The 55270-nt window shown below is 60.5% G+C and carries 57 protein-coding genes (1 of these 57 cut by a window edge); 33 read left to right on the forward strand and 24 right to left on the reverse strand.

Annotated features, from left to right (window positions below; translation table 11 throughout):
* Positions 1 to 947: LLM class flavin-dependent oxidoreductase (locus J5M56_RS18895; RefSeq protein ID WP_207937535.1), on the reverse strand; the 947-nt coding region annotated here is incomplete at its 3' end.
* Positions 948 to 1101: 154 nt separating this feature from the next.
* On the opposite strand from J5M56_RS18895, the gene J5M56_RS18900 reads away from it, so the two are divergent.
* Positions 1102 to 1527, forward strand: a complete 426-nt coding sequence (locus tag J5M56_RS18900; protein ID WP_186476086.1) for an OsmC family protein — start codon at positions 1102 to 1104, stop codon at positions 1525 to 1527.
* 134 nt (positions 1528 to 1661) lie between these two features.
* Positions 1662 to 1895 carry a DUF1161 domain-containing protein gene (locus tag J5M56_RS18905; RefSeq protein WP_060479069.1) on the forward strand — a complete coding sequence of 78 codons (234 nt, stop codon included), beginning with the start codon at positions 1662 to 1664 and terminating at the stop codon, positions 1893 to 1895.
* 30 nt (positions 1896 to 1925) lie between these two features.
* On the opposite strand, the gene J5M56_RS18910 is transcribed toward J5M56_RS18905, so the two are convergent.
* Positions 1926 to 2339, reverse strand: a complete 414-nt coding sequence (locus tag J5M56_RS18910) for a hypothetical protein (protein WP_207937536.1) — start codon at positions 2337 to 2339, stop codon at positions 1926 to 1928.
* 53 nt (positions 2340 to 2392) lie between these two features.
* Positions 2393 to 2806, reverse strand: a complete 414-nt coding sequence (locus J5M56_RS18915; RefSeq protein ID WP_207937537.1) for a hypothetical protein — start codon at positions 2804 to 2806, stop codon at positions 2393 to 2395.
* A 67-nt stretch (positions 2807 to 2873) separates the two neighbouring features.
* On the opposite strand from J5M56_RS18915, the gene J5M56_RS18920 reads away from it, so the two are divergent.
* A complete protein-coding gene (locus tag J5M56_RS18920) occupies positions 2874 to 3956 on the forward strand; it encodes an aminopeptidase (RefSeq protein ID WP_207937538.1) in 1083 nt (360 codons plus the stop codon).
* 38 nt (positions 3957 to 3994) lie between these two features.
* Here the strand turns inward: J5M56_RS18920 and J5M56_RS18925 are convergent, their stop codons facing one another.
* Together J5M56_RS18925 and J5M56_RS18930 are read right to left on the reverse strand one after the other, a co-directional pair.
* Positions 3995 to 4645, reverse strand: coding sequence for an HAD family hydrolase (locus J5M56_RS18925; RefSeq protein WP_207937539.1), 651 nt, complete (start codon positions 4643 to 4645; stop codon positions 3995 to 3997).
* 20 nt (positions 4646 to 4665) lie between these two features.
* Positions 4666 to 5214 carry a gamma carbonic anhydrase family protein gene (locus tag J5M56_RS18930; protein WP_207937540.1) on the reverse strand — a complete coding sequence of 183 codons (549 nt, stop codon included), beginning with the start codon at positions 5212 to 5214 and terminating at the stop codon, positions 4666 to 4668.
* Positions 5215 to 5316: 102 nt separating this feature from the next.
* Between J5M56_RS18930 and prlC the strand changes: the two genes are divergently transcribed.
* From prlC to J5M56_RS18955, 5 genes are all read left to right on the forward strand, one after another.
* Entirely contained in the window at positions 5317 to 7368 is a 2052-nt protein-coding gene (gene prlC, locus J5M56_RS18935) for an oligopeptidase A (RefSeq protein WP_207937541.1), read from the forward strand.
* Positions 7365 to 7646 (forward strand): YheV family putative zinc ribbon protein, encoded by a 282-nt coding sequence (locus J5M56_RS18940; protein WP_186476079.1) that lies wholly within the window; start codon positions 7365 to 7367, stop codon positions 7644 to 7646. The genes prlC and J5M56_RS18940 overlap by 4 nt, the downstream gene beginning before the upstream one ends.
* Positions 7647 to 7732: 86 nt before the next feature.
* Positions 7733 to 8791 carry a PA0069 family radical SAM protein gene (locus tag J5M56_RS18945; protein ID WP_207937542.1) on the forward strand — a complete coding sequence of 353 codons (1059 nt, stop codon included), beginning with the start codon at positions 7733 to 7735 and terminating at the stop codon, positions 8789 to 8791.
* A gap of 294 nt (positions 8792 to 9085) precedes the next feature.
* Entirely contained in the window at positions 9086 to 9805 is a 720-nt protein-coding gene (locus J5M56_RS18950; protein ID WP_060479060.1) for a carbonic anhydrase, read from the forward strand.
* Positions 9806 to 9999: 194 nt separating this feature from the next.
* Positions 10000 to 11517: a SulP family inorganic anion transporter gene (locus J5M56_RS18955; RefSeq protein WP_060479059.1), complete on the forward strand. Its 1518-nt coding sequence runs from the start codon at positions 10000 to 10002 to the stop codon at positions 11515 to 11517.
* A gap of 2 nt (positions 11518 to 11519) precedes the next feature.
* Here J5M56_RS18955 and J5M56_RS18960 read toward each other — a convergent pair whose 3' ends face one another.
* Together J5M56_RS18960 and J5M56_RS18965 are read right to left on the reverse strand one after the other, a co-directional pair.
* Positions 11520 to 12581: a hypothetical protein gene (locus J5M56_RS18960; protein ID WP_225915507.1), complete on the reverse strand. Its 1062-nt coding sequence runs from the start codon at positions 12579 to 12581 to the stop codon at positions 11520 to 11522.
* Between the two features lie 127 nt (positions 12582 to 12708).
* The gene (locus tag J5M56_RS18965; RefSeq protein ID WP_207937543.1) at positions 12709 to 13353 is read right to left on the reverse strand and encodes a hypothetical protein; all 645 of its coding nucleotides are present in this window, start codon (positions 13351 to 13353) and stop codon (positions 12709 to 12711) included.
* Between the two features lie 368 nt (positions 13354 to 13721).
* Here J5M56_RS18965 and coxB point away from each other — a divergent pair, with 368 nt between their 5' ends.
* The 4 genes from coxB to J5M56_RS18985 are packed head-to-tail and all read left to right on the forward strand — an operon-like array spanning position 13722 to position 17963.
* On the forward strand, positions 13722 to 14849 hold the full coding sequence (gene coxB, locus J5M56_RS18970; RefSeq protein WP_186476073.1) for a cytochrome c oxidase subunit II: 1128 nt from the start codon (positions 13722 to 13724) through the stop codon (positions 14847 to 14849).
* A gap of 43 nt (positions 14850 to 14892) precedes the next feature.
* Positions 14893 to 16482 carry a cytochrome c oxidase subunit I gene (ctaD, locus tag J5M56_RS18975; protein WP_207937544.1) on the forward strand — a complete coding sequence of 530 codons (1590 nt, stop codon included), beginning with the start codon at positions 14893 to 14895 and terminating at the stop codon, positions 16480 to 16482.
* Between the two features lie 10 nt (positions 16483 to 16492).
* Positions 16493 to 17059, forward strand: a complete 567-nt coding sequence (locus J5M56_RS18980; RefSeq protein ID WP_060479054.1) for a cytochrome c oxidase assembly protein — start codon at positions 16493 to 16495, stop codon at positions 17057 to 17059.
* A 16-nt stretch (positions 17060 to 17075) separates the two neighbouring features.
* Positions 17076 to 17963, forward strand: a complete 888-nt coding sequence (locus J5M56_RS18985) for a cytochrome c oxidase subunit 3 (RefSeq protein WP_207937545.1) — start codon at positions 17076 to 17078, stop codon at positions 17961 to 17963.
* Here J5M56_RS18985 and J5M56_RS18990 read toward each other — a convergent pair whose 3' ends face one another.
* Positions 17964 to 18167 (reverse strand): twin transmembrane helix small protein, encoded by a 204-nt coding sequence (locus J5M56_RS18990; protein WP_060479052.1) that lies wholly within the window; start codon positions 18165 to 18167, stop codon positions 17964 to 17966.
* 49 nt (positions 18168 to 18216) lie between these two features.
* Between J5M56_RS18990 and J5M56_RS18995 the strand changes: the two genes are divergently transcribed.
* The 5 genes from J5M56_RS18995 to J5M56_RS19015 are packed head-to-tail and all read left to right on the forward strand — an operon-like array spanning position 18217 to position 22100.
* Positions 18217 to 18954 carry an SURF1 family protein gene (locus J5M56_RS18995; RefSeq protein WP_186476454.1) on the forward strand — a complete coding sequence of 246 codons (738 nt, stop codon included), beginning with the start codon at positions 18217 to 18219 and terminating at the stop codon, positions 18952 to 18954.
* Positions 18923 to 19504 carry a hypothetical protein gene (locus J5M56_RS19000; RefSeq protein WP_060479051.1) on the forward strand — a complete coding sequence of 194 codons (582 nt, stop codon included), beginning with the start codon at positions 18923 to 18925 and terminating at the stop codon, positions 19502 to 19504. The genes J5M56_RS18995 and J5M56_RS19000 overlap by 32 nt, the downstream gene beginning before the upstream one ends.
* 9 nt (positions 19505 to 19513) lie before the next feature.
* Positions 19514 to 20593 carry a COX15/CtaA family protein gene (locus tag J5M56_RS19005; RefSeq protein ID WP_186476069.1) on the forward strand — a complete coding sequence of 360 codons (1080 nt, stop codon included), beginning with the start codon at positions 19514 to 19516 and terminating at the stop codon, positions 20591 to 20593.
* Positions 20578 to 21471, forward strand: a complete 894-nt coding sequence (gene cyoE / locus J5M56_RS19010; protein ID WP_186476068.1) for a heme o synthase — start codon at positions 20578 to 20580, stop codon at positions 21469 to 21471. Before J5M56_RS19005 ends, cyoE begins: the two co-directional genes overlap by 16 nt.
* Positions 21468 to 22100, forward strand: coding sequence for an SCO family protein (locus J5M56_RS19015; protein WP_207937546.1), 633 nt, complete (start codon positions 21468 to 21470; stop codon positions 22098 to 22100). Before cyoE ends, J5M56_RS19015 begins: the two co-directional genes overlap by 4 nt.
* 158 nt (positions 22101 to 22258) lie before the next feature.
* Here J5M56_RS19015 and J5M56_RS19020 read toward each other — a convergent pair whose 3' ends face one another.
* The 3 genes from J5M56_RS19020 to J5M56_RS19030 form a co-directional block, all read right to left on the reverse strand.
* On the reverse strand, positions 22259 to 23029 hold the full coding sequence (locus J5M56_RS19020; RefSeq protein WP_186476067.1) for a MetQ/NlpA family ABC transporter substrate-binding protein: 771 nt from the start codon (positions 23027 to 23029) through the stop codon (positions 22259 to 22261).
* 64 nt (positions 23030 to 23093) lie between these two features.
* Positions 23094 to 23765 (reverse strand): methionine ABC transporter permease, encoded by a 672-nt coding sequence (locus tag J5M56_RS19025; RefSeq protein ID WP_060479046.1) that lies wholly within the window; start codon positions 23763 to 23765, stop codon positions 23094 to 23096.
* A complete protein-coding gene (locus tag J5M56_RS19030; RefSeq protein WP_060479045.1) occupies positions 23765 to 24772 on the reverse strand; it encodes a methionine ABC transporter ATP-binding protein in 1008 nt (335 codons plus the stop codon). The genes J5M56_RS19025 and J5M56_RS19030 overlap by 1 nt, the downstream gene beginning before the upstream one ends.
* Positions 24773 to 24997: 225 nt before the next feature.
* Between J5M56_RS19030 and katE the strand changes: the two genes are divergently transcribed.
* The gene (katE, locus tag J5M56_RS19035) at positions 24998 to 27127 is read left to right on the forward strand and encodes a catalase HPII (protein ID WP_060479044.1); all 2130 of its coding nucleotides are present in this window, start codon (positions 24998 to 25000) and stop codon (positions 27125 to 27127) included.
* A gap of 77 nt (positions 27128 to 27204) precedes the next feature.
* On the opposite strand, the gene J5M56_RS19040 is transcribed toward katE, so the two are convergent.
* The 4 genes from J5M56_RS19040 to zur form a co-directional block, all read right to left on the reverse strand.
* The gene (locus J5M56_RS19040; RefSeq protein WP_060479043.1) at positions 27205 to 27912 is read right to left on the reverse strand and encodes a PA5502 family lipoprotein; all 708 of its coding nucleotides are present in this window, start codon (positions 27910 to 27912) and stop codon (positions 27205 to 27207) included.
* Between the two features lie 127 nt (positions 27913 to 28039).
* Complete coding sequence (gene znuB / locus J5M56_RS19045) at positions 28040 to 28822, reverse strand: zinc ABC transporter permease subunit ZnuB (RefSeq protein ID WP_060479042.1); 783 nt, start codon at positions 28820 to 28822, stop codon at positions 28040 to 28042.
* A complete protein-coding gene (gene znuC, locus J5M56_RS19050) occupies positions 28815 to 29588 on the reverse strand; it encodes a zinc ABC transporter ATP-binding protein ZnuC (RefSeq protein ID WP_060479041.1) in 774 nt (257 codons plus the stop codon). The genes znuB and znuC overlap by 8 nt, the downstream gene beginning before the upstream one ends.
* Positions 29585 to 30070 (reverse strand): zinc uptake transcriptional repressor Zur, encoded by a 486-nt coding sequence (zur, locus tag J5M56_RS19055; RefSeq protein WP_060479040.1) that lies wholly within the window; start codon positions 30068 to 30070, stop codon positions 29585 to 29587. Before zur ends, znuC begins: the two co-directional genes overlap by 4 nt.
* A gap of 66 nt (positions 30071 to 30136) precedes the next feature.
* Between zur and J5M56_RS19060 the strand changes: the two genes are divergently transcribed.
* Positions 30137 to 31045, forward strand: coding sequence for a zinc ABC transporter substrate-binding protein (locus J5M56_RS19060; protein WP_347709430.1), 909 nt, complete (start codon positions 30137 to 30139; stop codon positions 31043 to 31045).
* An 87-nt stretch (positions 31046 to 31132) separates the two neighbouring features.
* Here the strand turns inward: J5M56_RS19060 and J5M56_RS19065 are convergent, their stop codons facing one another.
* A complete protein-coding gene (locus J5M56_RS19065) occupies positions 31133 to 32083 on the reverse strand; it encodes a homoserine kinase (protein ID WP_207937547.1) in 951 nt (316 codons plus the stop codon).
* Positions 32084 to 32154: 71 nt separating this feature from the next.
* Positions 32155 to 32442: a DUF2782 domain-containing protein gene (locus J5M56_RS19070; RefSeq protein ID WP_027917186.1), complete on the reverse strand. Its 288-nt coding sequence runs from the start codon at positions 32440 to 32442 to the stop codon at positions 32155 to 32157.
* 74 nt (positions 32443 to 32516) lie between these two features.
* Here J5M56_RS19070 and polA point away from each other — a divergent pair, with 74 nt between their 5' ends.
* The gene (gene polA, locus J5M56_RS19075) at positions 32517 to 35264 is read left to right on the forward strand and encodes a DNA polymerase I (protein WP_060480219.1); all 2748 of its coding nucleotides are present in this window, start codon (positions 32517 to 32519) and stop codon (positions 35262 to 35264) included.
* 383 nt (positions 35265 to 35647) lie between these two features.
* Here the strand turns inward: polA and yihA are convergent, their stop codons facing one another.
* Positions 35648 to 36280, reverse strand: coding sequence for a ribosome biogenesis GTP-binding protein YihA/YsxC (gene yihA / locus J5M56_RS19080; RefSeq protein WP_027917188.1), 633 nt, complete (start codon positions 36278 to 36280; stop codon positions 35648 to 35650).
* Positions 36281 to 36473: 193 nt separating this feature from the next.
* Here yihA and J5M56_RS19085 point away from each other — a divergent pair, with 193 nt between their 5' ends.
* From J5M56_RS19085 to J5M56_RS19115, 7 genes are all read left to right on the forward strand, one after another.
* Complete coding sequence (locus J5M56_RS19085) at positions 36474 to 36776, forward strand: c-type cytochrome (protein WP_186476063.1); 303 nt, start codon at positions 36474 to 36476, stop codon at positions 36774 to 36776.
* Positions 36777 to 36807: 31 nt separating this feature from the next.
* Positions 36808 to 37425 carry a c-type cytochrome gene (locus tag J5M56_RS19090; protein WP_060480217.1) on the forward strand — a complete coding sequence of 206 codons (618 nt, stop codon included), beginning with the start codon at positions 36808 to 36810 and terminating at the stop codon, positions 37423 to 37425.
* Positions 37426 to 37578: 153 nt separating this feature from the next.
* The gene (gene dsbA, locus J5M56_RS19095; RefSeq protein ID WP_060480216.1) at positions 37579 to 38214 is read left to right on the forward strand and encodes a thiol:disulfide interchange protein DsbA; all 636 of its coding nucleotides are present in this window, start codon (positions 37579 to 37581) and stop codon (positions 38212 to 38214) included.
* 11 nt (positions 38215 to 38225) lie between these two features.
* On the forward strand, positions 38226 to 39080 hold the full coding sequence (locus J5M56_RS19100; protein ID WP_060480215.1) for an endonuclease/exonuclease/phosphatase family protein: 855 nt from the start codon (positions 38226 to 38228) through the stop codon (positions 39078 to 39080).
* A 98-nt stretch (positions 39081 to 39178) separates the two neighbouring features.
* Positions 39179 to 41125: a GGDEF domain-containing protein gene (locus J5M56_RS19105; RefSeq protein WP_207937548.1), complete on the forward strand. Its 1947-nt coding sequence runs from the start codon at positions 39179 to 39181 to the stop codon at positions 41123 to 41125.
* A gap of 65 nt (positions 41126 to 41190) precedes the next feature.
* The gene (locus J5M56_RS19110; RefSeq protein WP_186476060.1) at positions 41191 to 41967 is read left to right on the forward strand and encodes an N-acetylmuramoyl-L-alanine amidase; all 777 of its coding nucleotides are present in this window, start codon (positions 41191 to 41193) and stop codon (positions 41965 to 41967) included.
* Between the two features lie 81 nt (positions 41968 to 42048).
* Positions 42049 to 43668 (forward strand): EAL domain-containing protein, encoded by a 1620-nt coding sequence (locus tag J5M56_RS19115; protein ID WP_186476059.1) that lies wholly within the window; start codon positions 42049 to 42051, stop codon positions 43666 to 43668.
* Between the two features lie 12 nt (positions 43669 to 43680).
* Here J5M56_RS19115 and J5M56_RS19120 read toward each other — a convergent pair whose 3' ends face one another.
* Both J5M56_RS19120 and algB read right to left on the reverse strand, forming a co-directional pair.
* Entirely contained in the window at positions 43681 to 45459 is a 1779-nt protein-coding gene (locus tag J5M56_RS19120) for a KinB sensor domain-containing domain (RefSeq protein ID WP_207937549.1), read from the reverse strand.
* Positions 45456 to 46802 carry a sigma-54-dependent response regulator transcription factor AlgB gene (algB, locus tag J5M56_RS19125; protein ID WP_060480210.1) on the reverse strand — a complete coding sequence of 449 codons (1347 nt, stop codon included), beginning with the start codon at positions 46800 to 46802 and terminating at the stop codon, positions 45456 to 45458. Before algB ends, J5M56_RS19120 begins: the two co-directional genes overlap by 4 nt.
* Positions 46803 to 47010: 208 nt before the next feature.
* Between algB and J5M56_RS19130 the strand changes: the two genes are divergently transcribed.
* From J5M56_RS19130 to J5M56_RS19155, 6 genes are all read left to right on the forward strand, one after another.
* Positions 47011 to 47832 (forward strand): BON domain-containing protein, encoded by an 822-nt coding sequence (locus J5M56_RS19130; RefSeq protein ID WP_186476057.1) that lies wholly within the window; start codon positions 47011 to 47013, stop codon positions 47830 to 47832.
* Between the two features lie 177 nt (positions 47833 to 48009).
* A complete protein-coding gene (locus J5M56_RS19135; RefSeq protein ID WP_060480208.1) occupies positions 48010 to 48303 on the forward strand; it encodes a hypothetical protein in 294 nt (97 codons plus the stop codon).
* 29 nt (positions 48304 to 48332) lie between these two features.
* Positions 48333 to 48494 carry a DUF1328 domain-containing protein gene (locus tag J5M56_RS19140; protein WP_003252966.1) on the forward strand — a complete coding sequence of 54 codons (162 nt, stop codon included), beginning with the start codon at positions 48333 to 48335 and terminating at the stop codon, positions 48492 to 48494.
* 2 nt (positions 48495 to 48496) lie between these two features.
* Positions 48497 to 48970, forward strand: coding sequence for an inhibitor of vertebrate lysozyme family protein (locus J5M56_RS19145; protein ID WP_060480207.1), 474 nt, complete (start codon positions 48497 to 48499; stop codon positions 48968 to 48970).
* Between the two features lie 724 nt (positions 48971 to 49694).
* On the forward strand, positions 49695 to 51023 hold the full coding sequence (gene gltP / locus J5M56_RS19150) for a glutamate/aspartate:proton symporter GltP (protein ID WP_186476056.1): 1329 nt from the start codon (positions 49695 to 49697) through the stop codon (positions 51021 to 51023).
* A 196-nt stretch (positions 51024 to 51219) separates the two neighbouring features.
* Positions 51220 to 52449: a spore maturation protein gene (locus J5M56_RS19155; RefSeq protein ID WP_186476055.1), complete on the forward strand. Its 1230-nt coding sequence runs from the start codon at positions 51220 to 51222 to the stop codon at positions 52447 to 52449.
* On the opposite strand, the gene J5M56_RS19160 is transcribed toward J5M56_RS19155, so the two are convergent.
* The 4 genes in view from J5M56_RS19160 to J5M56_RS19175 are tightly spaced (at most 3 nt apart) and all read right to left on the reverse strand, a layout consistent with a single transcriptional unit that may run on beyond the window.
* Complete coding sequence (locus tag J5M56_RS19160; RefSeq protein WP_207937550.1) at positions 52431 to 53054, reverse strand: ABC-type transport auxiliary lipoprotein family protein; 624 nt, start codon at positions 53052 to 53054, stop codon at positions 52431 to 52433. The genes J5M56_RS19155 and J5M56_RS19160 overlap by 19 nt on opposite strands.
* Positions 53051 to 53989 (reverse strand): MlaD family protein, encoded by a 939-nt coding sequence (locus J5M56_RS19165; RefSeq protein WP_207937551.1) that lies wholly within the window; start codon positions 53987 to 53989, stop codon positions 53051 to 53053. Before J5M56_RS19165 ends, J5M56_RS19160 begins: the two co-directional genes overlap by 4 nt.
* 3 nt (positions 53990 to 53992) lie before the next feature.
* Positions 53993 to 54784: an ABC transporter ATP-binding protein gene (locus tag J5M56_RS19170; RefSeq protein ID WP_207937552.1), complete on the reverse strand. Its 792-nt coding sequence runs from the start codon at positions 54782 to 54784 to the stop codon at positions 53993 to 53995.
* Positions 54781 to 55270, reverse strand: partial view of an MlaE family lipid ABC transporter permease subunit gene (locus J5M56_RS19175; RefSeq protein WP_186476052.1) — the 3' portion only. Its footprint extends 644 nt past the window's final position; only the last 490 of its 1134 coding nucleotides appear in the window; the start codon falls outside the window, past its right edge; its stop codon occupies positions 54781 to 54783. The genes J5M56_RS19170 and J5M56_RS19175 overlap by 4 nt, the downstream gene beginning before the upstream one ends.

Below are 55270 nucleotides of genomic sequence, written 5' to 3' on the forward strand. Positions count from 1 at the left end.
TCGTACAGATCACAGGTGAAGATCAGCTCGTCCGCGCCCGTCTGCTCTAGCAGTACCTCCACCTTGGCTCTGACCTTCTGCGGGCTGCCGATCATCGCAAGGCCCAGGAAGCTCCCCACGGCATCGCGTTCATGGGGCAGCCACAGGCCATCCATGCTCGGCACAGGCGGCTTTTGCATCAGGCTCTGGCCACGGATCAACGCCAGGATGCGTTGGTACACCGAGGTAGCCAGGTGTTCTGCCTTCTCGTCAGTCTGCGCCACTACCATAGGAATGCCCAGCATCACATAAGGCTTGGCCAGCGTTGTCGATGGTTTGAAGTGGTCGCGATAAATGCGGATCGCCTCATGCATGTAGCGTGGCGCGAAGTGCGAGGCGAAGGCGTAGGGCATGCCGCGCATGCCGGCCAGTTGTGCGCTGAACAGGCTGGAGCCGAGCAGCCACATGGGCACCTCGGTGTCATGCCCTGGTACAGCGATCACTTTCTGATCATCGGTACGCGGGCCCAGATAGCGTGACAGTTCCTCGACGTCATCGGGGAAGTCGTCGGCGCTTCCTGCGCGGTCACGGCGCAGGGCGTAGGCGGTCATCTGATCGGAACCCGGCGCGCGGCCCAGGCCAAGGTCGATCCGCCCTGGATACAGGCTGGCCAAGGTACCGAACTGTTCGGCGATTACAAGCGGCGCGTGGTTGGGCAGCATGATCCCGCCTGAACCGACGCGAATGGTCGATGTGCCGCCTGCCAAGTAGCCAAGCAAAACCGAAGTGGCCGAACTGGCGATGCCGTCCATGTTGTGATGTTCGGCTACCCAGAAACGGTTGTAGCCGAACTTTTCAACATGGCGGGCAAGGTCCAGAGAATTGCGCAGTGCTTGCGCCGGGCCTTGGTCGGCGCGCACTGGCACCAGGTCGAGGGTTGAAATTTTCAGGTCACGCAACTGCGCCATCGGAGCCTCCGCAATAGTGGTTGGCCCGAAGGCCCTAAGAACTCTGTATGGGCAGATTCGACAGAATCAATGCTCGCTGGGCAATTGCGCTGAACTTGCAGCCGGGCAGCACCCTCGTAGATGTAGGTACATAACCCTTGAAACCGGAGGCATCATGAAAAAGACAGCATCGGCGATTTGGCAAGGTGGCCTGAAGGATGGCAAAGGCCTGCTTTCTACCGAAAGTGGGGCGCTCAAGCAGAACCCGTATGGATTCAACACCCGCTTCGAAGGGTCGCCCGGCACCAACCCGGAAGAGCTCATCGGCGCGGCCCATGCAGGCTGCTTCTCGATGGCGCTGTCGATGATGCTGGGTGAAGCGGGCTTTACCCCAGAGCGTATCGATACCATTGCCGAAGTCACCCTGGACAAGCAGTCAGACGGCTTTGCCATTACAGCCGTTCACCTGATTCTCAAGGCCAAGGTACCTGGGGCAAGTCAGGAGCAGTTCCTTGAAATTGCCAACAAGGCCAAAGCGGGTTGCCCGGTGTCCAAGGTGCTGAACGCCGACATCAGCCTGGATGCTTCATTGGTTGGATAAGGCCCGGGTGATGCATGCTACTCGGTGACGCTGCACATCAGGCTGTTCACACTGGCATGAAGCGGCGAAACAGGGACGCTTTGCTGTAGTCTAAACAGCGTCGGCAGCGCAGCTGCCTTTCCAGGAGCTGTTCCATGATTCGCGTAGCAATCGCCCTATTGGCTTCGCTTTTGGCCACTTCTGCATTGGCGGCGGTAAAACCGTGCGAAGAACTCAAGAACGAAATCGAAGCCAAGATCCAGGCCCAGGGCGTGACGTCCTACACCCTGGAGATCGTACCCAACAGCGAGGTCAAGGATCCGAACATGATCGTTGGCACTTGCCAGGGCGGTACGAAAAAGATCATTTATCAGAAAAATGATCGATAAATAGCTGGGGCCGCAACGCGGCCCCAGTTTTTATGGAATGCAGAATACGTCGCTCGGTTCGTTGACCAATACCTTGCGGCTAGCATCGTACAGCAGCACCTGCGGCTCCATTACCGGTGCGCGGGCTTCGAGGCGATAACGCTGGCCGGCCTTGAAGTCGTCATAACGCACAGTCAGATAGCACGTCCGATCCCTGGGTTGGGTCATCGTGCCACCGGCGTATATCTCGTAATCGAAGCGCACAACCAGTTCATGCTTGCCAGGCGACACCTGAAAGAAGCGGCCATCGTCAAGGCGTTGGCCGTCGAGGCGGTCGGCCATGATGACTCGGCCGGGTGTCATGGTATAGAGCTCGATCCAGGCCTGCTTGGGATCGGCCGGCGGCAAGGGGCTGGCGCAGGCTCCCAATGCAGTCAGGGCAATCAGCATCATGGGCTGGCGCATGGCAACACTCCACTGGCAATACTCAGTTACAAGCATAGCGCCGTTCGTGCACTTCAGGTGCGTTGGCAACCGGCTGGCAGGCCTTGGCTCACCAGTTTCTTCTGGTGGTCATAGAGCTTGATCCAGGGGCGAAAGCCAATGCTGCCGGCTTGTAACTGGTAGCGCTGGCCTGCACTGAAATCCTTGAACGTCAGTTTGACCTGGCAATCACGCCACAAAGGCTCCTCGACCGGGCCGATATTGCTCGGCGCTACTGGAAACTGGTAACGCACGGTCAGCTCGTGGCTGCCGGGTTGGACCTCGAAATAGCGGCTGTCGGCCCAATCGCGCTGGTCAACCTGCGCTGCGTCGAGGGACGTTTCGCCGTATGGGGTAAGGTCGACCCAGGCGAGGTTAGGGTCCGGGTCCGGCAGTGTCGAGCAAGCGCTAATCAGCAGCAGTGGGGCGGTGAGCAGTAGAGCACGCATGGCGAAACTCCCCCTTGGCGAGATAGTCTTGGAGCGCATTGGCCTTGAGCGAGTTGGATAACCTCAGATGCATTTCTCTGTTCTTTTCAAGCGCTCAGGCCCCGGGCCACTCGACCGCTTTTTCAGCTGTTTGGTTCCTCTGCTGGGGGCTTTTCTGCTAAGCGGTTGCTCCAGCTTGGGTTACTACAGTCAGCTCGCACAAGGCCAGTGGCAGTTACTGCGGGCGCGTCAGCCTGTGGAGCAGGTGATAGCTGACCCGGCCAGCAGCCCTCGCTTGCGAGCACGTCTGGCTCATGCCGAACAGGCCCGGGCATTTGCCAGCGAGCGGTTGAAACTGCCAGATAACCGTAGCTATCGGCTTTATGCCGACCTACAGCGCCCATACGTCGTATGGAACGTATTCGCCACCCCGGAACTGTCGCTGCAACCGGTGACGCATTGTTTTCCCATCGCCGGTTGCGTCGCTTACCGCGGTTATTACCGCCAAGGGGCCGCACGCGGAGAGGCGGCGCTAATGCGCCAGCAGGGCCTGGACGTATACGTGAGCGGGGTTGAAGCCTACTCGACCCTGGGCTGGTTCGATGACCCGATTCTGTCGTCGATGGTCGCTTGGGGGGATGAACGGCTTGCTACGCTGATCTTCCATGAACTGGCCCACCAGCGCTTTTATGTGCAGGACGACACGGCATTCAACGAGTCGTTTGCCACATTTGTGGAACGTGAGGGCTCGCGGCAATGGCGCGCAGCGCGCGGGTTGGCGCCGCTTGGCACGGCGCAGTCGCAGCAGCGTGAGCAGTTTACCCGGCTGGTGCTGGCCAGCCGCGAGCGGTTGCAGGCAATCTACGCAGCGCCCCTGGACGATGCGCACAAGCGTGTGGCCAAGCAGGCCGAGTTCGAGCGTTTACGGGCCCAGTACAAGCAGGTGCGCGACAGCCAGTGGGGCGGCGATAAGCGGTACGACGCGTGGATCTATGGGCCGTTGAGCAATGCCAAATTATTGCCGTTTGGACTTTATGATCAGTGGGTGCCCGCGTTCGAGCGGCTATTTCATGAGGTGGGTGGGGATTGGCCGCAATTTTATCGACGGGTCGAGGAGCTTGGGCATTTGCCCGCAGCAGACAGGAAGGCGGCGTTACAGCGTTTGATGTGAACCCAGGATTCTGGGGCTGCATCACAGCCCCACAGTCATCAGGGCCGAGTCAAAGCCTGGTGCAGTTCGGCCAGTGTGGCGAAGTGGAAGGCTGGCGCCTCGGCGGCGAGTTCTGCCTGGCTGCCGAACCCATAGCCCACGGCCACCGACTGGAGGCCGTTGCTGCGGGCACCGATCAGGTCATGTTTGCGGTCCCCGATCATCAGCGTCTGGGTAGGGTCCAACCGTTCTTCGTCCAGAATGTGGCGAATCAGCTCGACCTTGTTGGTGCGGGTGCCATCGAGCTCGCTGCCATAGATCATCTTGAAATGGTGGTCGAAGGCAAAGTGCCTGGCAATTTCCCGGGCGAACTTCCAGGGTTTTGAAGTCGCGATGTACAGCGTTCTGCCCTGCCCCGTCAGGTCTTCGAGCAGTGCTGGCACCCCTTCGAACACGAGGTTTTCGTAAAGCCCGGTTACACTGAAACGCTCGCGATAGAAATTCACCGCTTCCCAGGCCTTGGCTTCATCGAAGCCGTAGAACTGCATGAAGGCTTGTAGCAGTGGCGGGCCAATGAAGTGTTCCAGTCGCGTGAGGTCGGGTTCGTCGATGCCAAGTTTGGCCAAGGCATACTGAATCGAGCGGGTGATGCCCAAACGCGGGTCGGTCAACGTGCCGTCGAGGTCGAAAAGGATGTTCTGCTGGTGCATGTTCGTCTCGTGAGTCGGGTTCATTCCGGTTGGTCGTAGCCTTCGGCCAGGTGCTGGTCCTTGAGCTTGACGTAGTTGCCGGCGCTGTAGGGGAAGAAGGCGCGCTCCTGATCGCTCAGCAGCCTGACCTGCTTGGCGGGGCTGCCCATGTACAGGTAGCCGCTGACCAGACGCTTGCCGGGCGGTACCAGGCTACCGGCGCCGATGATTACTTCGTCTTCGACGATGGCGCCATCCATTATGGTGCTGCCCATGCCGACCAGGATGCGGTTGCCCAACGTGCAGCCATGCAGCATGACCTTATGGCCGATGGTGACCTCGTCACCGATGATCAGCGGGAACCCGTCAGGGTTGAACGGCCCTGCATGGGTGATGTGCAGCACGCTGGCGTCCTGCACGCTGGTGCGCGCGCCAATGCGGATGCGGTGCATGTCGCCACGGATCACCGCCAGCGGCCAGACAGAGCTGTCCTCGCCGATTTCCACATCGCCCAGAACCACCGCCGAACGGTCGACGAATGCCCTGGGTCCCACTTTCGGAGTGTGTTGCTGGAAGCTGCGGATGGCCATGATAGCGTCTCTCATCTGTGCCGATAGGCAGGCTGCTTGCTGCGGTCGGCGTCGATTGTAATTAAGATGGGGTAGTGTTTCTTCTGCCAAGGTATCCGAACCGTGAGTGCGAACAACCCACTTCTGCAGTCCTACGATCTGCCGCCCTTCTCGCAAATCCGTGCCGAACACGTGTTGCCGGCGATCGAAGCGATCCTGGCCGACAACCGAAAAGCCATTGCCCAGATCCTCGAACAGCAGGGCAATAACCCTAGCTGGACTGGCCTGGTACTGGCCATGGACGAACTGAACGACCGCCTGGGCGCTGCCTGGAGCCCGGTCAGCCACCTCAATGCGGTGTGCAACAGCGCCCAATTGCGCGAGGCGTACGAGTCCTGTCTGCCAGCGCTGAGCGCCTACTCTACCGAACTGGGCCAGAACCGCGCGCTGTTCGACGCCTATCAGGCTTTGGCCAACAGCCCTGAAGCAGCAAATTTCGACGTGGCGCAGAAGACCATCCTCGACCACGCCCTGCGAGACTTCCGCCTGTCGGGCATCGACTTGCCGGCCGACAAGCAGCAGCGCTATGCCCAGGTGCAGAGCAAGCTCAGCGAGCTGGGCAGCCGTTTTTCCAACCAACTGCTCGATGCCACTCAGGCCTGGACCAAGCACATTACCGACGAGGCCGCGCTGGCCGGGCTGACCGACTCGGCCAAGGCGCAGATGGCCGCTGCGGCACAGGCCAAGGGGCTAGATGGCTGGCTGATTACCTTGGAATTCCCCAGCTACTACGCGGTGATGACCTACGCCAGCGACCGCGCCCTGCGTGAAGAACTGTACGCTGCGTACTGCACCCGTGCGTCTGACCAGGGGCCTAATGCTGGGCAGTTCGACAATGGCCCGGTAATGCAGCAGATCCTCGACTTGCGCCAGGAACTGGCCGAGCTGCTGGGCTACCAAAACTACGCCGAGCTTAGCCTGGCGACCAAGATGGCCGAGTCCAGCGATCAGGTGCTGAGCTTCCTGCGGGACTTGGCCAAGCGTTCCAAGCCGTTCGCCGCTCAGGACCTGGAGCAGCTCAAGGCCTACGCCGCCGAGCAGGGTTGCCCGGAGCTGGCCAGTTGGGATGCCGGGTACTTTGGCGAAAAGCTTCGTGAGCAGCGTTACAGTGTGTCCCAGGAAGCTCTGCGCGCCTACTTCCCGATCGACAAGGTACTCAGCGGCCTCTTCAGCATCGTCCAGCGCCTGTACGGCATCGAAATCACCGAACTCAAAGGCTTCGACACCTGGCACCCCGATGTGCGCCTGTTCGAAATCAAAGAAAACGGCCAGCACGTGGGCCGCTTCTTCTTCGACCTCTACGCCCGCGCCAACAAACGCGGGGGGGCGTGGATGGACGGTGCCCGTGACCGTCGCCGCACGGCGGCTGGCGCGCTGCAAAGCCCGGTGGCTAACCTTGTGTGCAACTTCACCCCGGCCAGCCCTGGCAAGCCTGCATTGCTGACCCATGATGAGGTCACCACCCTGTTCCACGAGTTCGGCCATGGCCTGCATCATATGCTGACCCGTATCGAACATGCTGGGGTGTCCGGCATCAACGGCGTGGCCTGGGATGCGGTAGAGTTGCCGAGCCAGTTCATGGAAAACTGGTGCTGGGAGCCAGAAGGGCTGGCGCTGATCTCCGGCCACTATGAAACCGGTGCACCCCTGCCCCAGGACCTGCTCGACAAGATGCTGGCGGCGAAGAACTTCCAATCCGGCATGATGATGGTGCGGCAGCTGGAGTTCTCGCTGTTCGACTTCGAACTGCACGCCAGCCATGGCGACGGCCGCAGTGTGCTGCAGGTGCTCGAAGGGGTCCGTGATGAGGTTTCGGTGATGCGCCCGCCAGCGTACAACCGGTTCCCCAACAGTTTCGCGCATATCTTCGCTGGTGGTTACGCGGCGGGCTACTACAGCTACAAGTGGGCTGAAGTGCTGTCGGCCGATGCGTTTTCGCGCTTCGAGGAAGAGGGTGTGCTCAATGCCGATACCGGCCGAGCGTTCCGCGAAGCGATCCTGGCTCGCGGCGGCTCGCGCGCACCCATGGAGCTGTTCGTCGACTTCCGGGGCCGTGAGCCTTCCATCGATGCGTTGCTGCGCCACAGTGGCTTGACCGAAGCCGCTGCGGCATGAGTGAGGTGGTTGTGAACAAGACCAAGAAGCGCTTCATCGCCGGGGCGGTGTGCCCGGCGTGCAGCGAGCCGGACAAGCTGATGATGTGGAACGAAGACGACGTACCGCACCGTGAGTGCGTGGCCTGTGGCTTCACCGATACCCTTAATGAGCAGGGCCTTTCAATTCCCAAGGAGCTGGGCACGCGGGTCAATCACCTGGCACCAAAAGCTGCACCGGCCAAGGTCCAGACCGTGCAGTTCTTCCCTAATCCCAAGCTGAAGAAGCCTACCGAATAGGGTTGTACCGCAGCGCTCTGACCAGAGGTGCTGGAGCACTCACGCCAACTTCGATACTGTGTATGCATACAGTAAAGGATGAGGCGATGAGTACTCCAGCAGCGCAAAAGGGTCGTGGCACCTCGCACAACCCCGACAATCGCTTTGCCCCAAGCCGTAGCGTGGCCGAGGATGATGGCTGGTACCAGGAAGTGCCGCTGACCCAGGGTACGCAAGTCCGGGTCGAGCTCGCCAAATCGGTCATCAGCCGCAACACCTCCCCCGACTTGCCCTTCGACCGCTCCATCAACCCTTACCGCGGTTGCGAACACGGTTGTATCTATTGTTACGCCCGCCCCTCCCACGCCTATTGGGACCTGTCGCCCGGCCTGGATTTCGAGACCAAGCTGATTGCCAAGACTAATGCAGCTGAGGTGCTTGCGCAGCAATTGAGCAAGCCAGGGTATGTCTGCGCGCCCATCAACCTGGGCTCCAACACCGACCCCTACCAGCCGATCGAACGCGAGCAGCAGTTGACCCGGCGGCTGCTCGAAGTGCTGCTGCGTTTTCGTCATCCGGTGACCATTGTGACCAAAGGTTCGCTGGTGCTCCGCGACCTTGACCTGTTGGCTGAGTTGGCCAGCCAGCGACTGGCCAGGGTGATGATCAGCCTGACCACACTGGATGACGACCTGAAACGTGTGCTGGAGCCGCGCGCGGCCTCACCAAAGGCCCGACTGCGAGCCATCCGCGTGCTGCGCGGTGCCGGGGTGCCGGTGGGGGTGCTGTGTTCACCGATGATACCGATGGTCAACGACAGTGAACTGGAGCGCCTTCTTGAGGCGGCCAAGGAGGCTGGCGCACAAAGCGCGGCGTACATGATGCTGCGCTTGCCACTGGAGGTGGCACCTTTGTTCGAGCAGTGGCTGCAGGAACATTACCCGCAACGGGCCAACCATGTACTGAGCCTGATCCGTCAGAGCCGTGGCGGTGAACTGTACGACAGCAGGTTCGGTGCGCGGATGCGCGGTGAGGGCGTGTTTGCCGAGTTGCTCGCTCAGCGCTTTGCCAAAGCCATGAAGCGCTTGGACTTTGCGGGGCGGGAAACGCAAACGCTGGATTGTTCGGCATTCTGTCCACCTGGTGGGCAGATGGCTCTGTTCTGAGCGGGTCAGCCGTAAGGTGCCACCCCCGAATGGGGCTCATGCAACCAAATAATCTGGGTAATCCCTCTTGGCAGTTGATGCTTTTTTGCTATTATTCAGTTCCCCCCTTTTCGATCTGGAACGCCCGTTCTAGAGCCCTCGAATTAAGTTTCAGTTAAGTTTTCCCCGCTAGCGTAGGAATCCAGCCAAAGCAGACTGTGATTTATCGCTCGTGCGTGTCATCTAAATCTGCGCATAGCCAGAATCTTTCACCGGTAAAATGGATTTACCTACACACCGCCAAGAGGATGAATCATGCCCGTCAAGGACCCATCCAAGGTCGTTCCGCAAGCCCCCGCGGAGAGCGCCGATGCCGCTCTGAAGCACATCGTCGACGGCTTCCTGCGTTTTCACCATGACGTGTTCCCCGAACAGCAAGAGCTGTTCAAGAAGCTTGCCACTGCGCAAACCCCGCGCGCCATGTTCATCACCTGTGCCGACTCGCGCATCGTCCCCGAATTGATCACTCAAAGCTCGCCAGGCGATTTGTTCGTGACGCGTAACGTCGGTAACGTGGTACCGCCCTATGGGCAGATGAACGGCGGCGTTTCCAGCGCCATCGAGTACGCTGTGTCTGCGCTCAAAGTGCACCACATCATCATTTGCGGGCACTCGGACTGTGGTGCCATGCGCGCAGTGCTCAACCCGCAGTCGTTGGCCAAGATGCCAACCGTCTCCGCCTGGTTGCGCCACGCCGAAGTGGCCCGCACCGTGGTGGAAAACAACTGCTCGTGCGGCAGTGAGCACGAAACCATGCAGGTGCTGACCAAGGAAAACGTGATCGCCCAGTTGCATCACCTGCGCACCCACCCGTCGGTTGCCTCGCGCCTGGCAGCCGGTGAGCTGTACATCCATGGTTGGGTGTACGACATCGAGACCAGCAAGATCGAAGCCTACGACGCTGCCAGCGACAGCTTCATGCCGTTGACTGCCGGTGAATCGATCCCCTGCGCCACGCCGAGAGGCCGCTACTAAGCGACCCATCCACAGCTGAACCTTGAATAGCCGGCTGCACCCGTCATGGGTGTGGCGCGGCCTTCGGCTGCCTTGCAAATGCCTTGACTGCTCTGCCGGCGATCACGCTGGCGGCCTGCGCCTGCGTGCGCGTCAGGGATCAACCGTGCCCACGGCCAGCGGGATGGCCGTGCGACAGAGAAAGGAGAAACAGGGTGAACATTACACAGTTGAAAGCGGCCCTGCCGCGTGAGTTGTTGGCGTCGGTGGTGGTCTTTCTGGTCGCCCTGCCGTTGTGCATGGGTATTGCGATCGCCTCTGGCATGCCGCCGGCCAAGGGCCTGATCACCGGCATCATCGGCGGTATCGTAGTGGGCTTTCTGGCAGGTTCGCCGCTTCAGGTCAGTGGCCCGGCAGCAGGCCTGGCGGTGCTGGTGTTCGAGTTGGTGCGCCAGCACGGTATGGCCATGCTCGGGCCGATACTATTGCTCGCCGGTGTATTGCAGTTGCTGGCGGGGCGTTTGCGCTTGGGGTGCTGGTTCCGGGTCACCGCTCCGGCAGTGGTATACGGCATGCTGGCCGGCATCGGCGTACTGATCGTGCTCTCACAAGTGCATGTGATGTTCGACACAGCGCCTCAGCCTTCAGGTCTGCAAAACCTCTTGGAATTTCCCGCCACGCTGAGCGCTGCATTGCCGCTTGAAGCTGCAGGTTCCGGGTGGATGGCCGGTGCGCTGGGGTTGGGTACCATCTTGATCATGTGGGCGTGGGAGCGGATGCGGCCTCAGAAGTTACGCTTCGTGCCTGGTGCTTTGCTGGGCGTGGCGACGATGACCGCCATCGCGATGTGGCTGGCGCTGCCGGTCAACCGGGTGCAAGTGCCGGCAGACCTGTCCGAAGCCATCGACTGGATCCGCCCTGATGACCTGATGAAACTGGCTGACCCGACCCTGCTGGTCGCAGCCTTCGCCCTGGCCTTCATCGCCAGTGCCGAGACGCTGCTGTCGGCAGCAGCCGTCGATCGCATGCACAGTGGTCAGCGTTCGGACTTCGATCGCGAGCTTTCGGCGCAGGGGGTTGGCAATATGCTCTGCGGGCTGCTGGGTGCCTTGCCGATGACCGGCGTGATCGTGCGCAGTTCTGCCAATGTGCAGGCCGGTGCGCAAAGCCGCGCTTCGGCCATCCTGCATGGCGTGTGGCTGTTGGCATTCGTGGTGGTTCTGAGCAGTGTGCTGCAGCAAATCCCCGTGGCCAGTCTGGCTGGCGTATTGGTGTACACGGGTATCAAGCTGGTCGATTTCAAAGCTCTGCGAGGCCTGCGTCGCTACGGCCGAATGCCGATGTTCACCTATGTGGCCACAGCCATGGCAATCATCTTTACCGACCTGTTGACCGGGGTGCTGTTGGGCTTCGCGCTTACCCTGTTGAAGCTGGCATTCAAGGCGGCGCGCCTGAAGATCAGCCTCGTTCAGCTTAAGACACAGGGCCATATGGAGCTGCGCCTGAGCGGGGCGGCGACGTTCCTCAAGGTTCCTGCGCTGACCCAGGTGCTCGATAGCGTACCGGCCGGGAGCACCTTGCATGTACCGCTGAGCAACCTCAACTACATCGACCACTCTTGCCTGGAGCTGCTGGAGGACTGGAGCAAGACCAGCGGCAGCACCCTGCGCATCGAGCAGCGAGGGCTCAAGCGCAGAGTGGAAGGCCGCTTGCGCAGTGTTGCCGGTACCTAAGGTCAGTTGCTGACCTCGGTCATGTCTGGGGCACTCGGCCAGGTTCCGGTGAGGTTCACGGTGCGGGTGCCACCCAGCCATTGGCTGGCGGGGGTGTTCCACTTGATCGACTTACGGGTGTTGGAGCCGATGTTGATGAACTCGGCGGTCAGCACCATTTCGGTGGCGGTCAGAGGAATCTCTCCAAAGCTTGCCGAGCTTCCGCCGATGACGGTTCTGGAGTCCTCCACCGGGCCGGTCGGCGTCTTGTACGACAGCGTGACTTTAGTTGTGTAGGTGGTGAAGGCCGACGCCTTGCTGTTGACCAGAAGGTTCAGCACACCCACCTTGCCCACCCAGCTTGGGATCAACACCCTGCCGCCTGCATACGAAGAAAAGGTATAGGCAATGGGCAGTGGATTGGTTGCCACCTCACCACTTCTGGCCGGCAGTGTATGGGTCTCGACCTCGCTGGAGTTGCTGGTGAACACGTAGCTGGCCTTGCCTTTGCCGCTGATGCCTTGCTCACCCAGCAGGCGGTTCAGGCCGCTTGCGCTGCCGGCAACGGTGAAGCTCGCTTTGCTCTTCTTGGCTACAGCGTTCAGGCCGCTGCTTGCGTAGATGACCGAGGTCACCACGCCAAAACCCTCGGAGATGCCGGCGCTGGTGGCCATGTTCATCTTGCGCGCCTGCTCCAGCAGCCAGTCGTACTGATCATCGAGCACGGTCAGATTGCTGATGGCATGCTCACCGGCGATCGCGAACTCCGACGTCATGGAGTTCTCCTTATCGAAGGTCCATTCCAGCGCCGCCTCGGGCTTGACCTCGGCTCCGGTGCTCGGATCGAGGATAGTCCCGCCTACATTGGCGTTGATGCTTTTGCACGTCACCCCCGTGGATTTGAAATCCCACTTGCGGCTTTGTTGGTTCTTGCTGATTTCGACTCCAGGCAGGCAGTCTGCGACCAGCTTGAAATCGCCAGAGTCGGAATCGATGATGCCGACCGCACCCGGCTTGATGGCGGGGTTCAGGCCCCAGTTGCCCCAAATCGTCCGGTAGGTGCCGCGCAGCAAGTCTGTGTACATCCGGTTTCTTCTGATCGTCATTGTCATCACCTCGGAATGAAATAGGCCGCCCTGAGGCGGCCGGATGACAGTAAGGATCGAAGGCTGTAGTCAGCAGCAGGAGCGCTTTCCCTAATCGCCTGGCCGTTCAGGCACTGGCTTGGCCGAGCTCAACGTTCAGCTGACGCGACAGGCACGGCCAGCGCTTCCAGGCCTGGCCTGTCTGCGGGCTGCTTAGGGCTTCACGGTAGGCCTCTACCGACTCGGCGGCGAAGCTTTCGTCGTCGAGCATTTCGTCCACTGAATGATGCACCACTTCATCCAGCTGGTTGGCGAAGGTTTCACCGATCAATTGGTGGGCAATAAGGTTGGCGACCGTTGTATCGACAGGAATCAGCGGCTGCTGGAAGTGACGGATGTACAGGTCGTTGACCTCTTCGACCAGGCGGTGGGCCAAATAAGCTTCATCGAGCAGGCAATCGAGCCCCACATGCCCTTGCATCAGGCTAGGGGGGTGCAGGAAGTACGCCTCTGCAATTTTCAGCACCGGCTTGATCTGCGATTCGATGCCGGCCTCGAGCGCCACAGTGTGGGCGGCTTCCAGTAGTTCAGGTACTTGATCGATGTATGCGCTGACGAAACGCGCCAAGGTACCCTGCGCGTCCTGCTCAGGCAGTTGGATCGAGGGGTGCAGGTGGGGCAGTTGCAGCTCGAGACGCGCTTTCAGCTGGCCGGTGCGGCCTTCATGATCGTGGGCTTGGCTTATTTGCTCGCGTACAGCGGCGATGTTCATGACAACTCCAGGGACGAAACGTTTCATACGGAAGACAGTAAATTAGCTCGGTATACAGAATACCTAAGACGCATTTGTTATAAAATTCGCAAACGTGTGCGCTCTCAGGCATATAGCACCCTTTCTATGTTCCCATAGCCCCTCAAACTCGGGCTTTTGCGCGATTCATCGTGTTTGGTGAAGTTCATTTCATGGGCGCCGTTGCGGGGCGTTACCTGCTGTCTATACTCCCGTTGAACGTGATTCGTTGATGAGGCCCGACTGCTTTTGCAGGGGCTCGGTCGTCGAAGTCAGGCAGTCTTGACCGCCGTTCCCTCTTGCCGCAGGCCACGCCTCCGGGACAACAAGAACGAGAAGGGGAACCCGCAATGATGCGACATCCACCTGTCTGGATGGGCCTGCTGTTGTGGTCGGTTCTAGGTCAGGCCAGTGCTGCCTGGACCGTGAACATGCACCCAGGGGCGACGGACGTCTCCAACGCCGTGTTCGACCTGCACATGACCATCTTCTGGATCTGCGTGATCATTGGCATCGTGGTGTTCGGTGCGATGTTCTGGTCCATGGTCGTGCACCGTCGTTCCACGGGTCAGCAGCCGGCGCATTTTCACGAGCACACCTGGGTAGAAATTCTCTGGACCGTGGTCCCTTTCCTGATTCTGGTCGCGATGGCTATTCCAGCGACCAAGACCCTGATCGACATCTACGACGCCAGTGAATCGGACATCGACATCCAGGTCACCGGCTACCAGTGGAAGTGGCATTACAAGTACCTGGGCCAGGATGTGGAGTTTTTCAGCAACCTGGCCACCCCCGCCGAACAGATTCATAACCAGGCCCCCAAGGACGAACACTATCTGCTGGAAGTGGACCAGCCACTGGTGCTGCCGGTCGGCGCCAAGGTGCGCTTTCTTGTGACGGCAGCTGACGTTATTCATTCCTGGTGGGTGCCGGCCTTTGCGGTCAAGCGCGATGCCATCCCAGGGTTCGTCAACGAAGCTTGGACCCGTATCGAAAAGCCCGGTATCTACCGCGGCCAGTGCACCGAACTGTGTGGCAAGGACCACGGCTTCATGCCTGTGGTGGTCGAGGTCAAGTCCCAGGCCGATTACGACACCTGGCTCGGCGAGCGCAAGGCCGAGGCCGCCAAGCTCAAGGAGCTGACCAGCAAGGAGTGGACGCTGGACGAGCTGGTCGAGCGTGGCGACAAGGTCTACCACACCACCTGCGTGGCTTGCCACCAGGCCGAAGGTCAGGGCTTGCCCCCAATGTTCCCAGCACTCAAAGGCTCGAAAGTCGCGACCGGGCCCAAGGAAGAACACCTGAGCGTGGTATTCCACGGCCGTCCAGGCACGGCGATGGCCGCGTTCGGCAAGCAGTTGTCGGAAGTCGACATCGCCGCTGTGGTGACCTACGAACGCAACGCCTGGGGTAACAACAAGGGCGACATGGTCACGCCGAAGGACGTGCTCGCGCTCAAGCAGGCAGAAGCCAAGTGAACCGGGTTTTGCGCGGCAATCAGCGGATTGCAGGAGACAGAACATGAGTGCAGTGATCGACGACCACGGCCACGGCCATGAACACGCCCACGGCCCCGCCAAAGGGCTGATGCGCTGGGTGCTGACCACCAATCACAAGGACATCGGCACGATGTACCTGTGGTTCGCTTTCATGATGTTCCTGCTCGGCGGCTCGTTCGCCATGGTCATCCGTGCCGAGCTGTTCCAGCCTGGGCTGCAGATTGTGGAGCCGGCGTTCTTCAACCAGATGACCACCATGCACGGCCTGATCATGGTGTTCGGCGCGGTGATGCCGGCCTTCGTCGGCCTGGCCAACTGGATGATTCCGCTGATGATCGGCGCACCCGACATGGCCCTGCCGAGGATGAACAATTTCAGCTTCTGGTTACTGCCGGCGGCCTTTCTGTTGCTGGTGTCTACCCTGTTCACCCCAGGCGGCGGGCCCAACTTCGGCTGGACCTTTTATGCCCCGTTATCGACCTCCTATGCGCCAGCCAGCGTCACCTTCTTCATCTTCGCCATCCACCTGATGGGCATCAGTTCGATCATGGGCGCGATCAACGTGATCGCCACCATCCTCAATTTGCGCGCGCCTGGCATGACCCTGATGAAGATGCCGCTGTTCGTCTGGACCTGGCTGATCACCGCATTCCTGCTGATTGCCGTGATGCCGGTGCTGGCGGGCGTGGTGACCATGATGCTGATGGACATCCACTTCGGCACCAGCTTCTTCAGCGCCGCCGGTGGCGGTGATCCGGTGCTGTTCCAACACGTGTTCTGGTTCTTCGGTCACCCCGAGGTCTACATCATGATCCTGCCGGCGTTCGGCGCGGTCAGTTCGATCATCCCGGCGTTTTCGCGCAAACCGCTGTTCGGCTACACCTCCATGGTGTATGCCACGGGCGCCATTGCCTTCTTGTCGTTCATCGTTTGGGCCCACCACATGTTCGTGGTCGGCATCCCGGTGGTCGGCGAGTTGTTCTTCATGTACGCCACCATGCTCATCGCCGTGCCAACCGGGGTGAAGGTATTCAACTGGGTCAGCACCATGTGGGAAGGCTCGCTGACCTTCGAAACCCCGATGCTGTTCGCCATCGCCTTTGTCATCCTGTTCACCATCGGTGGTTTCTCCGGCTTGATGCTGGCCATCGCCCCGGCGGACTTCCAGTACCACGACACCTATTTCGTGGTGGCGCACTTCCATTATGTGCTGGTGCCCGGTGCAATCTTCGGCATCTTTGCCTCGGCCTACTATTGGCTGCCGAAATGGACCGGCCATATGTACGATGAAACCCTTGGCAAGCTGCACTTCTGGTTGTCGTTCGTCGGTATGAACATGGCCTTTTTCCCCATGCACTTCGTGGGGTTGGCCGGTATGCCGCGGCGTATTCCCGATTACAACCTGCAATTCGCCGACTTCAACATGGTTTCGTCGATCGGTGCTTTCCTGTTTGGCACCACCCAAATCTTCTTCCTGTTCATCGTCATCAAGTGCATCCGCGGTGGAGCACCTGCCCCGGCCAAGCCTTGGGATGGCGCCGAGGGGCTTGAATGGTCGATCCCCTCGCCTGCGCCTTATCACACCTTCCAGACTCCACCGCACGTGAAATAGGAGCGCTGTGATGAACAGCCCGTCGCTCAAACGCTTGGTCACGCGCCTGCTGATGCTGACGGTTGTGATGTTCGCCTTTGGTTTTGCCTTGGTGCCGATCTACGACGTGATGTGCAAGGCGTTCGGCATCAACGGCAAGACCGGCGGGCAGTACGAGGGCAGCCAGGTCAGCGACCCGACGCGTTCGGTAAGGGTGCAGTTCATGTCCACCAACGCCAGCGATATGGTTTGGGACTTCTACTCCACCGCCGACCAACTCGAGGTCAACCCTGGCGCGGTGAACCAGATGATCTTCATTGCGCACAACCCGACCGACCGGCCCATGAGTGCGCAAGCGATACCCAGTATCACCCCAGCCGAGGCCGCGGCGTATTTCCACAAGACCGAGTGCTTCTGCTTCACCCAGCAGGTGCTGCAGCCGGGCGAGCGCATCGAGATGCCCGTGCGCTTCATCGTCGACCGCGACCTGCCGGCCAGCGTGAAGCACCTGACACTGGCCTACACCTTGTTCGACATCACTGCGCGTCACCCGCCGGTCGCCCATGCCGCGGTACAGGACGTTCAGGGCGCCCGCTGAGGGAAGGAGAACAGCAATGGCAAGTCATGAGCATTACTACGTTCCGGCACAGAGCAAATGGCCGATCATCGCCACCATCGGTCTATTCATTACGGTGTTTGGCCTGGGCACCTGGTTCAACGACCTGAAGGCTGGCCACCCTTCTTCACACGGGCCGCTGATCTTCTTTCTAGGTGGGCTGTTCTTGGCCTATATGCTGTTTGGCTGGTTCGGCGCCGTGGTGCGCGAAAGCCGCGCCGGGTTGTATAGCCCGCAACTGGATCGCTCGTTCCGTTGGGGCATGAGCTGGTTCATTTTCTCGGAAGTGATGTTCTTCATGGCCTTTTTCGGCGTGCTGTTCTATGTGCGCGTGCTGGCCGGGCCATGGCTGGGCGGCGAAGGGCACAAGGGCATTAGCCATATGCTCTGGCCAAGTTTCGAATTTGCCTGGCCCTTGCTGAACACACCGGACCCAAAGTTGTTTCCACCGCCTAAGGAAGTGATCAACCCGTGGCACTTGCCACTGATCAACACCATCTTGCTGGTCAGCTCCAGCGTGACCATCACCCTCGCCCACCACGCGCTGCGCCGAGGCCACCGCGGTGCGCTGAAACTCTGGATGGCACTGACCATTGTGCTGGGGCTGTGCTTCATCGCGCTGCAGGCTTACGAGTATCACGAGGCCTACACCCAGCTGGGGCTGACGCTGGGTTCAGGGATTTATGGCGCGACCTTCTTCATGCTTACAGGCTTTCACGGTGCCCATGTGACCCTGGGCACGATCATCCTGATCGTGATGTTCGTGCGTATCCTGCGTGGCCACTTCAACCCTGACAAACATTTTGGTTTCGAGGCGGCGAGCTGGTACTGGCACTTCGTTGATGTGGTGTGGGTCGGTCTTTTCATCTTCGTCTACGTGCTTTGATCAGAACGGTGCATGTGACACCAACTGGCCACTGATCAAGCCCCAAGCGACCAGGCCGATGGTCAGGGCCGCCAGGGTCACTCGCACGGTCAGGGCTTTGAGCAGGCGGGTCGAGTGGTCATCGTCCTTGACCAGAAACACCAGGCCACTGAACAGGCTGGCGATCGTGGCCAGCAGCAGCAGGACTATCGCGGCCTTGAGCATGGCGCTTCTCCGGGGGGTGCGGTATGTGGACAAGTATAGCGAGGCGTCGGTGAGGCCGTTTCGCCCAGGCTGGATCCCGACCCTGGTGGTGCTCGCGCTGCTGCCGGGGTTGGTCGGGCTTGGTTGCTGGCAGCTAAGCCGCGCCGAGCAAAAGCGTGAATTGCTGGCGACCTACACCGCGCATGAAGTCGATGCCCCGCTGCCTAGTACTGAGCTACAGCAGACCCAGGACGCGGCGTTTCGACGGGTGCATCTTTATGGCCGCTTCGATCCCGAGCACAGCCTGCTACTGGACAACCGCATGCGTGACGGCCAGGCCGGCGTCGAGTTATTGCAGCCCTTCCATGACCAGGCCAGCGGGCTGTGGGTGCTGGTCAATCGCGGCTGGCTGGCCTGGCCCGATCGCCGAGTCCCGGTGTTTTTCCAGACACCCGAACAGGCCTTGGCACTGAGCGCGTCGGTCTATGTGGCGCCAGGTAGTACCTTCCAGCTGCACCCGGACCCGGTAGGCGGGCAATGGCCGCATCTGCTCACCGCAGTCGACCCCATACAGCTCTGGCAACAGCTCGAGCGCGAAGGTTATGCCCATGAGTTACGCCTGGAACCAGGCCCCGCGGCGTATCGGCTGCAGTGGCCGGTGGTTGCCATGGGCCCTGAAAAACACCTCGGTTACGCCGTTCAGTGGTTTGCTCTGGCCGCCGCGCTGGTGCTGCTCTACCTCTATTACGGCTGGCACAACAACAAGGAGAAACAGCATGGCCACCGCCACTCCACTGGGCCTGCCTGAACGTAGCAAGCCCAGAGCCCGCGGACGTTTGCAGCTGATACTGATATTACTGGTGGTGCTCGGCCCGATGGTCCTGGCTACTTGCATGTACAAGCTCAAGTTCTGGGTGCCAGAGGGGCGCAGCTACCACGGCGCGATGATTGGCAACGGCCAGAGCCGCGCCGATATCGGTATTGCTGGTGAGGATCAGCGCTGGCAGCTGCTGGTCAGCGCCCCGGCAGCCTGCGCCGAGGATTGTCAGCGCTTGGTGTACCTGGTGCGGCAGATCCAGGTGGGCCTGGGCCGTGATGCCAGCCGCGCAAGCCATGCCCTGGCGGCCGCTCAGCCGTTGGCCAGTGACTACCAGGCGCTGCTGACCCGTGAGTATCCGCAACTGCAGCGCTATTCACTGGATGCCCAGCGCTATCTGCAACAGGTTGGCGAAGCCGGCCCACAACTGTGGATAGTCGACCCTCACGGCAATCTTGTGCTGCGTTACGACGCCAAGGTCAACGGCAAGCACGTGCTCGACGACCTACGTCATCTGCTCAAGCTGTCCAACATTGGCTAGGAGCCTGCCATGGCCAGACCTGGATTCCGCCTCGCTGTGTTCGCCACTTTGCTGGCACTGCTGGTCGTTCTGCTCGGGGCCTACACGCGGTTGACCCACGCCGGGCTTGGCTGCCCCGACTGGCCCGGCTGTTATGGCTTTATCAGCGTACCCAAAAGCCAAGCGCAGCTTGCCCATGCCGAACAGCACTTCCCTGATCATCCGGTGGAAGAGGCCAAAGGCTGGGCTGAGATGGTGCACCGCTATTTCGCCGGTACTCTGGCGGTGGTGATCGCTATCCTGGCGGTGCAGGCCGTGCGCCGGCATGCTCATGATGGCCAGCCTTACCGCCTACCCGTGTTGCTGTTAGGGGTGGTGCTGGCGCAGGCTGCGTTTGGCATGTGGACCGTTACCCTGAAGTTATGGCCGCAGGTGGTCACGGCACACCTGCTTGGCGGCTTTACCACCCTTAGCCTGCTGTTCCTGCTGTCTCTGCGTCTATCCCGGGCCTTTGCGCCCTTGCCGAAGTTGCCGCTCAGCCTCAGGCGCATAGCGGCGCTGGGCTTGCTGGTGGTGATCGGCCAGATAGCCTTGGGGGGGTGGGTCAGCGCCAATTACGCAGCGGTTGCCTGCATTGACCTGCCCACCTGCCATGGGCAGTGGTGGCCTGCGGCAGACTTCAGCAATGGCTTTCACCTGACCCAGCACGTTGGCCCCAACTACCTGGGTGGGCAGCTGGACAGCGACGCGCGCACCGCCATCCACATGAGCCACCGCCTGGGCGCCTTGCTGGTGACCTGTGTGCTGCTGCTGCTGAGCTGGAAGCTGCAGCGTTGTGGCCTGCCGGGTTTGGCGCGGTTGGTCCTGCTGGCGCTGGCCGTGCAGATCGGCTTGGGGCTGAGCAACGTGCTGTTCCACTTGCCGCTGGCTGTGGCTGTGGCGCATAACGCCGGGGGTGCGCTGCTGCTATTGAGCATGGTGCTGGTGAACTACCGCATTCGTGTGGTCGACAAGGTGCGGGCTGGGGTTGGCCATGGCTGGCGGTTACGACCGGTGGCCGGGGTCGGTATCACCCATCACATGAGGAACGATTCGTGGCGACGCTTCTGAGGACGAAGGGTGCGAGCTGGCGCGATTACCTGGAGCTGACCAAGCCGAAGGTGGTGGTGCTGATGTTGATCACTTCGCTGGCGGGCATGTTCCTGGCCACCCGTGCTGGGGTGAGCCTCAGCGTGCTGTTGTTCGGTAACCTGGGCATCGGCCTGTGTGCCAGCAGCGCAGCGGTGGTCAACCATGTGGTGGACCGGCGCATCGATGCGCTGATGGCACGTACCCACAAGCGGCCATTGGCCCAGGGCCGGGTTGGCCCGGTGTCGGCTTTGCTGTTTGCCCTGGCTCTGGCGCTGCTTGGCATGGGCTTGCTGCTGACATTCACCAACGCGCTGACGGCCTGGCTGACCCTGGCCTCCTTGCTGGGTTACGCGGTGCTTTACACCGGCTTTCTCAAGCGCGCCACACCGCAGAATATCGTCATCGGAGGCCTGGCTGGCGCCGCGCCGCCCTTGCTGGGCTGGGTTGCGGTAAGCGGCCATGTCAGTGCCGAGCCCCTGCTGCTGGTGCTGATCATTTTCGCCTGGACACCCCCGCACTTCTGGGCCCTGGCCATCCACCGCAAGCAGGAGTACGCCACGGCCGAAATTCCGATGCTGCCAGTGACCCATGGTGAGCGTTACACCAAGCTGCATATCCTGTTGTACACGCTGATATTGCTGGCGGTGAGCCTGCTGCCCTACGCCATTCACATGAGCGGCCCGTTGTATCTGGCTTGTGCCCTGGCATTGGGCCTGCGCTTCCTGCATTGGGCCTGGGTGTTGTACCGTGGCAGCCGGCCGCACGCGGCGATCGCTACGTTCAAGTACTCCATCGGCTACCTGTTCGCGCTATTCGTCGCGTTGCTCGTTGACCACTACCTATTGCTGAATCTATGACTCGAACCCAGAAAACCGTCTTCATCCTCGTTGCCTTGGTCGCGCTGATCATGGGCCTTACCGTCAACAAGGTGCTCAGTGGGCGCGGCCAGGCCAACCCGGCCGAGCTGATCGACGCAGGCATCATCTTGCTGCCGCAAAGCCGCGCAGTGGCTGATGTAACCATGACCGATCAGAATGGCCAGCCGGTGCAGATGGACGAGCTCAAAGGCAAATGGTCACTGCTGTTCTTCGGCTACACCTACTGCCCGGACATCTGCCCGACTACCCTGGCCCAGCTGCGCCAGGTCAAGAGCGAGCTACCCAAGGAGGCCGTGGACCGGTTGCAGGTGGTGTTGGTAAGCGTGGATCCGAACCGCGACACGCCTAATCAGCTGAAGCAGTATCTGGGCTATTTCGACAAGGATTTCGTCGGTGTGGCCGGGACCATAGACGATACCCAGAAGCTGGCCAATGCCCTGAGCATTCCATTCATCCCCGCAGACACCAGCAAGCCTGGGTACACGGTCGATCACAGCGGGAACCTGGCAATCGTCGGGCCGGATGGGCGTCAGCGTGGGTTCATTCGTGCGCCGTTCAACAACCAGAAGCTGGTGGCGCAGTTGCCTGGGCTGGTAAAGCGAGACTGAGTGGTTTTCGAGAGTTTCGCGGGTAAATCCGCTCCCAACGGGCTAGGGGCAAGCTTGGAGATAAGCCAACCTGTGGGAGCGGCTTGAGCCGCGAACACGGGCATAGCCCGTGCCGTACATTGCGTCGAACGCTTAGCGGGTAAACAAGCGCGTTCGGTTTAGAACGCAGGCACTACGGCGCCTTTGTACTTCTCGTTGATGAACTGCTTGACCTCAGGCGAGTGCAACGCCGCTGCCAGCTTCTTCATGTCTTCGGAGTCCTTGTTGTCCGGGCGCGCAACCAGGATGTTCACGTACGGCGAGTCGCTGCCTTCGATGGCCAGCGCGTCCTTCTCCGGGTTCAGCTTGGCTTCCAGCGCATAGTTGGTGTTGATCAGGGCGGCATCTACCTGAGTCAGCACGCGCGGGATGGTGGCCGCTTCCAGCTCACGGAACTTGATGCTTTTCGGGTTCTCGGCCACATCCTTCACAGTGGAGAGGATGTTCTTGTTGTCTTTGAGTTTGATCACCCCAGCTTTGTCCAACAGCAGCAGGGCACGGCCACCGTTGGTGGCGTCGTTGGGAATGACTACGGTGGCCCCAGAAGGCAGCTCGTCCAGCTTCTTGAGCTTGGTGGAGTACACGCCCAGTGGTTCGATGTGCACGCCCGTCACGCTGACCAGATCGGTGCCCTTGGCTTTGTTGAATTCATCCAGGTACGGCTGGTGCTGGAAGAAGTTGGCGTCCAGGCGTTTTTCGGCAACCTGCACGTTCGGCTGGATGTAGTCGGTGAACTCCTTCACCTTCAGGTCCACGCCCTCTTTGGCCAGCTGGGGTTTGACGAAATTGAGAATCTCGGCGTGCGGCACCGGGGTGGCGGCCACGGTCAGGGTATCGGCGTGGGCCGAAAAGGCCGCAACGGCGGCAGCAACAGCAAGCAGCTTCTTCATTGATCACTCCTTGTGAGGGCCGCGACGGCCCCCGAACGGGTCGGCTTGGCCGACCCCATTGGGGTTACTTACGGGAAAAATGCACGACCAGTTTGTCGCCCACGCTTTGCAGGACTTGAACCAGCACCAGCAACAGCACCACGGTGACTACCATTACATCGGTCTGGAACCGCTGATAGCCGAAGCGGATGGCCAAATCGCCAAGGCCACCCGCCCCCACCACACCGGCCATGGCGGTGTACGACACCAAGGTGATGGCGGTGACGGTAATCGCCGCGAAGATGCCCGGACGGGCCTCTGGCAACAGTGCGCTGGTGATGATCTGGCGGGTAGTGGCGCCCATCGACTGGGTCGCTTCGATGATGCCGCGGTCTACCTCACGCAGGGCAGTTTCGACCAAGCGCGCGAAAAATGGTGTGGCGCCCACTACCAGCGGCGGGATAGCGCCGGCCACCCCCAGGGAGGTGCCGGTGATCAATACGGTGATCGGGATCATCACGATCAGCAGAATGATGAACGGCAGCGAGCGCAGGATGTTGACCACCAGCGACAGCAGTGCGTAAACACCCTTCTGTTCGAACATCTGCTTCGGGCCGCACAGGAACAGCAGCACGCCCAGCGGCAGGCCCAGCAGTACGGTGAAGAACAGCGAGCCGAACAGCATGATCAGGGTATCGACAGTGGCCAGCCAGATTTCGGCCCAGTCGACATTGGCGAAGAAATTCAGAGCGTCCATCAACGCAGTACCTCCATATGTACGTCAGCTGCCGTGAAGCGGGCGAATGCCGCTTCCATGTCCCCACCAATCAAAGCGAGGGTCAGCTGGCCATAGGGGACATCCTTGATGCGGTCGATACGCCCGGCCAGGATGCTGTAGTCCACACCCGTTTCGCGGGCCACGGTACCCAGCAGCGGCGCGTAGGTGGCGTCGCCCTGGAACGTCAGGCGCACGATACGCCCCGGCACGTGGGCGAAGTCATCACGTTGCTCGCCTTCATCGACCTGCTCGTCTTCCTGGACGAAACGCTTGGTGGTGGGATGTTGCGGGTGCAGGAACACCTCGGCCACCGAGCCTTGCTCGACGATCTGCCCAGCATCCATCACTGCCACGCGGTCGCAGACCCGGCGGATCACGTCCATTTCGTGGGTGATCAGCACGATGGTCAGCTTCAACTCACGGTTGATTTCGGCCAGCAGTTGCAGCACCGATGCAGTGGTTTGCGGGTCGAGTGCGCTGGTGGCTTCGTCGCACAGCAGAATCTTCGGGTTGGTGGACAAGGCGCGGGCAATGCCTACACGCTGCTTTTGCCCGCCCGAAAGCTGAGCCGGAAACTTTTTTGCATGATCCGACAGGCCCACGCGGGCCAGCAGCTCTGTGACACGTTTGTCTATCTGGCTGCGCGACAGCTCACCGGCCAGGGTCAGCGGCAGCGCGACGTTGTCGGCGACTGTCTTGGACGCCAGCAGGTTGAAGTGCTGGAAAATCATCCCGACCTGCTGGCGGAAGCCGCGCAGCTGATTGGCGTTGAACGCCGTAACGTCCTCGCCGTCGACGATGATCGTGCCCCCGGAAGGCTCTTCCAGGCGATTGATCAGGCGCAGCATCGTGCTTTTACCGGCACCGGAATGGCCTATCAGGCCGAATACCTGGCCATCTTCGATGGTCAGGGTGGTCGGATTCAGTGCGGGGATTTCCCTACCGGCGACGCGGTAGGTCTTGTGTACGTTTTGGAACTCGATCACGTAGCGAACCTTGTGGGGCGCATGGAATTTGGGTCAGCGGTTGGCTGGGTCGCGCATTTTAGCCTTTTCCCATAGCTGTTCTTAGCATTTATTTCGTATTGGACCAATGCTTCGGGCATATGGCGACAATCGGTATTTCAGATTGAACGCTCGGTGAAGGGTTCCAGTCACTACTAGAACTAGCCCGCCCAGGGCACGCCTGAAGACTGACGAGGAGAACCGATCATGCCCAGCAAGAAGCCGGATACGCCCAAGCACAGCGAGGCGGCAGGTACTCAAACCCCTGACCGGGCCAATACCAATGCCAAATTGCAAAGCCTGGAGGCTTTTCGCAGCGACGCCACAGGCCAGGCGCTGCGCACCAATCAGGGAGTGAAGATTGCCGACAACCAGAATAGCCTGAAGGCCGGTGCCCGCGGCCCCTCGCTGCTCGAAGACTTCATCATGCGTGAGAAGATTACCCACTTCGACCACGAGCGCATCCCTGAACGTATCGTCCACGCCCGCGGGACCGGCGCCCACGGCTACTTCCAGAGCTATGGTTGCCACGCCGAACTGACCAAGGCCGGCTTCCTTCAGGACCCTGAAAAGATCACCCCGGTTTTCGTGCGGTTTTCCACCGTACAAGGGCCGCGTGGCTCTGGCGATACGGTGCGAGATGTACGCGGCTTTGCCGTCAAGTTCTACACCGATGAAGGCAACTTCGATCTGGTTGGCAATAACATGCCGATCTTCTTCATCCAGGACGCGATCAAGTTTCCCGACTTCGTGCATGCGGTCAAACCCGAGCCGCACAACGAGATGCCCACCGGCGGTTCAGCCCATGACACCTTCTGGGATTTCGTTTCGCTGGTGCCTGAATCTGCGCACATGGTGATGTGGGCCATGTCCGACCGCGCCATCCCACGCAGCCTGCGTATGATGGAAGGCTTTGGTATCCACACGTTCCGCCTGATCAACGCACAGGGCGTGGCCAGTTTCGTCAAGTTCCACTGGAAACCACGCCAGGGCGTGCACTCAGTATTGTGGGACGAGGCGCAAAAGCTTGCGGGGAAAGACACCGATTATCATCGCCGCGACCTTTGGGAGGCCATCGAGACGGGCGATTATCCAGAGTGGGAACTGGGGGTGCAGATCGTGCCCGAGGCCGACGAGCACAAGTTCGACTTCGATTTGCTCGACCCGACCAAGCTTATCCCCGAAGAGCTGGTGCCCGTCACCCTGCTTGGCAAGATGGTGCTCAACCGTAACCCTGACAACTTCTTCGCCGAAACCGAGCAAGTGGCTTTCTGCCCAGGCCATATCGTGCCGGGCATCGACTTCACCAACGACCCACTGCTGCAAGGCCGTTTGTTCTCCTACACCGACACCCAGATCAGCCGCCTGGGTGGGCCGAACTTCCATGAAATCCCGATCAACCGCCCGGTCGCGCCCAACCATAGCGGCCAGCGCGATGCCATGCACCGCATGACCATCGACAAAGGCCGTGCCTCTTACGAGCCCAATTCCATCGATGGTGGCTGGCCCAAGGAAACCCCACCTGCCGCACAGGACGGCGGTTTCGAGAGTTATCAAGAGCGTATCGACGCGCACAAGATCCGCCAGCGCAGCGAATCGTTTGGCGATCACTTCTCCCAGGCCCGGCTGTTCTTCAACAGCATGAGCCCTACCGAACAGCAGCACATCATCAAGGCCTATAGCTTTGAACTGGGCAAGGTAGAGCGCGAATACATCCGCCAGCGCGAAGTGGACGAGATCCTGGCCAACATCGACCTGAAACTGGCGGCGGCCGTAGCGGCCAACCTGGGCTTGTCGGCGCCCAAGCAAGGGTCTGTCGCGGTCAAGGAAAGCAAACTCAAGCAATCGGCTGCCCTCAGCCAGATGAACCACCCCGGTGATGTGGGCATCAAGGGGCGCAAGATCGCAGTGCTGGTGACCGATGGCGTTGATGGCGCCAGCGCAGACAAGCTGATCAAGGCGCTAGAAGCACACAGCGCCCGACCTATGCTGTTGGGGCCGACCTCGGCGCCGGTGAAAACGGCAGATGGCAAGCAGCTGACGGTGGATGCGTCCATGGAAGGCATGCCGTCGATCATGTTCGATGGCATTGTCGTGCCCAAAGGTGCGGACAAGGGGCTGCTTTCGAGCGGGTTGTCCAAGCACTTCCTGCTCGAAGGCTACAAGCACCTCAAGGCGATGGTGCTGACCAAGGACCTGCTCACGGGGCTGGGGCTCAAGGAAGACAAAGGCCTATTACTCGGTGACGAGCAGAAAACCCTGGATGCCTTCGTCAAAGCGGTTGAAGGGCATCGAGTGTGGGAGCGCGAAGCCGCGGCTGAAGCGGTACCAGCCTAAATGGACCAAGGCCGCCCTTACAGGATCTGTAAGGGCGGCCTTTTATCGCCAAATCCAGGGCAGCACGCCCAAGATACTCAACGCTGATGCGGTACTAGCACCACTTGAGCTGGCATCGAGCGTTGGATCTCATGTTTCTGCTTGAGCTCGAAGCTGCTGTCTAACTTGTGCACACGCTTGGCTAGCAAATTCTTCAACCAAGGCGCGTCCTGCGTGCGCGGTACCTGGAAGACCACGTCGCAGCCATAATTGACTACGTCTTTAGCGATGTCGTCGAGTTGGCGGCGCATGGCCTGGATATCAGTGGTTTTCAGTGCAATGACCGTGCTCGGTGCCGTAGGGTCGATCACTCGCGCCTGGGGCTTGGCCTCGGCGGCCTTCAACGCCGCCTCGGCCTTCTCCAGCTCGGCCTTGCGTGCCTGGCTTACGGCGTCACCACCAGTGACGGCCGGCGCCTGTGGCATCAACGCACGTGCCCGTGCCAGGGCGGTGGCGGCGGCATTGACATCGCCCTTCTGCAGCACGATCTGGCTACGCGCCAGATAGGCTTCGGCCAACTGGCGTTGGTTTTGCTCCAGGCGTGGGTCATCAGGTGACTGCGCCTGCAGGGCGGTCAACTGGTCTTCGGCGGTGGCCAGCTCATTGCTGGCGATGCTCTGTTGCAGCTGCTGCCAGGCATCGACTTGGGCAGGTACATCGGCCTGTTCGACCGGCGCACTGGAACAAGCGGCCAGGAGCAGGGAAAACGCGGCAACAAGCAGATAACGGGATGCGAACGGCTTCATTCCTGCGACTCTCTATTTGCGCAAAAAGCGAGCAAGTCTACACCCAGGTGCGCACGCTCGAAAATAAGTCTTACAGACCCTTTACCTGGGAAAAGGTTGCAGGGTACACCGGGATGTACCCTGATCGTCAGCGTTTGGGCAGGGCCAGGCTCAGCAAGAATAGCACTGCAGCGCAGACCACGATCGATGGCCCGGCAGGGGTGTCCTTGAACCAGGACATGGCCAGGCCACCGCAGACGGCAGTGATGCCCAGCAGGCTCGCGCCCAAGGCCATCTGCTCGGGCGAGCGGGCATGACGCTGAGCGGCCGCGGCGGGGATGATCAGCAGCGAGGTGATCAGCAGTACGCCGACAATTTTCATGGCCACGGCAATCACCACGGCGATCAGCAGCATCAGCGCCATACGCAGGCCCGCCACCGGCAGCCCTTCGACCATGGCCAATTCTTCGTGCACAGTGATTGCCAGCAACGGCCGCCATAGCAGCGCGAGCAGCACTAATACCAACGCGCTGCCGCCCAGGATCCAACCCAGGTCACTGGTGCTTATGGCCAGAAGATCGCCGAACAGGTAAGCCATCAAGTCGATGCGCACGTCATGCATGAAACTCAGCACCACAAGGCCCAGTGACAGGGTACTGGGGGCGAGGATGCCGAGCAGCGTGTCGGAGGCCAGCGGCTGACGTTGCTGCAAGGTCACCAGCAGGATCGCCAGCAGCAGACAGCCCACGGTCACGGCCAAGGCCGGGCTCACGTCCAGCACGAAGCCCATGGCCACGCCCAACAGTGCGGCATGTGACAGGGTGTCGCCGAAGTACGCCATGCGTCGCCACACCACGAACGATCCGAGCGGGCCCGCCACCACTGCCAGAGACAAACCCGCAAGCAAGGCGTAGAGAAGAAAATCAGCCATGCTTGCAGTGCTCTCCGTGAACATGGGTGTTGGGCGCAATCACCGAGCCGTGCAGGTCGTGACTGTGGTCATGATGGTGGTGGTAGACGGCCAGGCTCGGCGCGTTCTGGCCGAACAGTTCAACGAAGGCCGGGTCGTTGCTGACTTGCTCGGGGTGGCCCGAGCAGCATACGTGGCGATTCAGGCACACCACCTGATCGGTAGCGCTCATCACCAAGTGCAAGTCGTGGGAAACCATCAACACGCCGCAGCCGTGACGGTCGCGTAGGCGGGTGATGAGGTTGTACAGCTCGGTCTGGCCGACCACGTCAACGCCCTGCACAGGTTCATCCAGTACCAGCAGTTGCGGCTCGCGCAGTAATGCCCGCGCCAGCAGTACGCGCTGCATTTCGCCGCCGGAGATGGTCTGGATCGGGCTGTCGATGACCTGCTCGGCGCCTACTTCCTGCAATGCCGACAAAGCCGCGGCGCGGTCGACCCCCGGCACCAGGCGCAAGAAACGCAACACCGAAAGCGGAAGCGTGGCGTCGACCTGGATCTTTTGCGGCATGTAGCCGATGCGCAGCTTGGGCTTGCGCCAGACCTTGCCGCGGTGGGGCTTGAGCAGGCCGAGCACTGCCCGCACCAGGGTTGTCTTGCCGGCACCGTTGGGGCCTATCAAGGTCACGATCTGGCCAGGCGCCACGGCCAAATCGATGCTGTCGAGCACGGCCTCGCCGCCAAAACTGACGCCGACCTGCTCCAGGCGGATCAGGGCGTCACTCATGCCGCACTCCGGCAGTTGGCACACAGGCCGACGATTTCAACGGTTTGGGTCTCGACGCTGAAACCCACGTCTTTGGCGCTGTCGGTGATGGCACTGCTGATGCTGTCCTGCTCCAGCTCGATGGCCACGTGGCATTCACGGCAAATCAGGAATTGACCCTGGTGAGCGTGCTCGGGGTGGCTGCAACCAATGAAGGCGTTGAGCGATGCGATGCGGTGCACCAGGCCGTTTTCCAGGAGGAAATCCAATGCTCTATATACCGTGGGTGGCGCGGCGCGGCGGCCATCCTGCTCACTAAGCACTGCCAGGATGTCATAGGCGCCCAGCGGTTTGTGGCTCTGCCAAACCAGCTCCAGCACGCGCCGGCGCAGCGCGGTCAGGCGCAGGCCCTGGCGCGTGCACAAAGCATCGGCCTCGGACAAGGCGCTGTGCACGCAATGGGAATGATCGTGGGGACGGTGAGCCAGCGGCGTGATGGACATGGGCAGCGACGGTTCTGGATAGAGACGTTATTATGTTACCTGTTTCTGACGAGTCGAGTATTGATCGTGTCCCGATTCCTAGTGCTTTTTGTCGCTTTCATCGCCTGTTCAGCCCAGGCTGATGTGCGTGTATTGACCAGTATCAAGCCCCTGCAACAGATTGCCGCTGCCGTGCAGGATGGCGTTGGCAGCCCGGATGTTTTGCTGCCCCCAGGCGCATCGCCACACCACTACGCCCTGCGCCCCTCGGATGTGCGCAAGGTTGGTGATGCCGACCTGCTGTACTGGATCGGCCCTGACATGGAGAGCTTCTTGCCACGGGTGCTCGGTAGCCGTAGCAAGCCCACGGTAGCCCTGCAGTCCCTGGCGGGGATGCAGCTGCGCCATTTCGGCGAGGACAGCCATTCCCACGAGCAGGCCGATCATGACGACCACGATCATGATCATCGCCCAGGCAGCCTGGACGCTCACCTTTGGCTGTCCTCGGTCAATGCCCGGGTGATCGCGGCGAAGATGGCCGCAGACCTGGCGGCGGTCGACCCGGGCAATGCCGCGCGCTACCAAAGCAACCTCAAGGGCTTCACCGAGCGCCTGGATGCACTGGATGCGCGGATCAAGGCGCGGGTGGCCGGTATCGCTGGCAAGCCGTACTTCGTGTTCCATGAAGCCTTCGACTACTTCGAGTCGGCCTATGGCCTGAAGCACACCGGCGTGTTCAGTGTGGCGTCGGAAGTTCAGCCCGGTGCTCAGCATGTGGCTGCGATGCGCAAGCGCCTGCAGGAAGTGGGTAAGACCTGTGTGTTCAGCGAGCCGCCGCTGCGCCCGCGCCTGGCCGAGACGCTGACCGCCGGACTTCCAGTGCGTCTGGCCGAGCTGGATGCCCTGGGGGGCACAGACCCGGTAGATGCCAAGGGCTATGAGCGCTTGCTGGAAAAGCTCGGCGATGACTTGGCGGGGTGCCTGGAACAGCTATAAGCCTTGGGTTGTTCTTCGGCTGTGAGAGCGAGCGCCGCCCGCGCGGCGCTTGATTTCACAGGCGCTGAATCCCTCCGGTAGTAAACCTCAAAGGGCAAACGGCAAGTGCAAAGCCACTTCTTGGCGCTGTGCCAGACGCACCTCGAATTCGCTTGGGTCGTGAATCATCACGTCCATCCCGGCAAACGACTCTGCCGCAATCAGCCGCGATAGCCAGAAGCGTACGCAGCCGACCCGCAACATCTGCGGCCACAGCTCGGCTTCAGCGGCAGTGAAAGGCCGCAGCGCCGCATAGGCACCCAGCAGCGCCTGGGCACGTGGCATGTCGATCGCACCCTGCTCATCCAGGCACCAGTCATTCACGGTGATGGCGATGTCATACAGCATCGGCCCGGAACAGGCGTTGTAAAAGTCGATCACGCCCGTCAGGTGCGTACCTTCGAACATCACGTTGTCACGGAACAGGTCGGCGTGCAGGTTGGCTCTTGGCAGCGCCAGGATTTGCGCCTTGTGCGCGCGGATCTCGTCCAGCGCCGGTTGCAGCAAAGCCGCCTGAGCTGCGCTCAGGCGTGGCAGCAGTTCTTCACCCGCTGCCAGCATCCAGTCCAGGCCACGATCGGTGCGGCGCTCGATGATCCGTTTGCGGGTAGCCAGGTGAATGTGTGCCAGCAGTTCACCGACCTGGGCGCAGTGCTGGGCATTGGGTGCCTTGATGTGCTTGCCCGACAGCCTGGGTTGCAGCAGCGCAGGCTTGCCGCAGAGCTCGCGCAGGGCATTGCCGTCACGGTCGCGCAGGGCGTAGGGCACCGGCATGTCGGCATCGTGCAGCACGTCTAGCAGGTCGATGAAGAACGGCATGTCCTCGACTGGCCCGCGCTCTACCAACGTCAGGACGAACTCCCCTTGTTCGAGGCTGACGAAGAAATTGCTGTTTTCGGTACCGGCGGCAATGCCCTGGAAGTCGAGCAGACGGCCCAGCTCGTACGGCGCCAGAAAGGTTTCCAGCTCAGGCCGGGTCACGGGGGTGAAGACTGACATGATGAAAAAAAGCCCATACGGGCACTTCCGCCGGGAAGTGCCGGGTTGATGTGAACGGTGCGCGCGTCAGATTACCACTCGAAGATCTTCCAGGACGGAATCAGCATGTCCGGTTGGTCGGAACGAATGAAATTGGCATCAGTGCCATCGGCGCGGACCAGGAAATACGGCTTGCCGTTTTTCGGCGTGATCTTGATTGCATACAGGAAGCCGTTTTGCCGGTATTCCTGGATGGTTTTATCGCCTTCCGTGCGAATGGTCACCTCGGGATCGGCCGAGGGGGCGTCTTCCGCCGCCAGGGTAACGACCGGCATGGTTGCCAACAGGCCGAGCAGTAACAGGCGATTGAGTGTACGCATGATAACCTAGTCCCTTTGTCGTCATTTATCCGGCTATTCTAGCTCCGGACCCGCCGAAAAGGTTGATTCTGCTCATGAGCCAAGCGCCCCTCGTCCTGGTGGACGGTTCCTCCTACCTCTACCGCGCCTTCCACGCCCTGCCGCCGCTGACTACGTCCAAAGGCATGCCGACTGGCGCGGTCAAGGGTGTGCTGAACATGCTCAAGAGCCTGCGCAAGCAATACCCTGACAGCTTGTTCGCCGTTGTGTTCGACGCCAAGGGTGGGACCTTCCGCGATGCCATGTTCGCCGAATACAAGGCCAACCGCCCGAGCATGCCCGATGATTTGCGAGTGCAGGTCGAGCCCTTGCATGCCAGCGTCAGGGCGCTGGGGTATCCGCTGCTATGTGTCGAAGGGGTCGAAGCCGATGACGTGATTGGCACCTTGGCGCGCAGCAGTGCCACTCAAGGCCGTCCGGTGATCATCTCTACTGGCGATAAAGACATGGCGCAGCTGGTGGACGGCCACGTCACCCTGGTCAATACCATGACCGGCAGCGTGCTGGACATCGCCGGCGTGCACGAGAAATTCGGTGTCGGCCCGGAGCACATCATCGATTTCCTCGCCCTGATGGGCGACAAGGTCGACAACATCCCCGGCGTGCCTGGCGTCGGTGAAAAAACCGCTGTTGGCCTGCTGACGGGTATTGGCGGTGGTTTGAGCGACCTTTATGCCAACCTCGACAAGGTTCCGAGCCTGGCCATCCGAGGTGCCAAGTCATTGCCGGCCAAGCTGCAAGAGCACCGTGACGCGGCGTTTTTGTCCTATGAGCTGGCCACCATCAAGTGCGACGTGCCGCTGGATGTTGAAGTCGAGGCGCTGGTGTGCGGGGAGCCAGACCGCGAAGCACTGCTGGCGCTGTACACCGAAATGGAATTCAAGAGCTGGATCGCCGACATCCAGCGCGATGCGGCCAAGGTAGGCGAGGTGGTCGCCCCAGTCGAAGCGCCAGCTGCGAAGGTCGAGCCTAAATACGAAACCATCCTGGATCAGGCGCGTTTCGATGTATGGCTGCAGAAGCTGCGTGAAGCGCCGCTTTTTGCTTTCGACACCGAAACCACCAGCCTCGATGCTCAGCAGGCGCAGCTGGTTGGCCTTTCGTTCGCCGTCGAGCCCCACGAAGCCGCCTATGTGCCGCTGGCCCACGACTACGAAGGTGCTCCGGCTCAACTAGACCGCACGGCTGTGCTCCTGGCGCTCAAGCCTTTACTGGAAGACCCGACCAAGGCCAAGGTCGGGCAGAACGCCAAGTACGACATCAACATTCTTGCCAACAACTCGCCCGCCATCGAGCTGCGCGGCGTGGCCTACGACACCATGCTCGAATCGTACGTGCTCAACTCGACCGCCACACGCCATGACATGGATAGCCTGGCGCTCAAATACCTCGAGCACTCCACCATCGCGTTCGAGGACATTGCCGGCAAGGGTGCCAAGCAACTGACCTTCAACCAGATCCCCCTGGACAAGGCTGGCCCGTATGCCGCCGAAGACGCTGACATCACCCTGCGCCTGCATCATGCGCTGCAAGCCCGCCTGGCGCAGACCCCAAGCGTGCAGCCGGTGCTGATGGACATCGAAATGCCTCTGGTGCCGGTACTGGCGAAGATCGAGCGCCAGGGTGCACTGGTGGACGCCGCGCTACTGAAGGTGCAAAGCGGCGAACTGGGGGTGAAGATGGCCGAGCTCGAACAGCGCGCCTATGCCCTGGCCGGTGAGGAATTCAACCTCGGTTCGCCCAAGCAGCTGGGGGCGATTCTGTATGACAAGCTGGGCATGCCGGTGCTGAGCAAGACTGCCAAGGGCCAGCCCTCCACCGCCGAGGCGGTGCTCGATGAGCTCGCCGAGCAAGGCTACCCGCTACCCGAAGTGCTGATGCAGTACCGCAGCCTGAGCAAGCTCAAGAGTACTTACACCGACAAGCTGCCGGGGCAGATCAACCCGCGTACCGGGCGCATTCATACTTCCTACCAACAGGCCGTGGCCGCAACCGGTCGGCTGTCTTCCAGCGACCCGAACCTGCAGAATATTCCGATCCGCACCGCCGAGGGGCGACGCATCCGTCAGGCTTTCGTTGCCAGCCCCGGCTATAAGCTGCTGGCCGCCGACTACTCGCAGATCGAACTGCGCATCATGGCGCACCTGGCCAAGGACGAAGGTTTGCTGCATGCCTTCCGTAATGACCTGGACGTGCACCGTGCCACTGCCGCAGAGGTGTTCAACGTGGCGCTTGAAGCAGTCACCACAGACCAGCGGCGCAGCGCCAAGGCGATCAACTTCGGCCTGATCTACGGCATGAGTGCGTTCGGCCTGGCTAAACAGATCGGCGTGGACCGCAAGCAGTCGCAGGACTACATCGATCGTTATTTCGCTCGTTACCCAGGCGTGCTGGCCTACATGGAGCGCACCCGCACCCAGGCAGCGGAGCAAGGCTTTGTCGAAACCCTGTTTGGCCGACGCCTGTACCTGCCGGATATCAACGCCAAGAACCCAGCCTTGCGCCGGGGCGCTGAACGCACTGCGATCAACGCGCCGATGCAGGGCACTGCTGCCGACATCATCAAGCGCGCCATGGTCAACGTCGACAATTGGCTCAGCGATAGCGGCCTGGATGCACGGGTGATCCTGCAAGTGCACGACGAACTGGTGCTTGAAGTGCGTGAGGACCTGGTCGACCAGGTGCAGCATGAAATACGCGCGCACATGAGCAGCGCTGCACAATTGGATGTTCCTCTTGTGGTCGAAGCAGGTATTGGTGCGAATTGGGACGAAGCTCACTGATTGAGCTTGGGAAGCTGTGTAGGATCTGCTGCGTGGTGCCGCAGATCCCGGCATGGCTCTATGCCATTAGTTCCCGAGTTTCATGAAACTATCGCAAATAGTTTTGAGGGCTCAGGAACTAAACCGGTGAAGCGGGACTCAGAGTAACTGAATGGCTGGTGAAGCCTTTCGATGCTCCTATGTTGTGTTAAGTGTTGGCAGATACCTGGACCCCGCCCTAGCGGTCCAGACTTGAACCCCGAACTTCCCCCTCCCCATACGAAGTCCGGGGTTTTTTTTGCCCGCAATTTGTCATCTGGTCTGTAGAGACGCCCCGTGGACACAGCTTGACCCGCAAAAGCGCCGGCCCATATAGCGTCGCAGTCGCGGGTCCATCTCTGCTATCAAACAGCTGGCTTGTCTTCCAACTCCATCCAATCCGCCAGCACCCGGTACGCCTCTTCAAGGCCCAGACGTTTGGGTGCCGAGAATAACTGGATGGTCACACCATCCCCCCAGCCCTTGCGAATTTCCGACTGCACCTTGAGCAAGGTGTTTTTGCCTGCACCGTGGGTCAATTTGTCGGCCTTGGTCAGCAGGATGTGCATCGGCATGCCGCTAGCTTTGGCCCAGTCGAGCATCATCTTGTCGAAATCGGTCATGGGGTGACGCGTATCCATCATCAGGATGACACCGCGCAGGCATTCGCGGCTGCCCAGGTACGCTTCCAAATGCTTCTGCCAGTGCTGCTTGAGCGGGATCGGGACTTTTGCATATCCGTAACCCGGCAGGTCGACCAATCGCCGTTCATCGTCCAGACTGAAGAAATTCAACAGCTGGGTGCGCCCTGGGGTCTTCGAGGTACGCGCCAGGCTGGCATGAGTCAGGGTGTTGAGGGCGCTGGATTTGCCGGCGTTGGAGCGGCCGGCGAAAGCCACTTCGTAACCTTGATCGTCCGGGCATTGTTCGACCTTGGCTGCGCTGAGGGCGAATTTGGCTTTCTGGCAGAGGCCGAGGATGGGGTTCTTGACTTGCATGGGATATCCGATGTGGGTGTTGCCAAAGCCTAGGCTGGCAAGCGGTGTCGTTTCCGTTTGGATGGCGGAAGTATATAATGCCCCAGTTTTTGTGTGCTCATTCTCCCAGCGAAGGGGAATGGGCATGGGGTGTCGAACAATAGCTCGCGCATCAGAACGCAGCGCGTCCCCCAACCCTGTCAGGTCGTTTCGCATGGCGAAGTGGCTGCTAGCTGTCGGTATGTTCCTGCCGGTTTTCAGCGCACAGGCTACACAGGATCCCGAGGCGTTGTACAACCGCACGTGTGCGGCCTGTCACGCCGGGCAGTTGCCGCAGGCACCCAAGAGGGGTGACACGGCAGCTTGGGAGCCACGGCTGGCGCAAGGCATGGAGCAACTGCTAGTGCATGTTACCCAGGGTTTCAAGGCTATGCCGCCGCGTGGATTGTGCATGGACTGCAGTACCGAGGACTACCGTTCGGTCATTCTTTGGATGAGCGGCAGTCCCGATACATAACATTTCACCCTTAGCCGTGTTGGATTAGCTGATGAACAAACTAGTCGTGAGTCTGCTGTTGACCCTGGGGGTCGCAGGTGCGGCCACTGCTGCAGAACCCCTCAAAGGCGATGCCGCTGCCGGCCAGGCCAAAACTGCCGTTTGTGGTGCCTGCCACAACCCCGACGGCAATAGCCTGGCACCGAACTTCCCGAAACTGGCCGGGCAGGGCCAGCGCTATCTGGAAAAACAGCTGCACGATATCAAGTCGGGCAAGCGCACCGTGCTGGAAATGACCGGCATGCTGGCCAGTTTCAATGACCAGGACCTCGCCGACATCGCCGCCTGGTTCGCCAGCCAGAAGGCCAGTGTCGGGGCTGCCGATCCCAAGTTGGTCGACCGCGGCCGCGCGCTGTTCAATGGCGGTAACCTGGAAAAAGGCATGCCCGCCTGTACCGGTTGCCACTCGCCCAACGGTGCAGGTATTGCCCTGGCTGGCTTCCCGCACCTGAGCGGCCAGCATGCGCAGTACGTAACCAAGCAGCTCACGGACTTCCGCGAAGGCAACCGCACCAACGATGGCGATGCCATGACCATGCGCACCATCGCCGGTAAGCTGAGCAATCACGAGATCGAAGCATTGGCCAGCTACATCCAGGGCCTGCATTAACATTCGGTTAATGCTGTAACGCTAAAGATGAAAGGGCGGCGCGGGCCGCCCTTTTTTCTGTCCGCAGCCGTTACACTACAGAACTCGGGCCCTTCGCCACCGGTCTCAGCACAGGTCGCGTCGAGGCGACCAATGAATGCTCAGGAGTAAAGCATGCGTAAACTGATTCTCAGCGCCGCGCTGGTCGCTGCCAGCGTACTCGGTATGACTGCCGTCCAGGCCGCCGAGCCTGCCACTGCCGGCAAGCAATACATCGAGCTGAGCAACCCTGTTCCGGTATCCCAGCCAGGCAAGATCGAAGTGGTCGAGCTGTTCTGGTATGGCTGCCCTCATTGCTACCACTTCGAGCCGACCATCAACCCCTGGGTCGACAAGCTGCCCAAAGATGTCAACTTCAAGCGGGTGCCAGCCATGTTCGGTGGGCCATGGGATGCTCACGGTCAGATGTTCTTGACCCTGGAAGCCATGGGTGTCGAGCATAAGGTTCACGCGGCCGTTTTCGACGCCATCCAGAATCAGCACAAGCGCCTCACCGATCCGAAAGACATGGCCGACTTCCTCGCCACCCAGGGTGTCGACAAGGACAAATTCCTTGCCACCTTCAACTCGTTCGCGATCAAGGGCCAGGTCAATCAGGCCAAGGAGTTGGCGAAGAAGTACGAGATCACCGGCGTGCCTAGCATGGTGGTCAACGGCAAATATCGCTTCGACCTGGGCACCGCCGGCGGGCCGGAAGGTGTGCTGAGCGTTGCCGACCAGCTGATCGCCAAGGAGCGCGCCGCTAAGTAAGCGGCGTAACCATGCGGCGCTTCAGATCCGCGCGTGGCATTGGCCTGCACCAGCCGCAGGTCAATGAGCATCACCTGCAGGCCCCAGGCCTGCCGGAAGATGGACGGCTGCGGCTGCTCAGTTTCAATATCCAGGTTGGCATCAGCACCGAGCGCTACCGGCATTACCTGACCCGCAGCTGGCAGCACCTGCTGCCACATACCGGGCGGGCGGGGAACCTTCAGAAAATTGGCCAGTTGCTCAGCGATTTCGACCTGGTGGCCCTGCAGGAAGCCGATGGCGGCAGCTTGCGTTCAGGCTATGTGAACCAGGTGGAGCACCTGGCTCAATTGGGTGCCTTCCCCTACTGGTATCAGCAGCTCAATCGTAATCTTGGGCGCTTTGCCCAGCACAGCAACGGCGTGCTCAGCCGGCTCAAGCCAAACCAGCTGGAAGACCACCCACTGCCCGGCCCGGCTGGACGTGGCGCTATCCTGGTGCGCTTCGGTGAGGGCGAGGACGCGCTGATCGTGGTCATGATGCACCTGGCCCTTGGCGCCAAGACGAGGGCTCGGCAACTGGCCTATATCCGTGAGCTGATTGGCGGTTATCGTCACCAGGTGCTGATGGGCGATATGAATACCCATGCCACCGACCTGCTGGAGCACTCGCCTTTGCGTGACCTGGGCCTGATTGCCCCGCAGGTCGAGGCCACCTTCCCCAGTTGGCGCCCCCAGCGCTGTCTCGATCACATCCTGCTCAGCTCAAGCCTTACCTTGGAGCGGGTCGAAGTCCTGGCCCAGCCGATTTCCGATCATCTTCCCGTTGCGGTCGAGATCCGATTGCCTGATGCATTGACTGTGGATACGCTGCCGGTCTTGAGCTAGATCAGCTCGATTACGGCCAGCCCTCAAGTGTTTGAGGGAGCCGCCGACAGCGTGTCATTACACAGCCCCCAGATGCATTACCCGTCGCGGATCAAGGCATGACCGAAGAAGCCGAGCGCTGGAAAGAAAAATACTTAAAAAGCATCGAAAAGCAGGAAAAGCTCGAGCGCCGTTGGGATGCTCGCCTTGACCTGCTGCGTCGCGGCCTGGTGCGCAGTACGCTGGCTGCAGAAGGCAGCGACAAGGTCGTGGACCAGTGCATGAAGGAAATGCGCGAGGTCATTCGCAGCGACAACATGGACGCCGGCCTCGCCGGCTTGATCCCGCGCTTGGAAAAGGCTGTGCTGGACTCCGAGCAGCGTCGTGAAACGCGCATGAACCAGGTCAGTGATGCCCTCAACGCGTTGGTGACCCAACTTCAAGGCCTGCCGTTGCCCGGTGACGTCGCCCGCCAATTGAAAAAGTTGGCGAAGAAGCTCGACGGCGGTGTTGCCCAGTCCCGAGAACTGCCGCCCCTGCTGGGTGAGCTCAGTGGCTTGCAGGGCCGCGCCCTTTCCTCTTTGAGCAAAGCCGACGACGAGGCCAGGCCTGGCTTTCTCCAACGCCTGTTTGGCAACCGTGAAAGCGAACCGCAGGCTGAGCGAGAGCAGGTGTCACCGCCCCCCTCGGCCATCGCCTCAGCCGCCGACCCGCAGCCGAGCGGCCCAGTACTGGTTGATTTGCCAGTGCAAGATGCCGATGAGCTTTTGCCGCTTGTACCGCCCGAGGCTGCAACACAGGTTGAAGAAACTGCCGACCCCACAGTACCTCAGGCCTACTCGGCACCTGAGCCTGCAGTCGAGTCTAGGGCGGAGCTGCCGCCTGAGCCTGAACGCACCGACCAAGAAGCCCGCGAGCAGCATCAGGCACACGAGCCGCTGGCGCAGTGGCTAGCGGCCCCGGTCGATGACCCGCTCGGGGAAGACGGGCCGTACTCGCTACCCGATGCGGTAGAGCCGCCGTATAGCCAGGTGGCAGCGCACATCGAGCAGACCCTGATCGGCCTGCTGGACGACCTCAGCCTGCCAGAACGCCACAAAGCCCAAGCCTTGCAGATGCGCGAACGGGTGGCGCGCGGGCTCAACTGGTATGAGTTGATCCCGGTGCTGGATGACTTGGCTGTACTGATGCTGGCTATCACCGACAGCGGGCAGCATGAGTTAGAAACCTACTTGCAACAGCTCAATGAACGCCTCGAAGGCTTCCAGAGCCACCTGCACGAAGCCAGTGCAGGCCATGCCGATAACAGCTGCGCCGCCCGCGAACTGGACAGCCAACTGCGCGAGCAGGTCGATGGCCTGCAAAGCAGTGTGCAGGGGGCAGTGGATGTGGACAGCCTCAAGCACATTCTTGAAAGCCGCCTGGAGGGGCTGCTTGGCACCATGGACGAGCATCAGCGCGAGCGGGACCGTCGCGAGCAAGAGCTTGCCGGGCGCCTTCAAGGCCTGGCCGAGCGTGTTGCGAGCATGGAACAAGAAGCGCTGGGTTATCGCGAACACCTTGAAGAGCAGCGCCAGAAGGCGTTGATCGACCCGTTGACCGGTTTGCCCAACCGCGCAGCCTGGGCCGAGCAAGTCGAGCGCGAAACTCGTGACTGGCAGGAGCAAGGTGGGCACTTGGCCATGGCCATTCTCGATCTGGATCACTTCAAGCGGATCAACGATAGCTACGGCCACCTGGCAGGCGACAAGGTGCTGAAGATAGTTGCCGACCAATTGCGCAAACGGCTGCGCCCCCGTGACTTCATTGCTCGGTTCGGCGGCGAAGAGTTCGTACTGTTGTTGCCGCAGACCTCGCCGGCGGCGGCTAGCCAAGTTGCTGAGGCAATGCGCGCCGCTATCGAGGCCTGCCCGTTTCACTTCAAAGGCGAGCGGGTTGTCATCACCACTTCAATCGGCCTGAGCGCCTGGCGTTCAGGCGAGCGCGGCGACCAGGTCCTCAAGCGCGCGGATGCGGCGTTGTACCGGGCCAAGGATCTTGGCCGTAACCGGGTAGAACAAAGCTGAGGGGGTAGCCAACCCATGTATACGTTATGCTATTGCATTACTGACTGCTGACTTTGGCTCCCCACATGAAAGCGCTATTTTCCGCCTTGCTGCTAATTGCACTGGCTGGTTGTTCGACCGGCCTGCGCATCGACCGCAGCCATCCCTCTGCCAACCAGGACAACCGTATCCAGTTCGTCGTCCTGCACTACACCAACGCCTCGCTGGAGCGTTCGCTGGCGTTGCTGACCAAAGGCGAGGTCAGTGCGCACTACTTGATTGGCGATGGCCCAGCCACGGTCTACCAACTGGTGGATGAGAATCGCCGTGCCTGGCACGCTGGTGAAAGCCAATGGCAGGGGCGTACCTGGCTCAACTCCAGCTCCATTGGCATCGAAATCGTCAACCCGGGGTTCGATGAAACCGCCAATGGTCGTGTCTGGTACCCCTACAGCGAAGCTCAGGTCCAGTCACTGATCGCTTTGCTCAAAGACATCGTCAAGCGCAACAATATCGAGCCGCGGCACATCATTGGCCACAGTGATATCGCCCCATTGCGCAAGCTTGACCCAGGCCCCTTGTTCCCTTGGAAGCGCCTGGCCGATGCTGGCCTGGGAATCTGGCCCGAGCCCAACGCCGTGGCCCGCCAGCAGGCCTACTTCAACGTCAACCCACCGACCATTGGCTGGTATCAGCAGGAGTTGGCCCGCTTCGGCTATGCCATCGAGCAGACTGGGCAGCTGGATGTCGCCACCCGCCACGTCATAGCCGCGTTCCAGATGCACTTCCGCCCGCAGCGTTTCGACGGGATGCCGGACGCCCAGACTGCAGCCATGCTGGCGGTGCTCAACCGCATGCGATAAGCGCATTGCAGCCGGGCGCCAAACGGCAGAGCCGATTCTCATTCCAGTTGCTATACCTTGTTAATCAACTGGATGCTGCCCATGTCTGCTCTGATTTCTGCATTGCGCCAATTTTTCTACCGTCCCTGGATGCTGGCCACCCTTGCAGCATTGGCCAGCGCTGCGGTGTTGCTGGCCGCCAGCATCGCAATTGCATTGCAGCAGATGAAAGACAGCGAAATGGCGCAGATGAACGCCCAGGGCGAGCGCTTTCTCGAGCGTCTGGAGCAGGTATTCGGCCAACTGCGCGAGGGTGTCGACGAGCTTCAGGCTCAGCCAGTGCGCGGTTGCAGCCCGGCGATGGTTTCGGTGCTGCAGCAGGTTGGCCTGGGCTCGCGCTTCATCTATGAAGCCGCGTATGTGGACGCCAATGTCGCCTGCTCCAACAGGGGCGGGGCCAGGGCCTTCGTGCCCACCCGGGCGCCGGATATTCAGGGGCCGACCTATAGCTATTGGCTCAATACCACTACTGAACCCAACGAGAACCTCGCTGCCCTGATGCTCGCACGGGGCAATTTTCTGGTATCTACCTCGCGCGGGCACCTGACTGATGTAGTCGATCTGCCGCCAGGGGGCAGCTTGTTGGTCGTGCTGGATAACGGCACCCGCGCCATACCGGTGCTGGGCCCACCTCAGGCGTGGCCACCGACCAATGGCTGGCCGCCCCCCAGCCAAAAATCCTTGATCGAGCTGCAAGATCGGCTGGTGTATCGGATGCCCACCCGGTCACCGGACTATCAGTTGGCATTGATTGCACCCCGTGCCAGCTTGCCGTTACGCATGAATGGCATGCTCTGGCTGTTATTCCCCGGAAGTCTTTTAGCCGCATGCTGTATCGGCTGGCTGGTACTGCAACTGATCCAGCAGCGGCGTTCGATGAGTTCGGAGTTGCAAAATGCGTTGCGCCGGGGCGAGCTGCAGGTGCTGTATCAACCGATCTTCGAGCTCGACAGTCGCCGCTGTGTCGGCGCAGAAGCCCTGGTGCGCTGGCGCAGGCCGGATGGCTCGTTGACCAGCCCTGACTTGTTCATCCCGCTTGCGGAAAATACCGGGCAAATTCGGCAAATCACCGACTTTGTGCTGCAACGGGTGCTCGAACAGTTAGGGCAGTTGCTACGCTCACACCGCAACCTCTATATCTCCGTCAACTTGGCAGCCTGTGACGTCATGGTGCCGCGTATCGGCAGTGTTGCTGCTCGACTGTTGGCGCTACACCGCGTCGCGCCCAGTCAGATCGCTTTTGAAGTCACCGAGCGCGGTTTGATCGATGTAGTGGTAGCGCGGGATAACCTGCAGGCGCTGCGGGCGGTTGGGCATCAGGTGCTGATCGATGACTTCGGCACCGGCTATTGCAGCCTGGCCTATTTGCAGACGTTGCCCGTGGATTGCCTGAAGATCGACAAGGCGTTCATCGACGCACTGGGCCACGACGCCGCCAGCAGCGGTGTAGCGCCGCATATCATTCGCATGGCTCATGACCTGCATCTGCGAGTGATTGCCGAAGGCATCGAAAGCGAGGAGCAGGCGGTGCTACTGAACAGCGAGGGCGTCAATTACGGCCAAGGTTGGCTGTTCGCTCACCCGCTCAATGCCCGGCAGTTTGCCGAACTCGTGACCCGCGGCCGCCAGCCCAGGCGGGCGCGGATCAATGATGAGCCTTGAGGGGGAGCCTGTTCAGACCGGCAGCGCCATGTAGAACTGCGTGCCCTGCCCCGGTCGGGAAAACACGCCCATGCGCCCTCCATGCAACTGCACGATTTCTTTGCACAGTGCCAGCCCCAGTCCAGCCCCTCCTTTTTTGCGCCCGACCTGCACGAACGGCTCGAAGATCCGCCCTTGCTGACCGTAGGCGATACCTTCCCCATCGTCCTCGACGCTGACGATCACGCGTTCTGCGTGGCGTCGAGCATGCAGGCGGATATGCCCGCCGCTAGGTGTATGGCGAATAGCGTTTAGCAACAGGTTGTCCAGTACGCGGTCCAGTTGCCCGATGTCGGCCTGAATACGTGGCAGCGGGGGCTCCAGCGCTTTGGCCAGTTCAATCTGCTTGCTGGCTGCTTGGTCAGCAAAACGCAGCAGCGCTCTGTCGAGCAGCTCGTCGATGGCGCAAGGTGCAAGTTCGAGCTTCTGCAGGCCGCTCTGGTAACGGGAGAAGTTCAGCAGGTCGTTGATCAGCTGAGTCAGGCGCTGCATTTCTTCGCCGATGGTCTCCAGCAAGTCGTTTTCACGAGCCTCAGGCGGAAACTTCAATCGTTCGCGCAGCAGGCCGAACGCCATACTCATGCCGGTCACTGGTGTGCGCAGTTCATGCGAAGCGCGCAGCACGAACTCGCTGCGTACGCGCTCGAAGGCGCGTTGCTCGGTGACGTCGTGCAACACCATGACCGCGCCGAGAATCGGCCCCTGGGGATGGCTGACCGGAGTCAGACTGTAGGTGAGCAGCCGGGCTTCCTCTTCAACCTCGATGCTCAGGTCTTCAGGAGGCCGGTCCAGGCTGCCGCCTCGCAGTACCTGGTGCAGTTGCTGATTGAGTTCCGGGCGTTGCAAGGCATCGGCCAAGCCAGTACCGACACGACTGTTATCCCAGCCCAACTGCCGCTGAGCGACTGGGTTGAGGTGCTCCAACAGGCCTTGGCGGTCGATGATCAGCAAGCCATCGTCAATACTGTCGAGCACGGCTTGCAAGCGCTGTTGACCTGCCAGCAGTTCATCGACATTGGTAGCCTGATGCTTGCGCAGCGCATCGGCCATTAGCCCGAAGCGACGGGTCAGCTGGTTAAGCTCGATAGCGTGGGTCACCGGTAAGGTGATCTCGAAGTCCCCTTGGCCGAGCTGGTCTGCAGCCTTGGCCAAGGCTTCGATAGGCTGGCCGAAACGCCGGGCGATATTGTGAGCAGTTATAAAACCCAGCACTAGCACCACAAGGCCCATCAGGCCCAGCGCGCCGCTGACCAGAAGCGCCTGATCGCGGGTGTGCGCTTCGCTATTGAGGATTTGATCGAGGGCTTGCTTGTGTGAATCGATGAGGTCTGTGCGCACTTGGTTGAATGCAGCGCCCAGCGGTTGCTCCACATCCATGCTCCGAGCCGGGTCCGGAGTGGCACGATAGGCTTGCAGAAAGGCCTGGTAGTTCTCATTGGCCTTACTGAAACCGACGCGGTCACCGCTTTGGGCCAAGCCGTGGTCGAGCAGCGCCTGGAAGTTCTCCTGCAGCGTGGGCAAGTTGTTCGGGGAGTTGTCCTTGTCCAGCAGCAGTACCAGCTGGTCCCCAAGGTTCTGCCTGAGCTTCAAGCCCACTTCCAAGGAGTGGGTGGTTTCCAGTACCGATTGCTGCTGGGCCGCCGCCATCTGCAGCACACTGACCAAGCCCAATAACAGCCCCAGCAGGGCCACGGTCACCAACGCCGAAATGCTGAGAAACAGCCGCGTACGCAGCTTCATCGGCAGCCTCATAGGTTGTACTGCTTGCGCTTGCGGTAAAGCGTCGAGGCGTCGATACCAAGGGTTTTGGCCGCCTGGTCAAGGGTGTCACTGGCGGCAAGCACCGCGCCGATGTGGGCGCGCTCCAGCTCATCCAGGCTTAACGCAGCACCTACACGGGGTGCATTGCTGGTGGGCTGCTCACCCATGCCCAAGTGGCTCACTTCAACGCGCTCCTGTGGGCAAATGATGCTTGCGCGTTCGATGACGTTACGCAGCTCCCGGATGTTGCCCGGCCACCGGTAGTTGAGCAGTGCACTGCGTGCCTCATCGCTGAAACCTCGCGCCGGGCGGGCATATTCCTTGACGAAGCGGGCCAGGAAGCGGTCGGCAAGGGTGAGGATGTCGTCGCTGCGCTCGCGCAGGGGCGGCAGATGCAGAGTAATGACGTTGAGGCGATACAGCAGATCTTCACGGAAGCGGTTCTCGCGCACCATGTCGTCCAGGTTCAAGTTGGTCGCCGCAAGAATTCGCACGTCGGCGCGGCGGGTAACGGGGTCGCCCACCCGCTCGTATTCCTTGTCCTGGATGAAACGCAGCAATTTCGGTTGTAGCGTGAGAGGGAAATCGCCGATCTCGTCAAGAAACAGCGTGCCACCATCCGCTTGACTGACGCGCCCCAGGGTACTTTCACTGGCGCCAGTGAAGGCCCCGCGTGTGTGGCCGAACAATTCGCTCTCCATGAGCTCGGCATTGAGCGATGGGCAGTTGATGGTCACGCAGGCTTTGCGCGCCCGCTTGCTCCAGCCGTGAATGGCGCGGGCCAGCTCGCCTTTACCGGTACCCGACTCGCCAAGGATCAGGATATTGGCATCGGTTGTGGCCACTTGGCGGGCAGTTTCCAGCACTGCCATCATCGCTGGGCTGTGTGAGTCCAGGCCGTCCTTAGGCTTGCGTACTTCCCCTTCGAGCGCCTCCAGTCGCGCCGAGAGTTGGCGTACTTCGAGCTGCTTGGCGGTGGCCAGGCGTAGCTGGTCGGGGCTGCAGGGTTTGACCAGGTAGTCGGCGGCGCCGGCCTGGATGGCGTCCACGGCGGTATCGATCGCCGAATGCGCGGTGACGATGACTACCCGCATCCAGGGCGCTTGGATACGCATCTGCGCTAGCACGTCCAGCCCATTGTCCTCACCCAGGCGCAAATCCAGGAAGCACAGGTCGAACACCTGGCGTTGCAGCAAGGCTTCAGCCTGTGCGGCGCTGTTGGCCGTGGCGACGCTATAGCCTTCATCTTCAAGGCAGTAGCGGAAGGTGCGCAGGATTGCGGACTCATCATCCACCAGCAGAATGCGGCCTTGATTGTCCTGGGCTGGTTGCATTTCCTGCGCTCCTTGGGATGGTTCTGTAATTAGTGTGGGAAAAATCGGGCAAGTTGCACGGTCAATTGTGACGGATTCTGTCCTTTGCATGCTAGCCAATGTCCGTTTAATGCCGTGAAGCTGGATATCACTATGCTTTCCTTAGAGCCCCTACCTGGCACATTGGTTGCGAAGTATTTCTGTTTTTGCCTATCAACGAGGTATATCCATGCGCCCTCTCATTCGAATGACCGTATTGGCAACCAGCCTTCTACCCATTTGCACATCTGCGTTGGCTGATCCAGTGCAGGACGCGCGGCGGCTGGGCTCCGTGCAAACGGCCTTGGCGCTCAATCCTATGCTCAACCTGTTTCGTATCGAGGTCGCCGTCGATGGCCAACAGGCACGTTTGTCGGGCGAAGTCGAAAACCAGGTCGAGCGACAGCTCGCAGAGGAAGTAGCACTGGCAACCCATGGCATCGAACAGGTTGATAACCAGTTACGGGTTAACGCCCAACTGGTCGAGCGCCCACTGGAGCGTCGCGCTTACGCTCAGCGCCTTGAGGATGCGACCCTTGCCGCAGTTGTACGGGCGCGGCTGCAGTGGAGTCGCATCACGAGCAAGGCGCCCATCGAGGTTCAGAGCAGTGATGGCGTGATTACCCTGCGCGGCAAAGTGGACAGTGCAGAGGCGAAGGCGTTGGCAGGCGTACTGGCGGGCAGCACAGCGGGTGTGTATCTGGTCAATAACCTGGTCAGCCTGGATAGCGCTGCCATGGCAAAAGCTAGGGAGACCCCCGTTGGCGCCGACAGCGAGCCTCAGCCGAGCGACAGTTGGATAGTCGACAAAATCCAGACCAGCCTGCGTTTCAGTCGCAATCTCGATGGCCTGAATATCAAAGTCGCCAGCGACAAAGGCATGGTCAGGCTAAGCGGTGAAGTACTGAGCCGCGAACAGAAGACCATCGCTCTGGAGATCGCTCGGCAGATCATTGGCGTACGCGGTGTGGACGTTGATCTTCTAAAGGTAGCCGCCAAGGCCGAAGCCTGAGTCGTGCATTTCGCACGACCCTGGCAGGGGTATCGTGCAGTATACGTCCTCACTCCTGCCGGGTTAACTGTATAAGTCATTGATTTATAACGATTTTTATAAGCTTCCAAAGCTGGCATGCAGGCTGCAATTACTTGTTCAGGTTTGAACAGAAAAATTACAGCAGGAGAAGCCGGCATGAACCGCCCAAACGTCAACCGCTCGCTCAATGTCGCACTTCCAGTGCGCCAGTTCCTGTTGCTTGGGATGGCTTTGCTGCTGACCTTGGCCGCCGGCCTCTTCTACTACAGCTGGCAGACCTCGCGTCTGGCCGATCAAGTCGCCGCGCAAACTGCGCTGCTGGCTCAAATTCAGGCAAACCGGACCAGCTCGCTGGTCCAAGCCAATGAGCCTGCAGGGCAGCGTCCTGCAGTCAACACCTCGCCGGCCACCGTCGCAAACGTTGTGCCTCAGGATCGCTGGGTGTTCTGAACATTTTTCAAAAAGAAAGGAGAAGCATCATGCTGAGCTGGGCAATTACTTTTCTCATCATCGCCATTGTTGCCGCCGTGCTCGGCTTCGGTGGTATCGCTGGCGCCGCTACAGGCATTGCGAAGATCTTGTTCATCGTCTTCCTGGTCCTGTTCGTAGCCTCCTTCTTCTTTGGACGTGGTCGAGGTTGACGATGAGCAGGAAGCTGAGCACGGCACTGGTCTTCGCTGCCCTGATGTCGGGTGGTAGTGCAACAGTGCTGGCGGCCAATGATGGCCAGGTTCGGGTCGAGCAATTGCTCGGCTCGGACCCCGAGTATCGAGAGGCATGGCAAGACGCGATCAAAGGTGAGGAGCGCCTGCCCGATTGGGTGATCAACCTCAGCGGTAGTGGGCAGGAGCAAATGACTGCCCTCACTGAGGACGGTGACAAATACTTGGTTGGCCCGCTATGCGAGTCGCCACAGAACTGCACCTACAAACGCCTGATCGTCGCGTTCAGTTGGGACAAGGAAGATGCCTACGGGATGCTCGTGGAGGTACCCGAAGGCCTGCCCAAGGACAAATCGCCGACCCGTCATGCGCAGTATCGCTGGCTGGGTAAGCCAGACGATGGCATGAAGGCGATGTTGCAGGAGCAACTCAAGCGCGATCCCAACTGGTACTAACCAGGTTTCGCGCACTGTCACGCAATAGAAGCGAAACTTTCGTATGGTTTTCGCTTCTATGATGCGCCGCCCCGAGGAGGGGTAACGCATGACCATGGGGCCGGGCTGTTCTGATTGTTGCAGGATCGGAGTGGCCTAGGGGTACAGGGAGTGCCTCCAGTAGTGGGCCGGGTCAGGAAAGGCAGAATCGGAAGCTTCCGGTCAGGCGTGCTGAATATGTCTCGCCGGCGGAGCTTCCGAGGCGCCATCCCACAGCTCAATGAGTACCTTTCTTACTTTCTCTGTTAAGACACATTTTGTTGCGACCACACGTCACTTTTTTTAGTGATCGAGAGAGTCCAGGCAAGTGCCATTTCTGCCATTCGGATTGCCGAACAGGCCTTTTTGAACCTCACTCCTTCCCCCGCTAAAACTGGCTAAAAATAGCGGTTTAGCTCTGTTCGGATTCCCGAACGTTATAAATCAATGACTTACATGCTATTAAATGCTGGCGCTTTGCCCATGCCGAAACGGTATAGGGTATGCGTTTCCGGCATTAGATTTCGTGCTGTGCCATCGCAATAGTTGCCGCCTTTTTCGCTGGCACGGGCGCCTTGTCGCTCGCTCGCGGTGTCCTTACACGAGGTCTCCGGACGGAAGCCAAAAGCTCCCGTGACATTGCCACCGGCTTTGTTGCGCGCTTTTCCAGTCGGTACCCGTGACCACTACAACAAAGGGTAAAGACATGAAGAAGGCAAAACTGAGCCTCGCCTGGCAGATCGTTATCGGTCTGGTTCTGGGTGTTGCAATCGGCGCGCTGCTGAACCACTTCAGCGCTGAAAAGGCCTGGTGGATCAGTAACGTTCTCCAGCCCGCCGGTGACATCTTCATTCGCCTGATCAAGATGATCGTCGTCCCGATCGTGATTTCGTCGCTGATCGTGGGTATTGCCGGGGTTGGCGATGCGAAGAAACTAGGCAGCATCGGCCTGAAGACCATTCTGTATTTCGAAGTGGTTACCACCATAGCCATCGTGGTTGGCTTGGTACTGGCCAACCTTTTCCACCCGGGCGCCGGCATCGACATGAGCACCCTGGGCACCGTCGACATCTCCAAGTATCAAGCTACTGCGGCGGAGGTTCAGCATGAGCATGCGTTCATCGAAACCCTGCTCAACCTGATCCCGTCGAACATTTTCGCAGCGCTGATGCGTGGCGAGATGCTGCCGATCATCTTCTTCTCGGTAATGTTCGGCCTTGGTCTTTCGAGCCTGCAGGCCGACCTGCGCGAGCCGCTGGTGCGTACTTTCCAGGCTGTGTCGGAGACCATGTTCAAGGTCACCCACATGATCATGAACTACGCGCCTATCGGTGTGTTCGCCCTGATCGCCGTTACCGTTGCCAACTTCGGCTTCAGCTCGTTGCTGCCGCTGGCCAAGCTGGTGCTGTTGGTTTACTTCGCCATCGCCTTCTTCGCCTTCATGGTGCTGGGCTTGGTAGCACGCCTGTTCGGCTTTTCGGTCATCAAGATCATGCGCATCATGAAAGATGAGCTGATTCTTGCGTACTCCACCTCTAGCTCCGAAACCGTGCTGCCGCGCGTGATCGAGAAGATGGAAAAGTACGGCGCGCCGAAGTCGATCTGCTCGTTCGTGGTGCCGACTGGCTATTCGTTCAACCTCGATGGGTCCACCCTGTACCAGAGCATCGCGGCCATCTTCATCGCCCAGCTGTATGGCATCGACCTGTCCTGGAGCCAGCAGTTGCTGCTGGTGCTGACCCTGATGGTCACCTCCAAAGGCATTGCCGGGGTACCGGGTGTGTCCTTCGTAGTGCTGCTGGCTACTTTGGGCAGCGTGGGTATTCCGCTGGAAGGTCTGGCGTTCATCGCCGGTGTCGACCGTATCATGGACATGGCACGTACTGCCCTGAACGTGATCGGCAACGCCCTGGCCGCCCTGGTAATTGCACGATGGGAAGGTATGTACGATGCCGCCAAAGGTGAGCAGTACTATGCCTCGCTGATGGCGGACAAGCAGCAGGCCGTCGTCGTTGGTGAGGCTGCCAAGCGCTGACCCTGATTCACTCGAACAAAAAGCCTCGACTTGTCGGGGCTTTTTGTTGTCTGTGTGTCCATTGCCGGACCTATAGTGGCAATTGTCTTGTCATTGTTTGCCGAGCTCTTCGCGGGTAACCCCGCGCCTGCAACGATCGACGTTCCATAAGCTGCGATGCGCTATCATTCGGGCATTTTTCAAGGGGTACATGCGGATGCTCAACGGCCTTTGGCTCGGCTTTTTCCTCGTAGCGGCAGTTTCCGCGCTGGCCCAGTGGCTGGTGGGTGGCAATGCCGGGATCTTCGCGGCAATGGTCGAGAGTATCTTCGCCATGGCCAAGCTGTCGGTGGAGGTCATGGTGCTGCTTTTCGGCACCCTGACCCTGTGGTTGGGCTTTCTGAAGATCGCCGAAAAAGCCGGTATCGTCGAATGGTTGGCCAAGGTATTGGGGCCACTGTTCGCCCGCCTGATGCCGGAAGTTCCCCCTGGCCACCCGGCCCTGGGCCTGATCACCATGAACTTCGCCGCCAATGGCCTGGGCCTGGACAATGCCGCAACACCCATTGGCCTGAAGGCTATGCGTGCACTGCAAGAACTCAACCCCAGCAGTACGACGGCCAGCAATGCGCAGATTCTGTTCCTGGTGCTCAACGCCTCGTCGCTGACCCTGCTGCCGGTAACCATTTTCATGTACCGCGCCCAGCAAGGCGCAACTGACCCTACCCTGGTGTTCTTGCCGATCCTCCTGGCGACCAGTGCATCGACCTTGGTAGGGCTGCTGTCGGTGGCTGTGATGCAGCGCCTGCGCCTATGGGATCCGGTGGTGCTCGCCTATCTGATCCCTGGCGCACTGCTGCTGGGCGGTTTCATGGCCTTCCTGGGCACCCTGTCGGCTGCCGCGCTCGCCAGCCTTTCCTCGATCCTCGGCAACCTGACGCTGTTCGGGGTGATCATTTTGTTTTTGGTCATCGGCGCATTGAAGCGGGTGCAGGTATACGAAACCTTCGTCGAAGGCGCCAAAGAAGGCTTTGATGTGGCCAAGAGCCTGCTGCCATACCTGGTGGCGATGCTGGTGGCGGTCGGTGTGCTGCGCGCCTCAGGCGCGCTGGAGTTGTTGTTGGATGGCATCCGCCACGCAGTCAACTGGATGGGCTTGGATACACGCTTCGTCGATGGCCTGCCCACCGCACTGGTCAAGCCGTTTTCCGGCAGCGCGGCGCGGGCCATGCTGATCGAGACCATGCAGACTCAAGGTGTCGACAGCTTCCCGGCCTTGGTGGCAGCAACCATCCAAGGCAGTACGGAAACCACCTTCTACGTGGTAGCGGTGTATTTCGGCGCCGTGGGTATCCAGCGCGTGCGCCACGCCGTTGGCTGTGCCTTGCTGGCCGAGTTGTCCGGCGTAATCGCTGCCATCTGCGTGTGCTACTGGTTCTTCGCCTGAGCCTGGGTGCCTTGCGCCACCGTCCAGTTCACCACCTGCCCTACCAGTTTGTCGCTGGCCGCGCCGAAGCCGGCGACCACGGCTGACACTTGGGGATCTGCCAGCGGTTGGCGTACTTCAAAGCGCTGGCTGCTGAGAATGCGCTGGCTGCGGCCTTGGACCAGGCGCACGTCGTAGCGGATTACCACCTCCACCTTGCCCCCCGGCTGATATTCGCTCTGAAAGGCTTGCAGCTCGCCGCTCAGTTCGTAATCGGCCTGCAGGTTGCTGTCGTCCGCGCTCAGGCGTTGCACTCGGCCATCGCGCTGGAAGCCATCGAGCAGCCGGTTGCGCACCAGCACCGGTGCCGGGTCGCTCCAGCGGGCGCCCTTGTAACTGCTGATCACATTGCCTTGCGGCACCACCGCGATACGTGGCCCGGCCAGCGCTTCGCTGGCCAGCGGCTTGTTCAGGCGCAGCGACCAGCCCACTGCCGTGACGCTCTGGCTGGCTTGGTTGACTGGCAAACGATAGAGATCCACTGGCTCGCTCTGCGGCAGCACCGAGCAGCCGCTGGCCAGGGTGAAGGTAGCTGCCAAGACCAACAGGCGCAGCGGTAGGGTCATGGCTGGAACTCCTTGTTGTTATCGCGACCTAGCAGATAGCCGCTTGGGTCTGCCTCCAGGCGCCGTGAGATGCCCTTGATTGCGTTGAGGGTTTCGCGCAGCTCACGGATGGCCGGGGTCAACTGATTGAGCCCTTGGGCGCCATCATCGATGGATTGGCGGTTGTCTTGCAGCAGGCTGTTGAGGGTTGCTGCACTTGCGGCCAGCGACTGCATGGCCTGCTCGGCGCTGCCGATGGCTTGCTTGCCCTGCGCCCCAAGCAAGCTGTTGGCGTTGTGCATCAGAGCCTGGGTTTCGGCAAGGGCGGCGTTGGCCTGTTTGCCGGCCTGGCTCAGTTGCTCGATCACATCGCCGATACCGCCCTTCTGATTGGCAAAGGCGCCAGTGGTCTGCTCGAGGTTGGCCAAGGTGCTGCTGAGATTGTCGATGTTGCTTTGTGAGAACATCTGGTTGGCGTTGTGCAGCAGCAGGTTGATATTGGTCACCAGGTCGCTGCTGTCGTTGAGCAGTTGAGAGATTGGCGAGGGTGAGGCGACGATCACCGGCAACTTGCCGTTCTTGCCTTTGAGCTCCGGGCTTTGCGGGGTGCCACCGCTGAGTTGGATGAATGAGTTGCCAGTGACCCCGGCCAGGGTCAGCTTGGCCTTGGTGTCCTCCTTGACGGGCGTGTCGCCGCTCAGGCGTACCCGGGCCAGCACCCGACGCGGGTCATTTGGGTCCAGGCGCAAGCTGCTGACATCCCCGACCTTGATACCGTTGTATTGCACCGGGCTGCCGCGGGACAAGCCCGACACGGCTTCGTTGAAGATCACCTCGTAATCCTTGAAGGCGTCGTCGACGCTGGACTTGGTCAGCCACAGGCCAAAAAGCATGGCACCGGCCACCACCAGAACGGTGACCAGGCCAATCAGAACGTGATGAGCTCGGGTTTCCATGGGTCAGCGCTCCTGCTCGGCGTTCGCGGCAGCCTGCTCGGCGGCGCGCCCGCGTGGGCCGTGAAAGTATTCGTGGATCCAGGGATCGTTGGTTTGTGCGACCTCGGTCAGAGGGCCTGCGACCAGGACTTTCTTCTGTGACAACACGGCGACGCGATCGGTGATGGTGTAGAGAGTATCCAGATCGTGGGTGATCAGAAATACGCTCAGGCCCAGCGCATCGCGCAGGGTCAGGATCAACTGGTCGAAGGCAGCGGCGCCAATTGGGTCCAGGCCTGCGGTGGGTTCGTCGAGAAACAGGATGTCCGGGTCCAGCGCCAAGGCCCGCGCCAGGGCGGCGCGCTTGATCATGCCGCCGGACAGCGACGAGGGGTATTTGTCAGCCGCGGAAATTGGCAAACCGGCCAGTGCCAGCTTGACTCCGGCCAGGTGCTCGGCATCCTCGCGTGAAAGCCCGGCATGTTCGATCAATGGCAGCGCGACATTTTCGGTGACGGTCAGTGACGAAAAAAGCGCGCCCCTCTGAAACAGCACGCCAAAGCGGCGTTCCACCTGCGACCGCTGTTGCTCGGGCAAACCTGCCAGGTCCTCGCCGAAGACCTTCACTTGCCCTTCGTTGGGCCTGCGTAGGCCGACGATGCTGCGCAGCAATACCGACTTGCCGCTGCCCGACCCGCCGACCACCGCGAGTATTTCACCACGGTACAGGTCAAGGTCCAGGTTCTGGTGCACCACTTGGCTGCCGAAGCGGTTGCAGATGCCTCGCGCCTGGATCACTGCTTGCTCGCCATTCACCAGCCCATCTCCATACAAAACAGCGCAGCCACCGCATCCAGTACGATGACCACGAAAATCGACTGCACCACGCTGGAGGTGGTATGGGCGCCCACCGATTCGGCGCTGCCGCTGACTTTGAAGCCTTCCAGGCAGCCAATCGCGGCGATCAGGAAGGCGAACACTGGGGCCTTGGCCAGGCCGACCAGAAAATGCTGCACGCCGATGTCCGATTGCAACAGCGAGAGAAACATGGCCGGCGAGATGCCCAAGGACAGGGCGCAGACCACCGCGCCACCGACGATGCCGCAGACCATCGCAACGAAAGTTAGCAATGGCAGCGAAATCAGCAGCGCCAGCACCCGTGGTACCACCAACAGTTCGATCGGGTTGAGGCCCAGCGTGCGGATGGCGTCGATTTCTTCATTGGCCTTCATCGAACCGATCTGCGCAGTAAAGGCGCTGGCAGTACGGCCGGCCAGCAGAATGGCGGTCAGCAGCACGGCG

Origin of the sequence: Pseudomonas sp. 51_B (assembly GCF_017491595.1) — a bacterium.
Lineage (GTDB): Bacteria > Pseudomonadota > Gammaproteobacteria > Pseudomonadales > Pseudomonadaceae > Aquipseudomonas > Aquipseudomonas promysalinigenes.

Coding starts and splice junctions, on each gene's coding strand:
- J5M56_RS18900 (WP_186476086.1), top strand. CDS start 1,102: ATGAAAAAGACAGCATCGGCGATTTGGCAAGGTGGCCTGAAGGATGGC.
- J5M56_RS18905 (WP_060479069.1), top strand. CDS start 1,662: ATGATTCGCGTAGCAATCGCCCTATTGGCTTCGCTTTTGGCCACTTCT.
- J5M56_RS18910 (WP_207937536.1), bottom strand. CDS start 2,339: ATGCGCCAGCCCATGATGCTGATTGCCCTGACTGCATTGGGAGCCTGC.
- J5M56_RS18915 (WP_207937537.1), bottom strand. CDS start 2,806: ATGCGTGCTCTACTGCTCACCGCCCCACTGCTGCTGATTAGCGCTTGC.
- J5M56_RS18920 (WP_207937538.1), top strand. CDS start 2,874: ATGCATTTCTCTGTTCTTTTCAAGCGCTCAGGCCCCGGGCCACTCGAC.
- J5M56_RS18925 (WP_207937539.1), bottom strand. CDS start 4,645: ATGCACCAGCAGAACATCCTTTTCGACCTCGACGGCACGTTGACCGAC.
- J5M56_RS18930 (WP_207937540.1), bottom strand. CDS start 5,214: ATGGCCATCCGCAGCTTCCAGCAACACACTCCGAAAGTGGGACCCAGG.
- J5M56_RS18940 (WP_186476079.1), top strand. CDS start 7,365: ATGAGTGAGGTGGTTGTGAACAAGACCAAGAAGCGCTTCATCGCCGGG.
- J5M56_RS18945 (WP_207937542.1), top strand. CDS start 7,733: ATGAGTACTCCAGCAGCGCAAAAGGGTCGTGGCACCTCGCACAACCCC.
- J5M56_RS18950 (WP_060479060.1), top strand. CDS start 9,086: ATGCCCGTCAAGGACCCATCCAAGGTCGTTCCGCAAGCCCCCGCGGAG.
- J5M56_RS18960 (WP_225915507.1), bottom strand. CDS start 12,581: ATGTACACAGACTTGCTGCGCGGCACCTACCGGACGATTTGGGGCAAC.
- J5M56_RS18965 (WP_207937543.1), bottom strand. CDS start 13,353: ATGAACATCGCCGCTGTACGCGAGCAAATAAGCCAAGCCCACGATCAT.
- coxB (WP_186476073.1), top strand. CDS start 13,722: ATGATGCGACATCCACCTGTCTGGATGGGCCTGCTGTTGTGGTCGGTT.
- ctaD (WP_207937544.1), top strand. CDS start 14,893: ATGAGTGCAGTGATCGACGACCACGGCCACGGCCATGAACACGCCCAC.
- J5M56_RS18980 (WP_060479054.1), top strand. CDS start 16,493: ATGAACAGCCCGTCGCTCAAACGCTTGGTCACGCGCCTGCTGATGCTG.
- J5M56_RS18985 (WP_207937545.1), top strand. CDS start 17,076: ATGGCAAGTCATGAGCATTACTACGTTCCGGCACAGAGCAAATGGCCG.
- J5M56_RS18990 (WP_060479052.1), bottom strand. CDS start 18,167: ATGCTCAAGGCCGCGATAGTCCTGCTGCTGCTGGCCACGATCGCCAGC.
- J5M56_RS19000 (WP_060479051.1), top strand. CDS start 18,923: ATGGCCACCGCCACTCCACTGGGCCTGCCTGAACGTAGCAAGCCCAGA.
- J5M56_RS19005 (WP_186476069.1), top strand. CDS start 19,514: ATGGCCAGACCTGGATTCCGCCTCGCTGTGTTCGCCACTTTGCTGGCA.
- J5M56_RS19015 (WP_207937546.1), top strand. CDS start 21,468: ATGACTCGAACCCAGAAAACCGTCTTCATCCTCGTTGCCTTGGTCGCG.
- J5M56_RS19020 (WP_186476067.1), bottom strand. CDS start 23,029: ATGAAGAAGCTGCTTGCTGTTGCTGCCGCCGTTGCGGCCTTTTCGGCC.
- J5M56_RS19025 (WP_060479046.1), bottom strand. CDS start 23,765: ATGGACGCTCTGAATTTCTTCGCCAATGTCGACTGGGCCGAAATCTGG.
- katE (WP_060479044.1), top strand. CDS start 24,998: ATGCCCAGCAAGAAGCCGGATACGCCCAAGCACAGCGAGGCGGCAGGT.
- J5M56_RS19040 (WP_060479043.1), bottom strand. CDS start 27,912: ATGAAGCCGTTCGCATCCCGTTATCTGCTTGTTGCCGCGTTTTCCCTG.
- znuB (WP_060479042.1), bottom strand. CDS start 28,822: ATGGCTGATTTTCTTCTCTACGCCTTGCTTGCGGGTTTGTCTCTGGCA.
- znuC (WP_060479041.1), bottom strand. CDS start 29,588: ATGAGTGACGCCCTGATCCGCCTGGAGCAGGTCGGCGTCAGTTTTGGC.
- zur (WP_060479040.1), bottom strand. CDS start 30,070: ATGTCCATCACGCCGCTGGCTCACCGTCCCCACGATCATTCCCATTGC.
- J5M56_RS19065 (WP_207937547.1), bottom strand. CDS start 32,083: ATGTCAGTCTTCACCCCCGTGACCCGGCCTGAGCTGGAAACCTTTCTG.
- J5M56_RS19070 (WP_027917186.1), bottom strand. CDS start 32,442: ATGCGTACACTCAATCGCCTGTTACTGCTCGGCCTGTTGGCAACCATG.
- polA (WP_060480219.1), top strand. CDS start 32,517: ATGAGCCAAGCGCCCCTCGTCCTGGTGGACGGTTCCTCCTACCTCTAC.
- yihA (WP_027917188.1), bottom strand. CDS start 36,280: ATGCAAGTCAAGAACCCCATCCTCGGCCTCTGCCAGAAAGCCAAATTC.
- J5M56_RS19085 (WP_186476063.1), top strand. CDS start 36,474: ATGGCGAAGTGGCTGCTAGCTGTCGGTATGTTCCTGCCGGTTTTCAGC.
- J5M56_RS19090 (WP_060480217.1), top strand. CDS start 36,808: ATGAACAAACTAGTCGTGAGTCTGCTGTTGACCCTGGGGGTCGCAGGT.
- dsbA (WP_060480216.1), top strand. CDS start 37,579: ATGCGTAAACTGATTCTCAGCGCCGCGCTGGTCGCTGCCAGCGTACTC.
- J5M56_RS19100 (WP_060480215.1), top strand. CDS start 38,226: ATGCGGCGCTTCAGATCCGCGCGTGGCATTGGCCTGCACCAGCCGCAG.
- J5M56_RS19105 (WP_207937548.1), top strand. CDS start 39,179: ATGACCGAAGAAGCCGAGCGCTGGAAAGAAAAATACTTAAAAAGCATC.
- J5M56_RS19110 (WP_186476060.1), top strand. CDS start 41,191: ATGAAAGCGCTATTTTCCGCCTTGCTGCTAATTGCACTGGCTGGTTGT.
- J5M56_RS19115 (WP_186476059.1), top strand. CDS start 42,049: ATGTCTGCTCTGATTTCTGCATTGCGCCAATTTTTCTACCGTCCCTGG.
- J5M56_RS19120 (WP_207937549.1), bottom strand. CDS start 45,459: ATGAGGCTGCCGATGAAGCTGCGTACGCGGCTGTTTCTCAGCATTTCG.
- algB (WP_060480210.1), bottom strand. CDS start 46,802: ATGCAACCAGCCCAGGACAATCAAGGCCGCATTCTGCTGGTGGATGAT.
- J5M56_RS19130 (WP_186476057.1), top strand. CDS start 47,011: ATGCGCCCTCTCATTCGAATGACCGTATTGGCAACCAGCCTTCTACCC.
- J5M56_RS19135 (WP_060480208.1), top strand. CDS start 48,010: ATGAACCGCCCAAACGTCAACCGCTCGCTCAATGTCGCACTTCCAGTG.
- J5M56_RS19140 (WP_003252966.1), top strand. CDS start 48,333: ATGCTGAGCTGGGCAATTACTTTTCTCATCATCGCCATTGTTGCCGCC.
- J5M56_RS19145 (WP_060480207.1), top strand. CDS start 48,497: ATGAGCAGGAAGCTGAGCACGGCACTGGTCTTCGCTGCCCTGATGTCG.
- gltP (WP_186476056.1), top strand. CDS start 49,695: ATGAAGAAGGCAAAACTGAGCCTCGCCTGGCAGATCGTTATCGGTCTG.
- J5M56_RS19155 (WP_186476055.1), top strand. CDS start 51,220: ATGCTCAACGGCCTTTGGCTCGGCTTTTTCCTCGTAGCGGCAGTTTCC.
- J5M56_RS19160 (WP_207937550.1), bottom strand. CDS start 53,054: ATGACCCTACCGCTGCGCCTGTTGGTCTTGGCAGCTACCTTCACCCTG.
- J5M56_RS19165 (WP_207937551.1), bottom strand. CDS start 53,989: ATGGAAACCCGAGCTCATCACGTTCTGATTGGCCTGGTCACCGTTCTG.